Consider the following 57,671-nt stretch of genomic DNA (forward strand, 5'->3'; position numbering starts at 1 on the left):
CTGTCGTCGCCATCTCCGGATTGATGTTTATGTTGATTGCGTTTACCCGTTTAAGTAAAAGGATTGTAACTTCTATTCCTGATTCTCTGAGGAAAAGTATCACCGTTGGAATCGGACTCCTCATTACTTTTATTGGTTTGCAAAAAGGTGGTCTGGTTCAAGCCAGTAAAGAAACATTTGTCACAATGGGTGATCTCCATCAACCAGTTGTTGCTCTTACCTTAGGGAGCTTGCTGCTCACTATAGTTCTCTATGCTCGAAATGTAAAAGGAAGCTTCCTAATCAGCTTATTAATAACCACAATAGTAGCTGTACTAATGGGGATTCGTCCAAGTTCAACAACAGTACAATCCCTTTCTTTGGATCAGTATTTAACAGTAGTTGGGTCGCTTTCTTTTTCCAAAATGACTTCACTACCTTTTTGGATGGCCACATTCATTCTAACCATGATCTTGGTATTCGAAAACGTGGGACTCTTACAAGGTCTTTTGAAAGATAAAAAACAGTTTCCTGCTGCTTTTCAAGCTAACGCCTTATCAGCTTTTAGTGCGGGCTTACTTGGAACAAGTCCTACTGTGTGTGCAGTAGAAAGTGCTACAGGAATCGCAGCGGGTGGGAGAACAGGGTTAACGCCTTTCACAACTGGATTTTTACTTCTAGGGTCCGTCTTTCTGATCCCTTTCATTCAGTGGATCCCAGACAGTGCCATTGCCTCCATCTTAGTAATCGTTGGCGGTCTAATGATTGGTGGAGTCAAGGACATCCCTTTTAATGACCTAACCGAAGGCATTCCAGCCTTTTTTACCATTGCTTTAATTCCATTCACTTATAGTATTCCTGATGGAATCGCACTAGGTTTTATCACATATGCCATTTTAAAAATCACTACGGGGAAATGGAGACAACTGACTCCATCATTCTATCTCATCACCAGCTTATTTGTGATCCAGCTCATCTTTTCATAGCATCTAACAAGAACACCACCTCGAATCTAATCGGGGTGGTGTTCCACTAATGATTGATTTGTTGTTTTCGCTTCACATCTGCCACTATCTTTTCTCCATGATATCGACCGTTTTCAATGAAAATTTTAGTCGAATCATGACCACTAGCAACAACTCCAGCCAAATACAAACCAGAAATAGTCGTTTCCATGGACTCAGTGAGGAGAGGAACCCCTAATTTTTCATCTATTTGAGCCCCTACTTGTTTCACAAGCTCAAGGCTTGGACGATAACCGGTCATAGCGAAAACTACATCTGCGGGAACCTCTATAATCTCATTCCCTTGCTTGATAACCACATGTTCTTCCTGAATTTCTAACACATGAGCACTCCAGTACATGTGAATCCGTTCTTTTTCAATGGCACTCTCAATAACTGGCTTTACCCAAGCTTTCACACTGGGATGAAAAGCTTGTTGGCGGTATACCATCGTGACATCTGCCCCAACTTGTTGCAAATCTAAAGCTACATCGATGGCAGAGTTTCTCCCTCCGATCACAACCACTCGTTGGTCGGCATAAGGATGAGCATCGTGAAAATAGTGATAGACATGAGGCAAATCCTCACCGGGAACGTTCATCCAATGGGGTTGATCATAATACCCGGTAGCGATCACAACATGACGAGCAATTATCTCTTGTTCACCCATTCGATTCTTGGTACTTAGGCGAAAGCCATCAGTTATTTTTTCTAATCGGGTAACTTGTTCATACGTACGAATTCTTAATCGGTGTAGCCTCGCTACAGTCCGGTAATAATTTAAAGCTTCATGTCGAGATGGTTTATCATGGATCGATATAAAAGGAACTCCACCAATTTCTAAGTTATCAGGTGTACTAAAAAAATGCATTGATAAAGGATAATGATAGATGGAATTAACTAGACAACCTTTTTCAATGATCAATGGCTGAAATCCTTGTTTCTTACACTCGATCGCTGTAGAGATGCCACAAGGACCTGCCCCGATAATCACAACCTCTTCCAATGCTTCATCCCTCCCCTGAACAAGAAAAACCCCCAAAAAGGGGAGTTTCTCTTGTTTCAACTTCTATTATTTATCTATACCCATCCGCGGAATCGTGATGCTTCAGCCATTTTTCTAACACCGACCATATAAGCAGCCAAGCGCATATCCACATTACGATTTTGCGAAGTTTCGTAGACATTTTCAAATGCACGAACCATGGTTTCTTCTAATTTGGTTTCCACTTCTTCTTCAGACCAGTAGTAACCTTGGTTGTTTTGAACCCATTCAAAATAAGAGACAGTCACTCCACCGGCACTTGCTAATACGTCAGGAACAAGTAGAATTCCACGATCGTTAATAATCTGGGTTGCTTCTAATGTAGTTGGTCCATTAGCCGCTTCCACAAGAATACTAGCTTTAATGTTATGAGCATTTTCAGCGGTGATTTGGTTTTGTACCGCAGCAGGAACAAGAATGTCACAGTCAAGTTCCAAAAGCTCTTTATTCGTAATTGTATTTTCAAACATCGTCGTAACCGTTCCAAAAGAATCACGACGATCTAGGAGATACTCAATATCAAGACCATCTGGATCATGAAGAGCACCATAAGCATCAGAAATTCCGATTACTTTCGCCCCGGCATCATGCATAAATTTAGCTAAGAAGCTACCCGCATTACCAAATCCTTGAATAACTACACGAGCACCTTGTAGATCAATTCCACGCTTCTTGGCTGCTTCACGAATCATCAGGGTAACCCCTTTAGCCGTAGCTGTTTCACGACCACGAGAACCCCCAAGCACAAGTGGTTTACCTGTAATAAATCCTGGGGAGTCAAATTCGCGAATATGACTATATTCATCCATCATCCATGCCATAATCTGTGAGTTTGTAAACACGTCCGGTGCAGGAATATCTTTTGAAGGTCCTACTACTTGACTAATGGCACGAACATAACCACGGGAGAGACCCTCCAACTCACGGAAAGACATCTTACGTGGATCACAGATGATTCCACCTTTACCCCCACCATAGGGAAGATCCACAATACCAGCTTTCAGACTCATCCAAATTGATAGCGCTTTCACTTCTAATTCATTAACTTCAGGGTGGAATCGTACACCACCTTTAGTTGGACCAACAGCATCGTTATGTTGCGCACGATAACCAGTAAACACTTGTACAGATCCATCGTCCATTCGAACAGGAATCCGAACGGATAGAACTCGCATAGGCTCTTTAAGCAACTCATATACAGGGTCTGGATAGCCTAACTTTTCTAAAGCTTTCTTAATGACCTTTTGCGTTGAAACAAGCACATCCATATTTTCATGTTCTGGTTGTTGACTTGTTACAACCGACTGTTGTACCATCTTGGCTCACCTCAAGGAATAATCATTACCATAAATAAAGACCTTAAAACAACTATCAGTATACAGAATATCATATTAAAAGTTAACTGTTTAAGACAAAGTTTTTCACAATCATTTTTCACGTGTATAATATACACAGATTCTATAGAAAGAAAGAAGGCCTTTTCTATGACTCAAAAGATTTTGTATGTGTTTGCCCACCCAGATGATGAGACTTTTACCTGCGGTGGAACCATTGCTCATAACACCACATTAGGCTTCCATCAGATCTTATACTGTGCAACTCAAGGCGATCGCGGTAAAACTGGGAATCCACCAGTCTGTACTCCTGAGGCGCTTGGAGAGACTCGAAAACATGAGTTGACCCGTGCTGCCCAGATCTTAGGGATCGATCAAATTATTTTACATGATTTTGGGGATGGTACCTTACATCAGCAACCCCTTGAACGCTTCGTTCAAGATCTTGTAAAGTATCTTGAGCTTGAGCAACCTGATATCATTATTACCTTCCCACCTTCTGGTATCTCAGGTCACATGGATCATCAAGTCATATCAAAAGCAACATTACAAGCAGTGGAACAAACAACGTTCCCAACCAAACTGTACTACATTGTCATTCCTGAATCAATCGCTCAAAACCTTTCCTATCAAATTCATGCAACTCCTGATGAATGGGTTTCGAAAGTGATAGATGTTACTCCGTATTTAGAAAAGATTGGTCGTGCATTACAAGAACATAAAACACAACATCTTTCAATCGAACGTGTCTTTCCAGGAGTCAAAGAAGGAAACTTCGAACAGATCCGTAATAAAGAGTATTTCCAATTAGTTATGCAGAGATAGGTATTTTTTATACATCATGATCCCGTAGTGTGTATGTTGACACTACGGATATTATACCCTAAATGAGATACTATTCACTTTGTCTTCAAACGCAAATGACGCCTTGAATATTATCAAGGCGCTTGTTATTATCCAAACGTTTCAACGATTTGACTAATTGCATTTTCAGACCAAATCGTTTTTCCATACTCTTGCAACAAGGTGTTAGTCGTTGTTGACACTTCCCCATACTCAGAGCAAATAGCAATCAGAGCTTCTAAACGATCTGAATTAAGATCCTCATCAAAAATGAGATAATAAGCTCCCTGATAAAAATATACCTGTCCACCTTGATCATGAATAGGATGTAGACGAATCGCGGCTTGTATTATATCTTCAATATCGATGAAACGAAAAATAATACTCTCCGTTTCTTCCATCGTAACTTCTAACTCATAAACATCTTCTGTACTTTCAAAATCATCATGCTCTGGCTTTGGAGTTCGACCTCGAGTAACTACAACTACCATTCCTTGCGCAGGTAAGGCAAAAACCTCGACCGCCACAGGTCCCGCTACTTCAAAGCCAAGTTCCTGATATGCATGTTCCATCATATCATTAAATAACTCATGCACTTTAGGGATATCTCTCCACATATCTTCTTTCTCAATCCCACGATCAATCAAATCATCCAGTGTTAAATGAAAGCGGATTTTATCTCCCCCTAGACGCTCGACACGCATGGTTTACCCTCCCTCGCTGGAGACCTCCCAATCATAATATATGTGATACAAAATAATTGCGTTACGCAGTCTGGTCTCCATTTATTCTTTCTACTTTAATGATACACGAAAGGTTTGTCAAATGCATTATTAATAGGCAAATGACGAGCAATGAAAACGCTTTCCTGATTATTTTATTTTACAAAATCCATTTTGTGCGAAAGGCCCGACTCCAAACTTGGAATCTACACGACTCATTTTTATAACTCGACTTGAGTAAAGAAAAGGGAGAGAGAAATAACGCCCCGACAGCATCAATTGTTGCTTAAAACACTCATATAAAGTTTATAAGTGAACAAATTGACTCATTTTCTTCTTCCAATGAAATATTTCTTTGATAATCACAACAGCGGAAATCCAAGAGACATGAAACGTAAATTTCCACCATAATAACAACCATGTACAAGAAAAGGGAATGATCCAAATCAACCATTTCCACTCTTTTCGCATAAAAAATCTTCGTTCCTTGAACCGATAATAAAGTTTAAATATCCATTTTGCACACATTCCTATGGAGATCGCCATCGATAATATGGCTAATAAGTAACGAAAATCAATTAAAGTCCATAAGATCTCAGGAAATTGTGAGAAATTAATCGTTGGAAATGCAAATACGGATATGATAGTCCAAGTAATCGCAAAAATAAGCCCCCACCAGACAGACCCCTTCACAATACCGCCTCCTCACCCTATATATATGGTGAGTAAGGTACAAATAGATTTCAAACTATGGATCAGTAAATGAGTCAATCCTCTCTTACATAGCGGATGTAACACCCCATGATAAAGTCAACCAATGTGTGGGCTACCATCACAGAAATTAAACTCCCTGTCCACACATATAAATATCCAAAGCCTACACTGATCAATCCCACAACCAGTACCATAACCCATTTGCGAAGATAACGTGTATGTATGACTACAAATAAGAGGCTCGTCCCCCAAATCCCCAACCATTCTTGAATGGCCCCTCGGAATAAAAGCTCTTCCACCACACCAGCTGTAAGTGCAATCATAAAAATCTGTATTACATTTTGATTCGCAAACAATAACTCATTGATTCCTCCATCATCCAACATTTCCTTAGGTAACCAACGAGTTAAAAGAAGATCAACACATACAATAATGAAGCCAGCACCCACTCCTAAAACCCAGTTTATAGGATGATCCCATCCCAATAACCCAACGCTTAATCTCCCTTGAAACCACAAAATCCCGATCGTGATTACCAATAGAAAAAGCTGGGTACCATAAAAACTAAGTAAGAGTTGTCTTTGTATATTCATACAGAGACCTCCTTAAAGTAAAGATCAATGAAGAGCTGGTTTGCTTCTTGCAATTCGACACATTTCGTTCTAAAATGAGGGGTGGAAGTGGACTTAGCTCTCTAGGGATTATACATGGGAGGAGAATTTAACTAATGCGCACTTGGGTAGATAAAGACACCTGTATCGCATGTGGTGCATGCGGAGCGACTGCTCCTGACGTTTATGACTATGACGAAGATGGAATCGCCTACGTAATCCTTGATGATAACACAGGTACCGCAGATGTACCAGCAGATCTTCATGATGACGTTCGTGACGCTCAAGAAGGGTGCCCAACTGATTCCATTAAAGTGGAAGATTAATCGTTCTGTCAACAGACGTCAAAAACTGTTCAGGATCTCCCTCCTGAACAGTTTTTTAGTTTACTGTAATCATTTTAAACGACTTTCTTTGGTGATTAATGTCCTTTTCTACTAATTTGTATTTTCTTCGCTTTACTTGTACCACTTTTAGGGACGTGTACTTTTAGAACCCCATGCTCAAACTCTGCTGAGATTTTTTCAACATCTGCTTCCTCTGGTAAAGTAAAAGAACGTTGAAAAGATCCATATTTACTCTCGACCATATGGTAACGATCGCTCTCCTTCTCCTCCTCTGTTTTACGCTCACCACGAATAATCAAAGTATTACCATGTACTTCTAGATCTACTTGTTGTTCATTTAAACCTGGTAATTCAGCCGTAATCGTATATTGATGACTGTTTTCTTTCACGTTAACTGCAGGCATAAAAGTACTTCTTGATGTTGCAAAAGGTTCGTCTAATAACCGACGCATCATCTGATTAAACTCATCTTGTACACGAACTAAATTGTTGTGATGTTCCTTGTGATTCCCTTCAAACATTTAAAAATCTCCCCATTTCTTTATTAAACTTAACTTTTCAAGAAAGAATATCATCACTTACCATTGAAAAAATGATTCTTGTTGATCAGGAGAAACTCCCGCATAGGAAATACCCGTTGCTTTACATAGGAAAGGATCTATACTACAAAGATCTGATAAACTTAAATCGGATAATGAGGTTTTTCCTAAAGAGATCGTCGTTAACTCCATCTCACGGACCGTTCCGTTAAGATAACGCACCAGATTCATCACAGATCGGTCAATATCTAGTTGATCCGTAATTTTTCCTGTATACACGACCAAGCTAGTTGGTGGTTCAAAAGGAACTGTTTTGGTGATTTGATCACCTACAAGCGCCATGACAGCTGCTGTTCCAATATAGACAGCATCAGCACCTAACGCTATTGCTTTCAACATATGTCCTGGAGTGACAAGCCCTCCTGTTGCAATCAAACTAACCTTTTCAAGCGCTTGATGACGAGTGATAAAGTCATGGGCTCGAGTAACCGCAAACAGAGTGGGTAAACCTAAATCATCTTGCAAAGTCGGTGCTCCTCCGTGTGTTCCACCCTCTGCACCATCCAGAGTGATAAAGTCAACTCCAGCTTCAAGGGCGATCGCTAATTCTTTCTCCAAGTGGTGGGTAGCTGCAATCTTTAATCCAACAGGAACACCCGTCTCATTTTGTAAGCGTCTCACCAGTTGAATAAATTCTTCTTTGGTATTAACGCCAGGTAAACGGGATCGAATTTGAGCATCTTCGCCTTCCTTAAGACCAATTACCTCTCGATATTCTTTCCCGATATTTTTAGCACTTGTCTTTTGAGGAGCTGAACCTTGAGCACCTTGTCCCAGTTGAATCTCAATCGCATCTAATTGTTTATATCGGTCTGGTGTGTTCATCCATCCGCCACGATTAAACTGACCGATAAACAATTGGGCAGCCTCCCGTTCCTCTCTAAGTAACCCTGTTTCTCCCGAATTCGTAGCCGTTCCCACTTTAGTTGCTGCTTTTGCTAAAGCAATCTTTGTATTTTTACTCAGAGCCCCACCAAAAGACATTCCCGCAATCATAATTGGGATAGAAATCGTTAATGGCTTTTTAGCTTTGGGTCCAATCGTGACAGAAGTATCAATCGCCACATTTTCTTGAGTAGGGAATCGATCAAGATGAACTGGATTAAATAAGAGATGCTCCCATGGTGAAAAATGAATATGACTGCCTAACGGACGAGATATAGGAGTTCCTTGCTGAGATCTCATGATAATTTCCATCAAATAGATAGGATTCACTTTTTTTGCAACAGGAATCAATTCAAAGAGATTTTCAGTATATGGGTCTTTAGTAAAGCGATTAATTGTTTCATCAACCACTTCATTGACGATCGAACGTGTAAAGTTCTTAATGATCTTGAACACAGTTGGAGACTCCTTCTAAATCCTGATCAATCGCCTGATGAATGCCTTCTAGCTTTTGTGAAATAGATAAACAAAGCTGTTTCATTGTCCCCAATTGACGTGAGCCACTTTGTTCCTCCACAGCTATGTCCACTAATTCACTATGATCAAAACGAGTTAGGAGATTATAATGTTCTCTCTCAATAGTCGACAGAGTTCCTGCCATCGTTTCAATCTGATTTAATTCTGATTGAATCGTAGAAATCGTATGTTTAAGATCTTTAATTTCCATATCATACCCTACCTTTTGTCATTTTCGATAGTGAGCTCAACTTGAACAAAAATAATTCAAATCCCATACTGTATGAACTGAGTTAGATCTGAACAAGTCTTTATTCGTATTATGTGCACGATACAAAAAAATATCGGTCTTACATAAAAAATAAAAATGAGAACCATATGACAAACTAAGGTTGTTGTTCAGGTAAATTATGCATTCTAAATAAATAGAGAAAGTGAGGGATACTTCAGTTGAAAGAGAAAAACATTTTTAGCTATTTTCACACCATGGAAGAAGCACAAAAAGCAGCTAATGAATTGAAAAAAAGGGGATTTAAAACTGTCGAGGTGGACCGAGTAGCCCCCCCATTAGGAGGAAACCCTTTGGATGGAGACCCTGAAATCAATGGTCTCTTATTTCATGAAGCCAACTCGCTAACCACCACAACGATGGGGACACCCGATGACTTTTCACGAAATCAAACTATTCTAGCAGCAAGTCACCCAGATGCAAGTGGCTATACAGGAGGTAATGGACTTGAACATCCTGAAGATGTCTCTGTCATTGTCATCTGTAGTGAAGAGAAATTCGAAGAAGCAACTCAACTATTAAAGCAACATGGAGCAAGATTGTAACAAGTGAATCAGAAGGGTGGAATCCAATCATATGGATCCATCCTTCTTTTTAGAAACCATTCATGAATAAAGTAGTCAATGAATACTCTTCTTAAAAGATCCGTTCATCATTTTTAAAAAGGAGTGAAATCAATATGGATAAAAAAATAAATTGTATTTCATTTGAACAAAAGTTTTGGCTCCCTATCTTACGAGACCACTGTCAGTTCATTTTAGATTCTTTATCCCCAAGAGAATCTAAGGAAATTAAAATTACAAGATTTTCCTGCATTATCGCATTTTAATCGAGAAGTTGAATGGGGAATTATCCTATTTCAAGGTTTCTTAAATGAATTAGAAGAGCTTAGTCTAAGTAAAGAAGCTATTAGCGCTCTTGATCCCTTACTACCTGATCACATGTTTCGTGAAGAATGCTACTATTTACATAAATCGGCCCAAGGATCAAAAATTCACCCACCCTCTTGCCAACCCTTTCCCAAATGATTGTTCCCAACACCTAGTAACTTTTTTAATGTATGGGACCCCCAAAATTCTTCTTTTAGATTTTACCAATCCTTATCATCTAAATATAAAGCGACTTCTGCAATTCCTCCATCCACATTAACCACATGCTTCAAACCATGCTGTAACAAAAAATTAGCTGCGTGAACACTCCGAACTCCATGAGCACATATGAGATAGATCGTTTGATTGGCATCCAACTCTTGAAGACGCTCTGGAATCGTTACTAGTGGAATCCATTGACTTCGTGTTAAATGAATCATTTCCCATTCATGAGATTCACGTACATCAACAATAATAGAGTTTTCCTCCAATTTGTTCACCTTATATTTCTCAGCAAACTCCTTAGCCGAAATGTGAAAATCATCCTGTTTTTTCATAACAAATACTCCTTTTCTTACTTTTTATTTGCGTCTTTAACCAAAACTGACTACAATAATTGAGAGGTGAAAATTATTCCACTTCGCAATCCATTCTTTGATACATAGAAAGGCAAGGAGGACCACCCATGACCAAAGAACTCGTTGTCGATGCGTTTATTGAAATCCCAACTGGAAGTCAAAATAAGTATGAGTACGACGAAAAACAAGGTGTTTACCGTCTTGACCGTGTTCTCTACTCACCCATGCACTATCCCACAGAGTATGGGTATTTAGATGGTACGCTAGCTGAAGATGGGGACCCATTGGATATTCTTGTACTAACGACATTCCCAACCTTTCCTGGTTGTGTCATCTCTAGTCGTGTGATTGGTGTACTGATCATGTCTGATGACAAAGGGCAAGACGAAAAAGTATTAGCTGTTCCAGTTGATGACCCTCGTTGGAATGGCGTTCATTCATTAGATGATGTAGCCCCACATATTTTAAGCGAGATTGAGCATTTCTTCAAAGTTTACAAAGACCTTGAAAACAAACAAACGGTCATCGAAGGCTGGAAAGATGCTGAGTTTGCTGGACAACTATATGAAGATTGTCTCAAACGTTATCAAGAAAATAAATAAAAGAAAACCCTGTTCAATATTGGACAGGGTTTTCTAAACACTGTGGGTGGTTAAAACTTGATTACTAAGACAAATTTAATCAGTCAACGCAATCAATTTTAACTGACGAGATAGTTCATAATGTAAGGTGATGGTTTGATCAGTGAAGCGAACCAATATCTTTCTCCCTGGAGCAACCCCTTCTAATGGAGTTACCTTGACAACCACTCCATCACCAAACCGTACATGATTCATTCCCATCCCAGGTCGAACCACTTCATCAACAAATCTCAATTGAGGTTGTCCTTGGGTTTTTGATTGCTTAGACAGACGAGAAAGGGAAGATACTTGCTGAATCGATGGGAAGTCAACCTTTTTTTCAAAACCGATCTCTTTTAAAAAAGGGGAAGCCCCTAATCGTTTTCCCTGTCTTGTTTTACTTACTGATAAATATAACTCCGTTTTGGCACGCGTAATCCCCACATATAACAATCGTCTTTCCTCTTCCCAAGCTACTTGTTTTCGATTCTCTGGTACCTGTAAACTACGTCGATGAGGTAAAACCATCGCGTGTAAACCAATTAAAAAGACTCGATCAAACTCCAAACCTTTCGCTTTATGAAAAGTCATTAGATGGACTTGTGATGTACGAGGAGACTGTCGTAACTGTTGATTTACTTTTTCTGCATGACTCAACCACGCTTGTCCATCTGTCCACTGTTTAGCTGCCACTGTTAATTCTTCGACAGGTTCTAACAAGACTCCCAAATCGTTGCCTGTGTCCTTTGCAAAGGTTTCTACATAACGATCATAACCGATCTGCTCTCGAATATATTGAATCGCATCAACTGGAGACATCATTTTCATCGCAAAAATGTGTTGTTTCAGCTTGTCCAGATATCGAGATTGGTAACGTTCCAAACCTGGTAAATCAGGAAGTACCTCTAATATGGATTGATTCCTTTTTCGCGCCAAACTCCAACATGAGTCGATCCATTCTTCGCCAAATAGATATCTTTTTGGTTTATTTATAATCCGTACCAGTGCATCTAAATCATTCGATTGATGAACAAGTTTGAGGTAAGAAAAAATATCTTGTACTTGCCAACGACGGTAAAAGGAACTGTCACTAGCAGATGCAGTGAATGAAATGTCATTTCTTACAAGAGCATCAATCATCGCCCTCGCTTGGGTAGATGTTCGATAAAGAATAGCTGTTTGCATCTGATCTCCTAATTGCTTCACAATTTGTTCTGCTTCTTCTTCTTCATCTTCAGGCTCCATCCAAATGAGAGCAGGTCCTTGTGCTCCTGTACCCGCACGAGGTTTTGATTGGCGATGATGGTTTTGTTTAATTAATTGGTCACCAACTTGGATGATCGTGTCTGTCGATCGATAATTGACTGATAAAACAATTCTTTGTAAAGAAGGAAAATCTTTATGTAGTTGCAACATAAATGAAGGATCACTGCCCCGAAAACCATAAATCGATTGATCATCATCGCCCACAACAAATAAACGTTGCCGTTGTTTAGATAATTGGAGGAGTATTTCATATTGAACACGATTAATATCTTGGAATTCATCCACTAGAATCGCTTGAAAACGATTTTGCCAATAACTGAGCCAATCGAGATTCAGACAGCAACCATAAGTGGCAAGTAAGATATCGTCAAAATCCCAGACGCCTACTTCTTCTTTTTTGGTTTCATAAGCTTGATACAAATCGCGAAACAAAATATTTTTCTTCTTTTTAACATTCATTCTCGTAGGGGTAATCAGATTCCCCTTACATAATCCCATTTGATTGAGAGCACTACTCACCGCCTCATCATCCGCAGGCTGCTCTTGTTCAATCAAAAGTTGTCTCACCCATTCATTTTGTTCTTTTGCTTGGATTAATGGTGGGATTCGCTCTCCACTTTCACGTAACATAGTTAGAAAAATAGAATGAAACGTACCAATCATAAGTTTAGATCTAGATTCTGGCATAATCGTCATCAAACGATTCTTCATCTCTTGTGCTGCTGCTCGAGTAAAAGTAACTACCATAATTTGATTTGCTGGTATTCCCTGATGTAATAAATATAAGACACGACGAGTTAATACGGTTGTCTTACCACTACCCGGTCCTGCAAAAACGACAACAGGAGAATCTCCAGCAGTTACTGCTTTTCGTTGTTCTTTATTTAGATCTGTCAATAACAAATCAATAGCTTCACTTTGAACAAGCATATACTTCCTCCTTTCTATCGTTAGATGTTCGTTATTAGCTTGAAATATATCAACCATTACCCCTAAAAGGCAAATATAAAAGGAGTAATTCCGAAAGTTAAAAGGGTTGACAAGTGATTTCTTTCGTGTTAAAGTTAAAAACAAATTTCAGATTCAATAAACAATGATGGAACCAAGCATCTAATATCAAACTAACAGAGAGTCGATGGTCGCTGTGAATCGGCAGTTTGTCAGATGTGGAGCACTCCAGAGTGGCTAGCTGAATAGTCAATAGGCTAGCACGGAAGAACCGTTATCCAAAGTCCCTTAGATGGGCATTAAGGTTGTTGGTGTAAACCAGCAGCAAATGAGGGTGGTACCACGAAACCTCTCGTCCCTCACATCCCCTAGTGGTGGTGTGTGGATGAGAGGTTTTTTCTTTTATAAATCTAACATGACATCAAGCTTCCACTCATCACTATTGAACTTATTCCTGTAACAATTATACGCAATAAATCTTTGGTTTCCAAAGTGATGAGTTTTTAGTCCTTTTGAAGTTGGTGTATGTACAATTAGCATCCAAAAATGAGTCTTTATTCACTCTTATTAGGAGGTCGTGACATGTCAATCTTTGCTGAAAAGTTTCATTTACGAATTCCTGGCCCCACCCCGATTCCACCTCGGGTTCAACAAGCGATGGCTCATCCGATGATTGGGCATCGAAGTGGACAAGCATCCCAATTGATTCAAGAGTGTATTCAACATCTACAACCTGTGTTTGGTACGAAGCAATCTCCCTTACTGATCAGTGGTAGTGGTACTTCTGCACTGGAAGCAGCCGTCATCAACTCTGTATCTGTAGATGAGGAAGCCATCGTAGTAGTTACTGGAGCATTTGGTGACCGTTTTGCTAAAATTCTACAACGCTATGGAATCACCTGTCATCGACTAGAGATTCCCTGGGGAAAAGCATGTGATCCAGATACACTTGCCACTTTCGTACAAAAGCACCCCCAATCACGAGCCGTCTTTATGACTTATTGCGAAACTTCCACAGGTGTACTCAACCCTATCGCAGAATTAGCCAAAGTGATTCACCAGCACTCAGATGCACTTACCATCGTTGATGCCGTAAGCTGTCTTGGGGCTGTTCCAACGAAAATGGATGAGTGGGGAATTGATCTCATTGTATCAGGCTCCCAAAAGGCAATGATGCTCCCACCTGGACTTGCTTTTGTAGCATGTAGTGAACGGGCATGGTCTGTCATTGAAAAAAATAATAACCCTCGCTTTTATCTAGATTTACCTGCTTATAAAAAGAATATGGAAAAAGACACAACTCCCTATACCCCAGCAGTTTCTCTGTTATTTGGTTTACGAGAATCACTTCACATGCTCGAAGAAGAAGGCTTAGACCACGTCTATCATCGTCACGAGCAACTGAAGCAAATGACACGAGCTGGGATCGAAGCACTAGGTTTAGAATTAATGACCTCTGACGTAGATGCTTCCCCTACTGTTACTTCGATCTGGGGTGGAAAAGGAAAATGGGATTCTGAAGAATTACGTAAACAACTACGTCAGTTACAAGTCATCGTGGCAGGTGGTCAACAACATTTAAAAGGACAAATTTTTCGCATTGGTCACATGGGATATTGTGATCCCTTAGATATATTAACAGTTTTTAATACATTAGAGCTTTCACTTGCTAAAATAGGGGTCTCCATTCCTTTAGGTCAAGGAGTTAAAGCTGCACAGGAGGTTATGTTGCGCCATGTATAAAATTTTAATCACAGATCCACTTAGTGATCAGGGAATTGAAAAGTTACTACAAGCCACAGATGTCAACGTTGTACGTAAAACAAATTTATCTCTTGATGAACTTTTGTTAGAAATCGAGACTGCAGATGCCCTTTTGGTAAGAAGTCAAACCAAAGTAACTGTAGAAGTAATCGAAAAGGCACATCAACTAAAAGTGATTGCTCGAGCTGGAGTAGGTGTCGACAACATCGATATTCCGGCAGCTACCAAAAAAGGAATTATTGTCGTGAATGCACCTGATGGCAATACCATATCAACCGCTGAACATACTTTTGCAATGTTGATCTCCTTATCACGTAATATTCCACAAGCTTACCGCTCTCTCACCCAAGGTGAATGGAAACGTAAAGATTTTGTGGGGGTAGAACTGAATAAAAAAACCTTAAGCATTATCGGTCTAGGACGGATTGGAGCTGAGTTGGCGAAGCGAGCTAAAGCATTCCGCATGCAAGTAGTTGCTTTCGATCCATACTTAACAGACGAACGAGCAGAAAAGTTAGGGGTCAAAAAAGCCTCTCTTGAAGAAGCCATCTCTGTGGGTGATTACATTACTGTTCACACTCCACTCACCAAAGAGACCAAACATCTGATCAATGATAAAGCATTTGGTCTGATGAAAGATGGCGTTCGCATTCTAAACTGTGCTCGTGGTGGAATTATTGATGAACAAGCCCTTTATGATGCCATTCGAGCAGGGAAAGTGGCAGGAGCCGCTCTCGATGTGTTCGAAAACGAACCACCTAAGGATCATCCACTTTTACAGCTACCTCAAGTGATTGCCACTCCTCACTTAGGAGCATCTACCATCGAAGCTCAAGAAAATGTTGCGATCGATGTATCTGAAGAAGTTTTGCATATTCTACGTGGACAACCATTTAAAAATGCTGTCAACTTACCATCAATCCCAGCAGAGCTGCAACAAAAGCTACAGCCATATCAAGAACTTTCAGAGCAACTAGGTCGATTCGTTGGACAAACTGTTCAAGGAGCCATTGAAAAAATCACTGTAACCTACGCAGGAGATGTATCTGAAATTGATGTTTCTCCTCTTACTCGAACCATTCTAAAAGGAGTGCTATCCCATCACCTTGCTGATGTAAACTATGTGAATGCACCTCATCTCGCTAAAAAACGTGAAGTGCAGATCTTGGAGCAGAAAGCTTCCAACAGCCATGGATTTACTCAATTGATTAAAGTGGAGGTACAAACTCAAAGTGAGTTACGTAGTGCTACTGGGACATTACTAAATGGTCTAGGAGCTCGGATTACCAAAGTAGATGACTATACGGTGGATGTTACTCCAAAGGGACATATGCTATTCATCCGACATTTCGACCAACCTGGAGCCATCGGTAGAGTAGGTACAATCTTAGGAAATCATGATGTGAATATTGCTACCATGCAGGTAGGACGGCAAAACATTGGTGGACAAGCGATCATGGTTCTATGTATTGACAAACCTGTGACCCAAACAGTACTTACTACGTTAACACAAATGTCCGAAATTCAATCTGTGATCGAAATCGATTTATAACTAAATATAAGCCATTTGAGTCACATAAGGATTCAAATCCCGTTAAGTCGTTGTTTCCAATTGATTAAGTAATTTTACTCAATTCGAGTTTATAATATAGAAAATATGAGAAGATGGAACAAGCAGGAGAAAGACTTCTGCTTGTTTTTTTATTAAACCCAAGGAGGGAATTCTTTTGTCTTCATTAAAAGGAAAAGTTGCGATTGTAACAGGTGCTAGCAAAGGGTTAGGTGTAGCGATTACTCGCCGCTTGGTACATGAAGGAGCTACTGTCATCGCAAGTGCTCGCAGACTCAATTTATTAGAAGCTCTCGCCCAAGAAAAACCTGACCAAATTATCCCCCAAGCATGTGATGTTACACAACGTCAACAAGTTCAACAACTAATTGACCAGGTGATTCAGCGCTGGGGACGACTCGACCTGCTCATCAATAATGCAGGACTCGGTCATTTTGCCCCTGTAGATGAATTAACCGAAGAGCAATGGGATCAAATGATGGATGTGAATTTAAAAGGAGCATTTCTTACATGTAAATATGCCATTCCGCACTTAAAACAAACGGAAGGACACATTGTAAATATTTCAAGTGTAGCGGGGACAGAAAGCTTCGCCCGTGGCGGTGGCTATTGTGCTTCTAAATTCGGATTAATGGCTCTTTCGGATGCTTTAACCTTGGAGTTGAAGCCTTACCATGTGAAGGTTTCTACCATCTGTCCTGGGTCTATCAAAACAGAATTTGGACGCTACAAAGATTATGCTCTAGATCCCGAACAAGTGGCTGATGCGGTGGGGATGGTTGTCTCTGCTCCTAAAGGGGTGATACTTAATCAAATTACGATGCGCCCTCTTGTTCCTATGAAGGGTGAGAGTCAATGATACAGACCAATGAGCTACTGACTTTCAGTCAGTAGCTCATTGGTGAGTGAAAATCGAACCCTGGTTTAGACATGCCTAATCGGGAAGAGTGGTTTTCGAATTACTCTCCGATCAACCTCGAAGAATCGCTCGTTGGAAAACGCTCCTGTAGATAGAGTTGTTTCGATTGACTTTTATTTCGTTTTTCGAAATATTATTTTGTCGAAACCCTCTTTCCCCTTTCTCACAGGTTACTTGAATCGATGAACTAATTTACAAACTACTCATTTAGCAATACTATTCTCTTTGGATAAAGTTGTTGACTTGGGATGTATTTTTTTCTCCGCTAAAATAATGCCAAATAAGATGAGCAGAATCCCCCCCCATTGTAACAATGTTGTTTGCTCCGATAGTAGAAGAGCAGACATAAGAATCACAGCTGGTAGTTCGATGGAGCCTAAAATAGAAGCTAAACCAATACCAACAGTTGGAATCGCCTTGGTAAAGAGCGCTGTAGGAATAACCACACTGAATAATGCGATTACACTAGTCCAAAGCCAAAGTCCTTCTTGAATCGATCCATTGATAAAGAATCGGGGTGGAAAGATAACAAAGACAAAGAGACAAGAACCTGTCATCATCAATGCACTACGAACTAAAGGAGATATTTCAAGTGCAACCGTTCCGCTTGTATAGAGAAAACCAGTATAGGTGATCGCTGCCAAAAAGCCAAATAAAATACCAATCCAACTAAGTTGTGAAAGGTCATAGGAGATCGTTCCCGCAGCAAAACAAGTTCCTAAAATAATCACCAACATTGATATCAAGCGATTTCGACTTGGTTTTTCCTTTTTGGAAATGCTTTCCCAAATGGTCCCTAGCCAAGTAAATTGAAATAATAAAATCACAGCTAATGAGGCTGGCAATTTCTGCAAAGATATATTATAAAAAATAGAGGTTAGTCCGGAAAAAGTTCCACTCAGTAATAATTTCCACAATAAATGTGAAGAAATTGCACCTTGTTTTCGCCATGCCGGTATACTTAATAACCAAAGCCCCACAGCTCCTAAGAAAACAAAACTACCAATCACATCTTCTGGAGTAAACCCATAAGAATATGCGATTTTAACAATGGAAGCAGGTAAACCATACGAAGCTGCTCCGATGATAACCAAGAAAATGGCGGTTGTTTTTTTCATGGTGTCCATACCTTCTTTCTAAATCCCAAGTCATAGTCTAACGAGAAGCAATTCTTTTGCCAAATACATTTATTAAAGAGCTAATACTTTAATCAATTAAAATATAATACTTCCAGCCCATGTTCAAACACAAAACAACACCACATTCCTCATCAATGATTAGAAATGTGGTGCGTCATTTATAAGTCTTGTAGATGTTTAATCTACACGTAATGGCAATTGGATGATAAACACAGTCCCCTTACCCAACTGGCTTCTCACTTTGGCTTCTCCGCCATGAGCATGTACAAGATGGTTCACGATCGATAAACCTAATCCAGTACCGCCTGATTGACCACGAGTCCGTGCTTTGTCCGCCTTGTAAAAACGTTCAAAAACAAAGGGGAGATCCTCTTCAGGAATGCCTGAACCGGTATCTTCCACCTCTAAATAAACTTTATTGGACTTCTGATAAGCGCGTACACAGACTGAACCACCTTCTGGAGTATGGCGAATGGCATTGTCAATCAAGTTCGTCAGTACTTGCTCGATCTTATCTTCATCCCATTTCACAATTGGAAAATCTTCTTCAAATTCTGCTGAGATTTGAACATTCTCTTCCCTTGCTAGCGTTTGAAACTTTCGAGCCATCCGTTGCAGAATCTCTGGAATCGAAACCGCCGAAGGTTCTACTTGAATGTGCCCTGCCTCCATACGAGCAAGATCCAATAATTCACGAACCAGTCTCCCCATTCGTTGTGACTCTTCATTAATGACTGAGGCAATCTCTCGGCGTTCTTCAGGAGTATCAGCAATATCATCTAATAAAGCTTCACTATATCCCTGTAACATCGATAAAGGAGTACGAAGCTCATGAGATACATTGGCGACAAAGTCTTTTCTCATTTTATCTAAACGGCGATCTTCTGAAACATCTCGCAATACAGCGACGGCACCACGCAATTGATCTCTTGCATATAAAGGAGTCATAACTAGTGCCCAAGTTTTACCTTGACCCGTAATATCCCCCATAAACTCTCGATCTTCTTGAATGACTCGTTGGAAAAATTCCTGTAAAGGAGGCGGTATTTTTCCTTGTTCAGTCATATCCCAGGCAGATAAAAATTTATCGGCAGGGGGATTTGTTAAGATCACTTTTCCAAATTTGTTTAACGTAAGAACTCCATCCGTCATACTACGTAATATGCTGGAAAGTTGATCTTTCTCTTGGGAGAGTTGGTGAATCGAATCTTCTAATTGACCAGCCATTCGATTAAAAGTCATCGCTAGATCGCCAATCTCATCCCGTTCATGTGTTCGAACGGGAACACGAGTAGAAAATTCACCACGTGACATCTTTTCTGCCGCCCGCTTCATTTGAATCAAAGGTTGGGTTATCCGTGTAGACAAGAAAAAGGCAAATACAGTTGTTAAAGCAATGCCAATCAAAGCAGAGTAAAAGATCCAGCGCTTCATTTGAATTTCGCTTAATTGATCATGAGTTTGGTAAAGAACGATCGCAGCTTCCACTTTATTATTTTGCTCATAAGGAATCGCCACAAGCAAAATATCATTTTTAAATTGTGGAAACCATTGATCTTGTTGGTTATTTAAATGAACTCTTCCTTGCTTAGCAACTTGCTTTCCTTGAAACACCTGCTCTAAATCATTCTTACTCAGGACTTCTGTCCAATCTACTTGTGGAGAACTCTTCGATACATCATGATCACTCTCTCGCCCATCGGGCCCTAGTACAACCATGTAAGTGCGAAATAACTCTGAAATCGTCACCACATCTTTTAGATATTTCCCATGAGCAGTTCCTGCAGTCTTGGCTTGAACTTGAATATGGCTAGCAAGGTTTTTTAGCATTTTCTGCTGATCCTGAACATAGGTTTTATCTACTTGCTCACTTAAAAATAGAGTGAGGAACACTAGAACAAGCGAAACAAGAATGATGATCGTCAACCAGAGTTTTCCAACCACACTTCGCAGAATCACTCTTTAGGTACCTCTAATTTATATCCGACTCCCCAAACGGTCGTGATCATTAAAGCCGCTTTTGAAGAAGCACGGTTTAGTTTTTCGCGCAAGCGTTTCACATGAGTATCTACGGTTCGTAAATCTCCAAAAAACTCATAATTCCATACATCACGCAATAATGTTTCCCTTGTAAACACCTTATCTGGAGACTTGGCCAGATAATGGAGTAACTCATACTCTTTAGGGGTTAATGGAATATTTTTACCGCCTGCTTTTACTTCATGTGCATCATGATCGATCGTCAAGTCTGGAAAGACAATCACATTATGCGTTTCAGTGTCTGTGGTTAAAAACGCTGTTGCAGACGCCCGACGCAATACCGCTTTCACTCGGTGAACCAATTCACGAGGGCTGAAAGGCTTGACCACATAATCATCCGTCCCAGCTTCAAACCCTTCTACTCGATTCGCTTCTTCACCACGTGCTGTCAACATAATGATGGGAGTTGCTTTTTTCTTGCGAATCTCTTCACAAACATCTAAACCATCCATTCCAGGCAACATCAGATCCAGTAAAATCAGATCATAATCAGTTTCAAAGGCTTTTTCCAAGGCCTGCTCTCCATCTTCAGCTTCATCGATGAGATAACCTTCTCTTTCTAAATACATCCTTAACAGCCGACGAATGCGATCCTCATCATCCACGACTAAAATGGTATGCTGTTTTTCCATGGTTCTCACCTCTAGGAGTAATCTAAAATCCCTCTTCACTATCAATTTACTGGGAAACCCTTTTCCCGAATCACTTCTTGAGAAAAGGGTTTCCCCAGCTCATCTAATTCATAGAGAGCTCTATATTGTTTCAAGCATCTTGCATTAGTTCATCCGATCGATAACTTCCTTCAATCTATAAGAGCTACTGGCAATCGAGCAATCGAATCGGTTTTCAGTAACACTACCATGAAATAGATATTACAATTAAGTTTATCATGATCGTAACAAAACTGCCTACTCTGAGCTAGGAGGTTTTCATCCCCCCTATTCATTCCACAGTACTAAGCATAGGAATGTAAACCTGTTAAAACTAGGTTAATCACAATTAAGTTTATCATGATAATAACAAAACCACCTACTGCAAGCCAAGCGGACTTCGAGCCAATCCAACCACGGGAGAGTCGTAAATGGAGATAAGCACTATAAAACAACCAAGTGATAAAGGCCCACGTTTCTTTTGGGTCCCATCCCCAGAAACGTCCCCAGGCTTCATGAGCCCATATCATCGCAAAGATCAGTGCCCCAAGGGTAAAGATCGGAAAACCGATCGCAATCGAACGATAGCTAATTTCGTCTAGTAAATCTGCATCTAGATTTTTCACCCACGAATGCATTGCAGCTACCACTCGTTTACGCAAGACAAGTCGTAAAATCCCATAGACCACAAGTCCGATCATAATTGACCAGATCACAGAGTTAAACTTCTTAGCTGCTTGTTCTCCTTCCATCCAAGTGGGAACTTCAAACAATGGTTTTTTCAGTCCAAGAAATGAGTCCATCGAGACTACTTTTCCATCATGGGGTCCAGCAAGAGGTGGGATTTGATAATCTTGAACTGCTTCTTGAAGAACTCCGTTTTTGTTTTTTACAATATGTTCAATTTTTGCTTCATAACCTAAAGCAGAAAACACATAGTTGACAAAAATGAAAGCGATAAACATTAACACAATAACCATCGTCGTTTCTAACCAGAAAACATTCTTCCCTTTTTTATCTAATCCATAACGATGAATGAGATAAATCAGACCAGCGATAAATCCAACTCCAAATGCTCCTTGACCGACAGCTGCAGTAGTAACATGGATATACAACCAATGACTTTGAAGAGCAGGAATCAATGGTTGAACTTCAGTTGGAAACACCGAGGCATAAGCGAGTAAAAGTACCGCTAATGGCATAACAAATGCACCTAACACTGCAGAACGATACATAAAGTAAAGCACAATATAAGCTAGGACGACAGTAAAGCAGAGAAACGCACTAAATTCAAACATATTACTTGTAGGGAAGTGTCCACCAATCATAATCCTCGAAATAATAAATAGAACCTGGATCACCGCACCTACAATCGCTAAGCCAATCCCCCACCGTTCAAAAAGGCGCCCCTTATTATTCTCCTTATTTTTATTGGATAATGAAATAAAGAATGCCACAGAGGAGATCAGATACATAAAAAATGTTAAATAAAGTAAATTTTGCATCACTTGTTCCAAGGTGCTTCCTCCCTTAATCAACAAATTTCAATTTCAAATCTGTTTGATCGGTGACTTGTTGTAATTCTCTTCGTAAGCTATACCAGTTTTTATTGGTATGAGCTCCAATATAAATCTTACCATCTGTATAACGAATCCAAACTCGACGATGTTGCCAATAAAAGCCCATCACCAATCCGATCATACTGATAATTCCTCCAGTGAACACGAGGGGCAAGCGTTTATCAATTCTCACTTGTAAAGCTGATTCATTCACAAACTTAAGTCCACCAAAATTAATCGCATACTGGTTATCCTTCATCTGTTTATCTAAATCCAATCCAGAAATCACCCAAGAACGTTCTGACTTTCCTTTCTTTTTATCTATTAATTCAAAGATAAAAGCTGGTCGGTTTGGCTCTTGAGAACGAGTAATTGGTTGATTATTTTCAAGAGCAAAATCGGGATAATATTGCTCGATTTTAACTTCCATATCTGGGTTTACCTGATAAGCCTGATTTAATTTCATATCAAAGAGATCAACTGTAAAATTTCCCAAGTCTTGATTCGTTTGTTTATCAATCACTTTCAATGTCATAGCGCCCAATTTTGGATTCAGTTCCATGCCAGACTGAAAAAGTGATAGACCTTGGTATTCAACCGGATGGTTAACCAAAGTTGAGCCTTTATGAACCTGTTTAAATTGTCCATTTGGCTCCTGCACATATAGGGAAACATCCGTTTGATACTTCTTCACCACAGCTCCTTTAGCTTTTGACGAACTAGGTACTTCCTTGGGATCATAAAACTCGGCAAACGCTTTCTCATTCTTTACATAGTACTCCGTGTCAGGAATTTTTTTCATTTCTCCTTCACGGATGACTACCATATCATCAAGATACCAACCAGGAATATACCGAAGTAACAGTGCAAATAAGAAAATAATTAAACCAATATGGTTAATATATGGGCCCCAGCGACTAATCCGGCCTTTTTCTGCCAGGATTGCATCGCCATCTTGACGGATTTTATATCTCTTTTTTTCTAATTGCTTGGAAAGCTGTTCCAGTGTAGTGGATTTTAATTCTTGTTGGATTGATTCTTGATGTGAAATACGCTGTCGGATAATAAAATCTGTATTTTTGATAACACGCTGATTTTTCAAGGCTTTGTATAGAGGTACTACACGGTCCAAGCTACAAACGACTAATGAAATACCAATCATGGATATCAAAAGAAAGAACCACCATGATGAGTACATATCAGAGAAACCTAACGAATAGAAGATCTCCCCCCAAATACCATAGTTTTCAGCATAATAGATTTCAGGAGTACGAGATGGAATAAACTCCTCTTGTGGAAAGATTGTTCCAATTCCTGCTGCTACCAATGTAACCAGAATCATGATTATGGCAATCTTCACAGATGAAAAAAAGTTCCATATTGAGTCAAAAAGAGAAGAGGTTGCTACTTGAGAACGGCGAGCCTTTCCCTCATATCTCATTTCATTCTCAAATTTTTCTTTATCCTTTATTGCTTCATCAAGCGGTTTCCCGCAGTACTCACATAAAACCGTACCTACGGGGTTATTATGACCGCATTCGCATTTGGTGTTTTCAATCATTTAATCTGTTTCCCTCCCCCGCTTCCACATCAACACCTTCAAATCCTAAGCTATCCCATTTTTCATTATATCTCTGAACTACATCTATGCTTGTAACTCAATTTGAAGATTATTTGAATGATGATAGCGGTTACTTCCTTATTTCCTTTAGTTTCCGTATTTCCTCTAAAGTGAGCTCTCGGTATTCTCCTTTTTTGAGTCCTTTCAAAGTGAGAGGTCCAAGTTGAATTCTGGCAAGATGAACCACTGAATATCCAATCGCTTCAAACATTCGTCTTACCTGTCGATTCCTACCCTCATGGATCATCAACTCCACTTTCGATGTCTGTTCATCTATTTTTAATAATTTCACTTTTGCTGGAGCCGTCCAGCCATCTGTCAGTTGAACTCCCTTGCGCAGTTGTTGGATCTCATCCTGGCTGGGCTTTCCCTTAATCGTAGCTACATATTTTTTGTTTACTTCATAGCGAGGATGGGTTAATTGATTGGCAAGCTCCCCATCGTTGGTCATGAGTAAAAGTCCTTCTGTATCATAATCCAATCGTCCTACTGGATACACTCGCTCCGAAATGGAACGGAAATAATTGGCCACCACTTCTCTTCCTTGAGGATCAGACATACTAGTGATCACCATCATCGGCTTATAAAAAAGAAAGGTTCGCTTTCGTTCAGAAACAACTTTTTTACCTTTCACTTCAATTTGATCGATGGAGGGATTTACTTTAAAACCAAGTTCAGATATTGTTTTCCCATTTACTTTCACTAGTCCTTGTCGAATCAGTTCTTCACATTGTCTACGTGATGCAACTCCAGCTTGAGCCATCACTTTTTGTAGTCTTTCCATGCTTTCACCCCCTAGTCATCTTATCTTTTTCCCTAATTAGAAACAAGCATTCGTATGCTGTTGGAAATCTATTGGGTCAAAGGTATATGGGAATGGGGTTACAACAATTAGTAGGAGATTCGTTAGAGAGCTAATTGTGTTCATTCGAAGAATTAAGAAATTCTAATCATCAGAAAGACAGAAGTTAAATTTTATTTGATATCATTCAAATATGCGTTCTATAATATTTTTTAAGAAGATATCCAATCGTATTATGTACCGCAAATCAGCTCTAAAAGCATACTTGAAACATTGAGGTTTATTTCTATGCAAATATAAGAGATTGGATGGGATCAATTGTCAAACATTTATGTAAACTGGGGAGAATCAAGAGTAAAATTAACTTGGCAAAATAGCAAACAACTTCCGGAGAGAAGTTTAATTACTAGTGTACATGGCTTTTGTTTTCTAGATCACCAATTATTATTAGTTGACTTAAAACATAGAGGATGGGATTTTCCAGGTGGTCATATTGATTTAGATGAAACTCCTGAAGAATGCTTGAATCGGGAAGTACTTGAAGAGGGGTCTGTAGAAGGGAATTGTGAACTTCTCGGATTCATCATTGTTGACAATAGTGAAGATCCATTATGGAATGAAAATAGTCCCTATCCGAAAGTTGGTTATCAGGTTTTTTATAAAATGAAGATAACTCAATTACATCCTTTTAAGGCTGAACACGAATCTACACAACGAATATTTATAAATCCAAAAAATGTATCCTCATATTGTCAAAATTGGAATCAACTTTATCAAGAGATTTTAAATGGTGCTTTACTAATATAAATCACTAAAGGCCTTCAGTAATCAAAGAAGAAGGCCTTTTAACTTTATTAATAAAAAAATTAATATCTATTAAATCTCTCCACTGAAGAGAAGCTAAAAAACCTAACAACAATGTTAGGTCACTTTTTTGAAACTATGGTTGGAACATAAGGGTACAGATGATGATCGAAACCACAAACCCAGCCAAGTCAGCCCATAAACCTACTTTTAATGCGTAAAGAGAACGACGAATCCCAACAGCCCCAAAATATACAGTGATCACATACAAAGTGGTATCTGTACTCCCTTGAATGGTAGATGCCAGCTTCCCCAAAAATGAGTCGGGGCCTTCATTACGTAAAATACTTTCGACAAAGGCTAGTGAACCAGCTCCCGAAATGGGACGTAAAATCCCGATGGGTAACACTTCAGTAGGAATATGTAACCACTGCACAAGCGGAGTTAAAAACTGTAGATAAAACTCCATCGCTCCTGTATCACGAAAGATCGCAACCGCTACCATCATCCCAACCAAATGAGGAATAATCGAAATAGCTGTAGGAAAACCTTCTTTTGCTCCTTCAATAAAACTTTCATAAATAGGGACTTTTCGAAAAATAGCATACAGTGGGATGAATGCCAAAATAGCTGGCAACATCAACTTGGATACTACCGAAAGTGCTTCAAACATCTGTTCACCCCCTCATCTTCCTCATCTAGCTACCCTTTGATACTCTGGAACTCTCGTTTTCGATAAAAGCGATCTAAGAAGATAGCAATACTTGTCGCAATAAAGGTCGCCAATATCGTCGGACCAATAATATCTGTTGGGTCTGATGATCCATATTTTAAGCGAATCCCTATAATCGTTGTAGGAATCAATGTAAGTCCTGACGTATTTAAAGCTAGTAAGGTACACATCGCTGGTGTAGCTGTTTTGGGATCCGGATTTAGTTTTTGTAACTCCTCCATCGCTTTAATCCCCATAGGAGTAGCTGCATTTCCAAGTCCAAACATATTGGCACTCATGTTGGATAAAATATAGCCCATGGCTGGGTGATCTAAGGGGACGTTAGGAAACAAAAACTTTGCAATCGGTCGAAGAAGCCGCGCTAATTTTTCTAGAAGACCCGCATCTTGAGCAATTTTCATCATCCCTAACCAAAAAACAAGAATACTGATTAAACCGATACAAACCGCCACTGCATCTTTTGCTCCATTTAATGCAGCTGTCGTTACTAAATCAACCCTTCCTTGAAGAATCGCTGCTACAACACCACTTAAGATCATAAACAACCAAATATAATTAATCATACTGCCTCACCCCTTGCCCCCAAACCGTTTCCAATACAACGATCCATTGGGAAAACACTGTAGGTTGGTCTGCAAAATGAGCCACCAGTGGAATCGAACCGATCCATTTTTGATCCAAATAAATTCGAGCACTCCCTACTTGCATCTTCTCTTTATTCACCAGCTTTAATGGATAACTGATAATGGGTTCAACTGTAATTCTCTTTTTTTCATCCTCATTCAGTGGATATTGAAATGACCGTCCCACAACCACTTGGAGACGTTGATGCTGATCATTCTCTATCTCTGTCTTTGAAATGACTTGACCTTCTTTTAAGACCGAAACGAGATCATAATGCTTGAACCCATACTCAAACATCATCATAGAATCCTTCCAGTCATCCCCATCATTTAAGGTGACTGTAATCAACTGTGCTCCGTCTTTTGTTGCTGAAGAGACCAAGGTTCGTCTCGCTTTTTGAGTGTACCCAGTTTTAACTCCATCTGCCCATTGATAAAATTGAAGCATCTTATTTTTGTTATAAAAGGTTCGATCCCATTGTTCTCCTGGCCAAGGAACTTTTTTTACATCTGTTTTCACAATTTCCCGAAAGGTGGGATTTTTCAAAGCATAGGCGGTTAATTTAGCTAAATCCTCTGCTGAGGAATAATGCTTTGAATGATCTAAGCCATGTGGATTCATAAAATGTGTATTCTTCAGACCTAATACTTCAGCTTTTTCATTCATTAAATAAATGAATCCTTCGACTGAACCTCCTACATGTTCAGCAATCGCTATAGCAGCATCATTCCCAGACCGCAACATTAAACCATACAACAAAGTGCTCAATGGAATTTTCTCGTCTTTTTTTAAATAGATGGAGGATCCCTCAATCCCTACTGCATGAGGACCAATCACAACTTCCTCCTCCAAATTCTCCTTGTTTTCAATCGCGACGATTGCTGTCATAATTTTCGTCAAACTAGCAATAGACATCCGCTTATCTGCATTTTTCCCATAGAGAACTCGTTCAGATGTAGCATCCATGAGAATGGCTGCTTGTGCGCCAGGAGCTAACTCAGGTACAGAATCTACAGGTGTAGCCCCTACACGATTCCAAGAGGTTACGCAAAAGAAACTAAGAAATAAAGTTAACAACAAAATTTGAAAATACTTCAATCTCATCCACCCGCTCTTCACAGGGTTTGTACAAATATATGCGAAGAGGACGAGTTTATGATTTGAGCATGAAAAAGAAAAATCCCCCTTTATTCTAGTTACAGAAAAGGAGGATTAAAAGCTAGACAAAATCTTTACTAGGATGTTAACAACATGGAGGTGGTTCAGGCTTTGGTTGGCAATGACTTTCTTTTTTCTTTGAATCTTTCCCCGAAATACGATCAATCAAGGTCGGGGCTACATCAATTAAACGATTGTATAGATTATTCGAGCCTTCCATATTGAGTAGACGAATTCCTTTATCTCCAACAACGATAAAAGCTACAGGTGTAATCGACACACCTCCACCACTACCTCCACCAAATGGTAAAGAGGGATCAGATCCTTGTCCTTCTTTAGGGTCACCAGAAGAACTAAAGTTTTTCGTTTCCTTCTCCTGATCCCCTTTTCCTGTAAATTCACTACCTCCAGCCGCAAAGCCAAAACCAACTCGCGAAACAGGGATGATGACTTGACCATCTGGAGTCTCTACGGGATCACCAATAATGGTATTTACATCCACCATTTCCTTGATGTTTTCCATCGCTGTTTGCATCAAGCCCTGAATGGGGTGCTGCTCTGCCAATTCCGCTCCCTCCCTCTGCGCAAGTGAAGTATCATACGGGTGATGCCAAGGATAGCATGCCCTAGACGAAAGCGAAATATGCCATGAAAATGGGTCCTAATGATTGGATAGGTGAAGACAGGATCGACGATTAACTGTGGAGGCTCCTTCCAACGAATATATCCACTAAAAAAACCGACTAACGTGGTTTTCACACCCCAAATCACACCTGTTAAAATACCTGCTTCTGAAGCATCTCCCGTTCCAACCGTTGTCCCCCAAATCAATTGTTCACAAGTAACTTTGCTAAGAAATTGACGCATGATCTCTTTTAAATCATCAATCCGTTGCAACACCATTTCATACATCTTTTTGGCTTTACGAACCTTACGCTGATCAATCTGAAGCTCCTCTTGCTTATTGATTGCCTTTGTCCCTGATCTACTTTCTACATGAATCCCTTGTTCCGTACCTTCCCAATCCACTTTGGGGATATTTACCCGAAAACGAAGAAGTCCCCCTAGCGCCTTAAACATCACTTCTCCTCGATCATTGCCTTGCTCTCTCTTATAAACCATTTCGATCCGAACATAGCTAAACCATAATCCAACGGTGATCCCCAACAAGATCAACAAAATAAATACTGTTATTTTCAACCCAACCACCTACCATTATTCGGTAGTCTGATCAACAAAAATTGGATATATACGATCACATAAATAAAAAAAGTTCCGGGAACCTAATCCCAGAACTTTATGATGTAACCACTTCACTAGCATCTGTAGTCTCTTCCATTTGATCTGACGATGATTCTTCTTCAGACTGAGCAGATCCCATCCCCAATCGCTGGAACAAATCACTCCGATCCTGTTCCCACTCTTGCCAATTAAAAATACTGTCTGGAGGAGGGAGTTCATCAATGTGATTCAGTCCAAAGTAATCCAGAAAATCTTTACTAGTACCATAGAGAATCGGACGTCCCACTCCTTCAGCCCTACCCACATCTCGAATCAAACCTTTTCGCTGTAACTGCTGTAAAATGCGATCTGATTTCACTCCGCGAACCTCTTCAATTTCAACGCGAGTGATCGGCTGGCGATAGGCAATAATAGCTAATGTTTCAAGTGAAGCTCTCGATAATTGAGATCGATGGGGGGAGTGAGCCAGTTGCTCAAAGTATTGACGGTGTTCAGGTAATGTAGTCATCTGATAAACTTGTGCCACTTTGACAATCTGTACCCCACGATTTTGCTCTTTCCAATCGACCCGCAAATCATGGATGAGAAGATCAACTTCATTTTTATTTAACCCAATAATGTCACCGATCTCTTTGGGACTCAATCCTTCTTCGCCAGCAGCAAATAGTAAACCCTCTACAATGGCTTTTAATTGATCACGATCTGACATTATGAAGTCACCTCCACTTCCATTTTTTCAACCAAAATATCTCCAAAAAGATCATTTTGACGACAAACAATTCGCTTTAATTTCATTAACTCCAAGAGTGCAAGAAAGGTCGTAATCACCCGTTCTTTGGTCACTTCATCCCAACACAAGAGGCGAGAGAAAAAAAGATGCCCTTTTTCCAACAACTCCTGAAAAATTTCTTCCATCCGGGCACTCACTGAAATCTCTTCTCTTGCCACTTTTGTCATTGGTTCAGGTGGTTTTTGATTTTTTAAAGCTTCTACGAAAGCTTGTAGGAGATCATCAGCAGTCAAACCTTCCACTGGGTTGACATCAGGTATGTAAGGCGTTAAATCCATTGGAGAACGGGAGTAGACCTTACTCCGTTCCTCTTCACGTTCGCGTAGGACTTCTCCCAGACGCTTATAACGCTTATATTCAAGCAAACGTTCCACGAGTTCCTCTCGAGGGTCCATCCATTCTTCCTCTAAGAGATCAAAATCTTCTTCCTCAAGTTCTTGTTTTGGCAAAAGCATACGACTTTTAATGGCAATCAAGGTAGCCGCCATCACAAGAAACTCACTAGCCACTTCCAATTCCAGCTCTTGGGCTTCTGATAATACATGTACATACTGATCTGTAATTTTTGCAATGGGAACTTCATAAATGTCTACTTCTGCTTTTTCGATTAAATGGAGAAGTAGGTCTAAGGGTCCTTCAAATGAGTCTAATTTAATTTTCACATCCACGGTCTTCGATCACGACTTTCTATTAATCTTTCAAATGAATTTATTGAGAAGAGATCACATTAGATCAAATTAAATCCCTCTTCTTCTCTATTCCTCTCATTCTATCTAAATCCCCTTTTATTATAATGACAAAAAAGATATTGTCTTGTACAGCCATTCTGAAATATCAGTTTGACACTCCCACAGCTGAAGCTCAACGTCATAATCAGACCTGTAATTATTTCAGAATCAGGTTAACTTAAGACCATTTCATAATAAGGCTCTTCTTGTTGAGTATCGTCAAACCATTTCATACCACAATATTTAAATCCAATTTTATCTAATATTTTTAAAGAATTGGTGTTAAGCGAGTCCGCTGAAGCATAGATTTTCTTTACATGTCCATTTGCTTTTGCAATGTCTACACAAGCGTTTGCAGCTTCAGTAGCATATCCCTTTCCCCACGATTCCTTAGCAAAGTGATAAATGAGTTCTACTGTTTCTAGGGAAGTTATAACATTAAATCCTGCTGCTCCAATGACCTTTCCTGTTTCTTTTTCAACAACCGCATAGACTGAGAGTCCTTTGTCCATCTGACAACTCACATAAAAGTCTATCACCTTAGGAATTTTCTCATGCGGGGTGGCTCCCGAACAATGTTCCATTACTTCATCATTACCCCAAAAACTCTTCACATCGTTTATATCTCCAACTTCAAAAACCTTTAAAAATAGTCGTTGTGTTTCTAAAATAACATTCATTTAATCATCTCCAAGCATCATTTTTCCTTATTCAATCTACTTTAATTGGATTCGCCTGATTCATTAACTATATCGTAACTATAGCCTCTTGCACAGAACTGCCTGAGCGTAGAAAAAATAACGACTGCTAGAGCAACAGTTGTTATGGGCAAACGTGAGATATTATCCCATTGACTATATGTAGCAAATGTCTTGAACACAGCAATTCGTAAAATTTTTCGTCTACGGGTTTAGTTGAAATCAAGATTGGATGAAAGTTAGCAAATTTTCATTAATCGAAGAGATCTTAATAAAGCAACCTTTCAAAATCCATATCAAATCAAAAGCGTCGAGGAAATCTAATCCTCGACGCTTTTGATTTGATAAAATGCTCCTTTAGAAGTCTGCCATAAACTTTTTCATCATGGCCAATTTTCTACTGCTTTTCAGGTTCTTGATGCTTCCATCCAATTTGTAAACATAAATAAGCGAGTACAGTAAAGAAGATCGAAATGATCGTAGTGTGAGCAAGAGCTGAGACAAGGACTCCATCGGTCAGAATCGTTACAACACCCGAGACTGCTTGCAAGCTGATCAGAATAAATGCCCACCATGCTCCTTTTACTAATTTCGTTCGGTTTTTATGGTGGCGAATCACCACGATCAAGAAAATTAAACATAAAATCCAGATCGAAAACGCTGCATAGCGGTGTAACATATGAATTCCAGCTATCGAAGAAATGTTAGGGAACATGATAGCTCCACAACCTGGGAACTGATAGCCACAACCCATCGTTGCATCTGCATGTCGTACAAGTGCACCTGTATAAATCACCACATAACTATAAGCGGCTAAGGCCCAAATCGACTGATGCATCCGCTTGGATAAGCCGATGAATGATTCCAGCTTCTGTCCGTTTTCTAATGCTGTTCCTTTTTTCAATTGGAATAGCTGAATCGATAGTAAAACCACACTCGCAAAAGAGATTAAAGAAAAACCAAAGTGAAAGGCAAGCGAGGTTTTTTTAGCAAAATCACCTTCAAATACAACAGTTAGAGCCCCTAATGCTCCTTGGAAAACAACAAAGAATAGACTGAGGAAACCAAGAAGCTTCACTCTATAATTTTCTCGATAAGCTCTCCAAGACCAAACCGTTAGAATTAAAATTAAAAGTCCTACTCCACTTGAAACTATTCGGTGACTATATTCAATGATCGTCTCCAATGGCAATGATTCTGGGATTAGTTGTCCATGACAAAAGGGCCACGAATTACCGCAACCTTTCCCTGATTCCGTTTTAGAAACGATCGCTCCTATAATGAGCATGATATATGCGCCGATGGAGGTAATAATAGAAAAAATTCGTAACATGCTATGTTTTTGTTGCATCATCGATCCTCCTTTAGAGGCGGGGTTATCACTGAAAATCATACCATATTCGTCAACTCTTCGGATGAAATTGCCCTTGTTAGGCACAAACTTTCCACAATTGAATCCAAAAACAATTAAGAAACTTAGTGTGTTCATTCATATACTATTTCCACACTTTTCAAAGCTTCAATATCCCAATTCCAAGTTAAATAGATATAAACAAAAGCCAGCTCTATAGATTAGCTGGCTTTTGTTTATTAGTTATTTCTTTTCGATTGGGATGAAAGGGATCGACATCTTCGATAAAAAGCATTTCTTAAATGAGAGTTGAAACATTAGTTATTTAAGTATTCATTTTGTAACAGACCCATATGTACAATATCATGCCAAACGCCTCGTCTAAACAAACATTGTCTAGATGTACCCTCATGTTTGAAACCCAACTTTTCATAAAGGTTAATCGCCTTCTTGTTAAAGGAAAAAACCCTTAGTGAAACTCGATTCAAATTCATTTCAAGAAAAGCATATTCAAGGAGTAAAGTCATCGCTTCTGTTCCAAAACCTTTCCCCCAATGACTTTTTTCTCCAATATCAATAATACACTCGGCATGACGGTTTTTAAAATCGATATTGATTAATGAAGTAATACCGATCGGTGTACCAGACTCTTTATCAAGAATCATATAGCTCTTGGAGGTATTAGAACCCAGTATAACGTGATTTACAAAATCTTTCGTCTCTTCTATATCATACAAATCTAAGAAAGGGTTGGTTGACTGCATTACTTCCATGTCGTTTCTCCATTTATGGTAAAGCTCCACATCAGCAGATGTCATTTTTCTAAGCCTTATTTTAGTTGATTCAAAAAACATCACTAGTTCCTCCCATAAGATTATTTTTTTTAGTTTTATCGTCACAAGAAGGATCTGCAAGGTTAAAAATATGCATCAAGTAGTATTGAAATCCATGATTCTTTAACATTGGCAACATATAGATTTCAGTGTTTGGACACTCAACTGATTTTCTTGAAACATAAGATCTTCATTTCCATTCCTCACTACTACAGAAATCATATACTCACCAGTAGGTTGGAATGTATGATAAACATATGATTCACTCTCACATCGGCCCAAATTAGTTGGGACTTGAAAAGATTGAGGTGGAAGAGAAAAGCCTTTTCCCTCCGCTTTCATTACTCCTTCTTTTCGTGTCCACAAAAGATAGAAGGATCGCAGTTGATCTTCAATTTTTTGAGATCGCACAAACTCGCACTCTGGAGGAGTAAAAACAAGCTTCATCGCTTCCAAATCGTTTTCTTTTATTTTTTCAACATCGATCCCTACTTCAGCAACTTGAGACAAACTACAAACAACCATTCCATCTGTGTGAGATAGATTAAAGTAAATCAGTGACTGATCTCGAACACTTCTAGCATCAAGATACAACTTACCATATTTATTTTTATAAAAGCGTACATCCTCAGGAGCAATTTGCAAAGCTTTTCCGATTTGTGTCTTTAATAATGCTCTACCTAATACAAACTCAATTTTTTTAAAATCAACCTGGTATCGCTGATAGATGTCTTTTTCTTGCGGATCTAATAATTTATCATAAATCTGTAAATCCTCCACCTTAAAAGTTGCGGGAATCGGCAGCCAATATATTTGTATTTGTTTTCTTCTTATCACTACGATTCTCCTTTAAAAAATTGCACTGCTCTCATTTCATCGGTATGATAAACTAACCCTTATTCCCTTACCCCATACTACATTATTTTTTTAACCTGTCGGGAATGAGATCATGGGAGATGAGATCCTCAAAATTTTCCCGTTGAACCACTAGATCGGCTTCACCATCTTTGACTAAAACAACCGCTGGGCGTCGTAAACGATTATAATTGCTTGCCATTGAAAAGGTATAGGCTCCAGTACAACTAACAGCTAATAAGTCTCCTTGCTTGACTTGAGGCAACTTTACATTCCAAATGAGCATATCTCCACTTTCGCAACACTTTCCTGCGATCGAAACGGTTTCCACAATTTCCTCATTGGCGCGATTAGCCAACATCGCCTCATATTTTGCTTGGTACAGGGCTGGACGAGGGTTATCTGTCATCCCCCCATCGATAGAAACATATTTGCGAATTCCGGGAACTTCTTTCGTTGTACCAATCGTGTATAACGTCGTCCCTGCTTCACCAATGATACTCCGGCCAGGTTCAATCCAAATTTCAGGAATGCTAGGAAAAGAGGAAAAAGCTCGGCGGACAGCCTTAGCAATCGTTTGCACATAATGTGCGGGTATGTTTGGAGTATCCTTCTGTTCATAGCGAATTCCAAATCCACCTCCAACATTCAAGATTTGTGTCACGAATCCAAAATCTTGATAGCAAGCGTGGATGAGTCCAACCATTTTTTCAATCGCTAATTGAAATGCGATTCCATCAAAAATCTGTGAACCAATATGACAATGAAACCCTAAGAGTAGTAAGGATTCCGCTTGATCTGCTCGTTTCGTAGCCTGAAGGGCTTGACCACTTCCCAAATCAAAACCAAACTTAGAATCTTCTTGTCCTGTTTGGATATATGCATGAGTATGAGCTTCTATTCCCGGACTAATACGCAATAAAATGTGTGCTTGTCTATTTTTTTTCTTAGCCAATTGATCTAACATTTCTAATTCAATGAAATTATCTACTACAAAAAGACGAATCCCAACATCTAATGCCATTTCCATCTCAAATAGCGATTTATTATTACCATGAAAATAGATCCGGTTGGCTGGAAATCCTGCTTTTAAGGCTGTGTATAGCTCTCCCTCAGACACAACATCGAGTAAGAGCCCCTCCTCATCCACGATTCGACACATCGCTAAGGTGCTAAATGCTTTACTTGCATAGCCAACTTGAAAAGCAAGTCCTGTCTCCTGAAATGAGCTTACAAACTGCCGCATTCGCTCTCTCACCAATTGTTCATCTATGATATATAGAGGGGTCCCGAACTTCTCAACGAGCTCTACAGAGTCACACCCCCCTATTTCTAGATGTTCACGTTGATTCATTCGACTTGTTCCGTGTAAAAACATTCCTTCGCCCCCTCATCACCAGCTCTTTGAATCATTCTTAAAAATGATTAAACCATATATGACCTAATCTAATCTAGTTTTATTTTTATGTAAATAATTCTTTTGATGGTGTTCGAGGATCAGTTGCACAGCCTTTCTAGTTACAGGAGCTCCGATCTCACGATTATCACGTTTACCCATTTTCCCAACATCCCCCATTCCAATGATAATGGGGATCGAAAGGTCATTTAAAACTTCTACTGTATCTCCATAAATGTGGGGAGGTTCTTCCTCCATGACATTTCCATATTTATCAACACGATGTTTAACAACCTGACCGAAACGATCAAGTGCAAACTGAACAGGAATCCCTTTACTATTTGGACAATTGGAAGCAACTGCAATCGCTCCAAGAACCTCAATATCTGGATGAGTAGCTACAATCTTTAACGCTTTTTCCCCATCTCCTTCATGTACCGAACCACAATCATCAAACATAACTAGAACTGGATCGTGAAGTGCTTCTTTGATCAGATCTACGAGTGAAAATCCTGATAATGGGGTTGGATTTCCAGCTGATCGTGAGATACATCGTCCACCTACCTGCTGAGCGACTTCTTCGATCGTTTCCTTCGCCACTGTGTCACCATCAGTAATTAAGATTACTTTTCGTTTAGCCATCTTGTTACCCCCTTGGCTTAAAGACAACAGCTGTTAAAAAGCCAAAGATAATCGCCGCAGAGATCCCAGCACTTGTAATCTGAAAAATCCCTGTAAACACACCCATCCACCCATGTTCTTTCGCTTCTGTTAGCGCCCCATGAACCAGTGCATTCCCAAAGCTAGTAATGGGTACAGTGGCACCAGCCCCTGCATAGTGAATCAATGGTTCATATAAACCAAATCCGTCTAAAACGGCTCCAAGTACAACAAGCAAGCTTAAAACATGGGCAGGTGTAAGCGGTGTCAAATCCATTAATAATTGACCAATCACACAAATGATACCCCCCACTAGAAAAGCAGCCCAAAAGCTTCCCAACACAATCATCTCTCTTTCTACCAGACTTCAAAGATCATCCACTGAAATAAAGAGCCAGCAATTTTCCCTAAGGCCATTGCCATCAGTAGAGTAAGTATATGAATTTGCAATCGTAATCGCTTAACCAAAATAGGCAAAACATTGATCACTTCTGTTAATGCAGCTGCAAGCATCCCTATAAAAATACCCATAAAGAGTCCCACAATCGTAGTCATCCAGATGGGAAACGGCATGACCCATCCATGAAAATCAATGATAGTGAAAAAAAGAACACCTGTCACAATCGCATATTCATAATTGTGGATAAACCGCCATCCTCCACTGATCTGAGCCAACCTCGAAATAATATCCAACACTGTAATAAAAGCCACAAACCCACTGCCTACCGCTATCCCTCCAGCCATCCCTACAATGATCAGAGTCAGATTAGTGAAGAGATCCATCCGTCTCCTCTTTCACTTTTTTCTTTTCATCATTAATTAAAAATTGATCAATCGTCTCTTGATACGTAAACATCTCTAATTCCATAGGACTTGGCTCTTCATTAAATCGTTTCTTAAATAGATGATTAAAAAAAAGAATCATCCCCAATCCAATTCCAATGGAGTAAGGAATTTGGAGCCATAGAGGTTGTTGGATCTGTTCTCCGGTAAGCAAATAAGTAAGGCGTTGATGCACTTCATTCATACTTACATCCATATGAAAGTTCATAATCGCAAGCCCTGAACCAATAAACAGGAGAAGCCAAACCAAAGACACATAAAACCAATTCGGATTTCTTTCTTGACTTTGAATCTCAATGATGGCATGCCCCTCACCCATATTACGAAGATCTAGCTCAGGGTATGAAAGGTTAATGGTCTGGATCACATCGAGGGCATCGATCACAATAAAAGATTCACTATTTTTAGGGTTAATCTCTAGAACCGGAAGTTGTAAGATCTCATCCAAAGATCCTTGTCCACTCATTTGACAAACATCTTTTACTTGAATCTGTTCTCCAGGTTTCGCCTGAATCTTTTTTTTCAATCGTAGATAGAGGATCTCACGCATGGATGTCTTCCTTTCTTCGGTTCATTTTACTCTTGGTTAGTATGCATCATGCACAAAGGGTCATGCACCAATCAAAAGAAAAAACACCTCTTCACTGTTAGAGGTGGAAAACGCTATTTCATACTAGACAGTCTAGCTTGAGCTTTTTTCTCTCGTTCAGGTAGCCTTTATGACAATTCGTCACCTATGAAAAAAGTTCTTTGCCTTCTTGGTCTATTTTGAAAAGCAGAGATGAATGACTTTGCAGTTAGCTTACATTGTTTGGAAATATGAGTTATTTTTCAGCTTTAGCATCAAATTCTTCTCGGATTTTTTTGATGATTTTCTTTTCAAGTCGTGATACTTGTACTTGAGAAATCCCAAGTCGCTCAGCCACTTCAGATTGCGTTTGATCTTTAAAGTAACGGAGATAAACAATTAACTGTTCACGTTCTGTCAAACGATGAATAGCGTCTTTTAAAGCTAATTTATCAAACCACATAGACTCCGAATCATCGGCAATTTGATCCATTAAGGTAATGGGATCACCATCATTTTCAAATACTGTTTCATGAATGGATGTCGGGGCACGATTCGCTTCTTGAGCAAAAACAATTTCTTCAGGTTCAACGCCCATCTCTGCTGCGATCTCTTGGATGGTAGGGACGCGATTTAATCTCTTAGCAAGATCATCTTTGGTTTTACGTGCTTTATTGGCCATTTCTTTTAAAGAGCGACTCACTTTGACCATCCCATCATCTCGTAAAAAACGTTGAATTTCTCCGATAATCATAGGGACAGCATATGTAGAAAATTTCACATCATAACTCAAGTCAAACTTATCAACAGCTTTTAGTAGACCAATACATCCAATTTGAAACAAATCCTCAGGCTCATATCCTCGATTTAAAAAGCGTTGAACGACAGACCAAACCAACCGGATATTGTGACTTACCAAACGATCTCTCGCTTCTGTATCTCCATCCTGACTTGCTTGGATCAACTGTTTTACTTCACCATCAGAGAGATGACCATGTTTATTGTTCCGTACGTCCGCATCCATAAATAATCCCTCAGTGGTTTGCCATCGTTTTTTGATGGCTCTTCAGATACTTGACTAAATAAACAGTTGTTCCTTTTCCAGCTACGGAATGAACGGTAACTTCATCCATAAAGTTCTCCATGATGGTAAAACCCATTCCAGATCGTTCCAATTCCGGTTTTGAGGTGTAAAGGGGTTGTCTTGCCTCACTGACATCTGAAATACCTACACCTTGATCAGAGATCGTGATATTTACCCGTGTCCCTTCGATTTCAGTACGTATAAAGATTAATCCTTCCCCCTTTTCTTCATAACCATGAATCACTGCATTCGTCACAGCTTCAGAAACCACAGTCTTAATATCTGTCAACTCTTCTACTGTAGGATCTAGTTGAGAAATGAAAGAGGCCACTGCGATCCGTGCAAAGGCTTCATTTTCTGAACGGCTTAGAAATTTAAGCTCCATCAAATTTCGCTTTGTTTCTTTCATGATGCCACCCCACATGCAGTTACTGCACTATCTTCATCTTCGAAAATGGGTAATATTTTAAATAACCCAGACATCTCCATCAAACGAAAAATGGACGGACGAATCGAACAGAGTGCCATTTTCCCGCCCAACTGTGAAACCCTTTTATAGCGTCCCAGAATAACCCCCAACCCAGAGCTATCCATAAATTCAAGATTTGCGAGGTTGAGGACTAAATGGGTCATCCCCGAGTCCAACTCAGATTCAATCGTATTGCGAACCTGTTCTGCGGTATGATGATCCAGTTCACCGGACAACCGAACGATGAGTATATGGTGCCTCCGATGAACTTGAAGTGTTAAACTCATTCTGACTATGACCTCCCTCTTGGTTTTAACCCATTACTTCTACGAACCCCCTTTTCTTTCCTTCTAAGGATGAAAAACACAAAAAGAGGAAGTGTTTTTTCACCCATTTCCTCTTTTTTTATCTGTTCATTTTAATCTGTTCATTTTAATCTGTGGCTTGACTCTCTTTGGGGAAAAGCAACATCTGGTTGACAACTCTCTTAATGGTAGTCCATAATCCTGCTCTTTCTACAGGATGAGCACTTGTCAAATCCATCTCTGCTACTACTTGATTCTGTTTGTAAACTTGAATTTTACCAATCACTTGTCCATTTTGAATCGGCGCTTTCAGATCATTCCAGACCACTTTCTTCGTATACGAGTCTGGATTCTCCCCTTTTTTAATCATAATCGAAAAAGGATGATTGGCTCGAATCACCATCTGATTAGGATCTCCTTTATCAATTTCCTTCTGTGCAATCACATCTCCTTTTTTATAAAGAAGGATGTTCGTAAACTGATTAAAAGCATAATTTAACATACCAGAAATCTCTGCATTACGAGTTTTTACATTGGGTTCACCCATCACAACAGCAATGACCCGGAAATTTCCGCGTTTCGCAGTGGCAGTTAAACAAAACATCGCTTCAGATGTGAATCCCGTTTTTAATCCGTCCAGTCCTTCATAAAAACGAACTAATTTATTTGTATTCACCAACCAAAATGGTTTTTCGGTATTTTGTCTTAAATAATCTTGATATACACCCGTATACTTAGTAATCTCTTCATGCTTCAGCAATTCACGCGACATAATGGCAATATCGTAAGCAGATGAAAAGTGATTGTCAGCAGGTAACCCATTCGGATTTTGGAACTGTGTATTTTTTAATCCCAATTCTTGCGCTCGATCATTCATCATCTGCACAAAATTTTCTTCTGTCCCGGCGATGAGCTCAGCTAAAGCAACAGACGCATCATTGGCAGAGGCGATCGCAACCCCTTTTAATAAATCATTCACAGTCATCTGTTCGCCTGGTTCCAAAAAAATCTGTGATCCACCCATAGATGCCGCATACTCACTGATGGGAACCTTATCTTGAAGAGTGATTTTCCCCGAATCAATGGCTTCCATCACAAGTAGCATGGTCATAACCTTTGTAATACTTGCAGGTGGTAAAGGTTCATGACTATTTTTTTCAAATAAAATGGTTCCTGTATCCGCATCCATCAGAATCGCTGAGTTGGCTTGAGGGGCTAACTTTTGCTCTCCTTGTGCAAAAGAAGTTGAAAAAACAGAAGTACATACGAAACAGCAGGCAATGATTACGATGCTCACTTTTCTACGCATCTATGGTCCCTCCTAATCAATATGCCATTAGTCTGAACCAGTCGATTGGTAATTATTCCAAATTCATTTTTCTAAACAAAAATACCCCTGACAAGAAATCATCTAACCACAAAACAGCTCATCGCTAGAACTGGAGCTCGATGTTCACTCTCCATGAGCTTGTGCCTTTCGAAGAAGAGAGAATGTCCGCTTCACTCTTCGATTCCAGGAGAAGACAAACGGCATGGAAGTTTCTCAGGGAAGGGTTGCCTTCTCTTTTCCTCCATCGAAGAGTTCCGCTAAGAAGTGGCACAAAGTCATTTCGTGTGAATCATCGATTCCTAACTAATGGTAAATCAACACTACTGATTATGAGGATGTTGCATAGATGATCATCAAATGAAAGAAACAAAAAGTACTCTTTTAAATATTATGAGCAAAAAACAAATCCAGCTATGCAGTCTAACAGAAAGCATAACTGGATTTTAAACCATCTTGCTATTGAACATGAGCACAGATAAAACCAAATATTAAAACCGAAGCACTCCCTTAGGTGTCACTAGACAGCGTATCAATGTAGGGGCTAGAACCTCTTGATCTGTAAGGTGAATCGCACCAAGGAGACGCTGTTTTACTTCAGCTAACTCTCGTTTTCTGTTGACAAAAAGCGTCGCTAATGGTTCACCCATCTCAACATAATCTCCCACTTTTTTATGAAGGATGATCCCTACTTGATGGTCAATCTCATCATCTTTCGTAGCCCGACCTGCTCCTAATTTCATCGCACAAAGACCAATCTCTTCTGCTTGGATCGATTCTACATATCCAGCTTTCTCTGACAACACAGGGGTTTGCTGTTCAGTTTGAGAGAGTTTCTCTAAGTTTTCAACACTTGTAACATCTCCATGCTGTCCAGAGATAAATACTTTTAATTTTTCTAATGCGCTTCCATCACGAATACATTGCTCTAATTTCTGTCGTGCCTCTTCTGTCGTTTCATATTTACCAGAAAGAAGTAACATCTGAGTTCCTAAAACCAAACTTAACTCTGTAAGGTCTTGGGGGCCTTTGCCTTGGAGAGTCTCAATCGCTTCTTTAATCTCAATAGCATTTCCAATGGCAAGTCCCAACGGTTGACTCATATCACTTACCACTGCAACCGTTTCTCTTCCCACATGTTGTCCAATCTCTACCATTGCTTTGGCTAACCGAATCGCATCAGCTTCTTCTTTCATAAACGCACCATCTCCTGTTTTTACATCCAAGACGATGGCATCTGCACCTGCTGCGATTTTCTTACTCATGATCGAGCTAGCAATCAACGGAATCGAATCCACGGTAGCGGTTACATCACGAAGCGCATACAATTTTTTATCAGCTGGGGTGAGGTCAGCTGTCTGTCCCATGACAGCAATCTGATGCTCATTGACTAAATCAACAAACTCAGGGGTACTCAATTCAGTAGAAAAGCCTCTAATCGACTCTAGCTTATCTACCGTTCCTCCTGTATGTCCTAAACCCCGCCCCGATAATTTAGCGACTGGAACCCCCGCTGCTGCAACAAGCGGAGCCAACACAAGGGTTGTAGTGTCACCCACGCCTCCAGTGCTATGCTTGTCTACCTTTTTCCCTTGGATGGATGAAAGATCCACCTGATCTCCTGACTTCACCATCGCCATCGTTAGATCAGCTGTTTCACGTGAAGTCATTCCTTGATAATAGACGGCCATCGCCCATGCGGCCATTTGATAATCAGGAATCATCTCATTGGCATATCCTTCGATCAAATATTGGATCTCAGCTGTTGTCAACTCATGTCCATCCCGTTTTTTACGAATAATTTCGACTGTGTTCATACCTATACCTCTTGAATAATCCCTTTGATCAAATTCATAAAGACAGGTTTGGTTCGATTGGCTACTTCTACCACCTGTTCATGACTGAGTGGCTCCAACTCTTCACCAATCGCCATATCCGTAATACAAGAGATACCGATCACTTTTAGTCCAGAATGACTTGCAACAATCACCTCAGGAACCGTTGACATTCCGACTGCATCTCCTCCTACAGTTCGAAGCATAATTAGCTCCGTAGGGGTCATATAAGTTGGGCCACTCACGCCAGCATAAACACCTTGTTGGAGTTTAACTCCCTGTTTGTTAGCAACTTGAAGTGCTAATTCACGCATTTTCGGGGTATAAGCTGCAGACATATCAGGGAAGCGAGGACCTAATTCCTCATCATTGGTGCCGATTAATGGATTGGAACCAGTCATGTTTAAATGATCTGTGATGAGCATGAGATCGCCTGCTTGGAAGTTCGCATTCATACCACCTGCTGCATTGGTAGCAATCAATAGGTGAATACCAAGAGCTTTCATCACATAGACAGGAAACACAACTTCTTGTTGACTATAACCTTCATAAAAATGAAAACGTCCTTGCATAGCGACAACTGTCTTTCCAGCTAATTGTCCAATGACTAACTGTCCAGCATGCCCCTCCACTGTAGAAACTGGAAAATGTGGGATTTGATCATAGGGAATTTTCACAGCATTTTCGATCTCATTAGCAAGCTCTCCCAATCCCGAACCCAAAATCAAGCCCAATTCAGGCTGAAGCGAAGTGAGTGATGTAATATGTTTCTTTGCCTCATGGATCTTTTGTAAACGATTTTTCATTTCATTCTTCCTCCCCGATCTATCATTAACTATTTAGATGAAGATTAGATGATTCACGTATAATTCCTTTAACCAATTCGATAAATTTGGATTTTACTTGCTCCGCAGTAGCCATCACTTCTGCATGACTAAGTGGTTGAGGTAATATACCAGCTGCCATATTAGAGATACATGAGATTCCCAATACTCGAATTCCCGCATGTCTTGCTACAATCACCTCTGGCACGGTAGACATCCCAACAGCATCTCCACCTAACTTACGAATCATCCGAATCTCCGCAGGTGTCTCATAAGAAGGCCCCATCACTGCGGTATAAACACCTTCTTGTAATGTAAAACCTTGTTGTTTAGCAACCTGATGTGCCAACTCACGTAATTGAGAATCATAAGCGCTAGACATGTCTGGGAAACGGACACCCATCTCAGAATCATTAGGACCCATTAGTGGATTTTGATACATTAAGTTGATATGATCGCGAATCATCATTAAATCTCCAGGAGCAAACGATTGGTTCACACCACCAGCAGCATTGGTAACTAAAATCGTATCAACACCTAACTCTTTCATGACTCGAATCGGGAAAGTCACATGAGAAACCGTGTGCCCTTCATACAAGTGAAAACGACCCGCCATTACCACAACAGGTTGATTTTCAAGCATTCCGATGATTAGCTCACCCGCATGTCCTTCCACTGTAGACTCTGGGAAATGTGGAATTTGATCATAGGGGATATGAACAGGCTGTTCAATCTCATCCGCTAATACACCTAATCCTGAACCTAGAATAAGTCCAATTCGGGGTTGAATCGTCGTTTTTTTCATGATGGCTGTTTTGGCTTCTACCATCTGTGTACGTGTAAAACTCATTTTGTCACCGCCTCTATCTTAATTCAGTTAGGAAACTACGACCGATTTTAGGAGCTTGTACTTTAAAGTTTTCTGCGATGGTCGCTCCGAGATCGGCAAATGTGTCACGAATGCCAAGATGTTTTCCTGGTTGAGACAGTTTTTTACTAAAGACCAACAAAGGTGTGTATTCCCTAGTATGATCTGTGCCATGGTGTGTTGGATCATTTCCATGATCTGCTGTAATCATTAGCAAATCATGCTCTTGTAGTGCATCCAAAATTTCAGGTAAACGTTGATCAAACTCTTCTAACGCTTGACCATACCCATCCGGATCACGTCGATGACCAAATTTGGCATCAAAATCGACCAAATTCACAAATGCTAACCCATGAAAGGGCTGTTTCAAAATGTGAAGAAGTTGATCTACCCCATCCATATTTGATTTTGTATGTATGGATTGAGTAACCCCTTCACCTGCATAAATATCGGAAATCTTGCCAATCGCAATGACATCAAAACCTGCTTCAGATAAATGATGAAGAACCATTTTTTCTGGTGGTTCTACTGAGTAATCCCTACGATTAGCGGTTCGAGTAAAATTTCCGGGCGTTCCAATAAAAGGACGAGCAATCACCCGAACAACTGAATATTCTTCTTTAAAGGTCAGTTCCCGCGCAATCTCACAAATTCGATATAGTTCGTCTAAAGAAACTACTTCTTCATGTGCTGCAATCTGGAGTACACTATCTGCTGATGTGTAGACGATGATCCCGCCAGTTTTTATATGTTCTTCACCTAATTCAGCGATAATCTCTGTTCCAGAAGCTGGTTTATTCCCAAGCACTTTTCGCCCAGTCTTCATTTCTAAGTCTTGGATTAACTCTACAGGGAAGCCTTCAGGATAGGTTTTAAATGGCTGATCAGTATAAATCCCCATAAACTCCCAATGTCCTGTAGTTGTGTCTTTCCCTTTTGACATCTCACTCAATTTAGCTATGGTTGCTTGTGGTTCACGCACAGGAAGGATGCCTTCAACAGCTTCAATATTGCCCAATCCTAAACGCTGCATATGAGGCATATGGAGACCTCCTCGCTGTTCAGCAATATGACCTAACGTATGTGCACCTGCATCTCCATACTGAGTAGCATCTGGTAATTCACCAATCCCTACACTATCTAAAACGATCAAAGCCACACGTGGAAAGTGTACCATAATAAGTATCACCCCTTTATTATAAATGAGCAAAAAAAATAACGCACAAGTAAAAGTTCCTGTCCGTTTTCATCATTCCCCGATCCAATAAAAAATAAGTAAGCGATTTTTGATCTCACTGCCAATCGTAGCTGGAAAAGAATCCTCTTGGTGAGCAAATACTTTTAATGCTCCGCCCATCGGCTCTCGATACATCACATCAGGTCGCCATAAAGGCGTAAAAAACGCTAAGATTTGATACAACAATAAGGTAAACAGAGCAAATAAAAACAAGAATTTACCCCATTCTTTTAGTTTACGAATGGAAATAATCATGAGAGCAAATCGTCCTTTTTCATTTATTTTCTTTCAATCTATGAAAAAGGACGATGTTTTATCACTTGCTTTTGACTATATCACAAAACTATTAAGATCATCTAGCCATTCATACCGTTCATTACCTTAATGATGCACATCCCTAAAGAACTTTTTGTCCTAAGACATCATTCAAAGATGTGTACGATAAGTTTAAGCTCTCTGCAACCGCTTGATAGGTCACATTTCCATTTAGAACGTTTACACCACGAGCCAACGGTCTGTTTTCAACTAATGAACGCTCGAGTCCTTTGGATGCGATTTGTACCGCATATGGAATCGTTACGTTAGTTAGAGCCATTGTAGAAGTTTTTGGGACAGCCCCAGGCATATTGGCAACTGCATAGTGAACAACTCCATGCTTGACATATGTAGGATCACTATGTGTGGTGACACGGTCACTAGTAGCAATCACTCCGCCTTGGTCAATCGCCACATCAACAATCACTGAACCAGGTTCCATCGATTTGACCATCTCTTCTGTAACCAAACGTGGAGCACGACGTCCTGGAATCAACACTGCACCTACCAAAAGATCTGCTTTCTTAACTGCTTCTGCAATGTTGTAACTATTAGACATCACTGTATGCAATCGTCCACCATAGAGGTCATCCAATTGACGAAGACGATCTGGATTGATATCAAGTAAGGTAACGTTAGCACCTAAGCCCATCGCCATTTTGGCTGCATTGGTTCCTACAACACCCCCACCGATCACAACCACATTGCCAGGTTGGACCCCAGGAACACCTGCGAGTAGAACCCCTTTACCACCTTTAGGCTTTTCTAAGAACTGTGCTCCGATTTGTACGGACATCCGTCCAGCAACTTCACTCATCGGTGTTAGAAGAGGAAGTGCTCCTGAATCTAACTGGATGGTTTCATACGCAATCGCTGCTACTTTTTTCTCAATTAAAGCACGAGTTAGTTCTGGTTCTGGAGCTAAGTGAAGATACGTGAAAAGAATAAGACCTTCACGGAAATATCCATATTCCTCTGGGAGAGGTTCTTTTACTTTTAGGATCATTTCAGCTTGACCCCAAACTTCTGCCGCTGAGTTGATTATTTTTGCACCATGAGCGACGAAGGAATCGTCCGGAAAGCCACTTCCTTCTCCAGCTCCCTTTTCAATAATTACTTGATGCCCCGCGTTGATGAGTGCATCTACACCAGCGGGTGAAATCGCAATACGGTTTTCGTTATTTTTAATTTCTTTTGGTACTCCGATAATCATGATGAAAACCCTCCTTTGCATTCAATATCATACCACGCTTCTGCCAATCTTAAAATGAAATTTAAAATAAAAAATGTGAGACCTAAAAAGATCTCACGTTACTTTTGAACCTACCAGTTTTTTTACGTCTACACCTTGGCTTTTACATCGATGACAAATACCATGGAAAGTCAAACGATGGTCAATGATTTGAAAATCGTATTCTTTTTCAACCCGTTCTTCAATCGGGCCCAACAAATCCTCCATAATTTCATCTACCGTTCCGCAGTTCATACATATGAGGTGGTGATGATGATGTTCAGCCCCCTCAGCTCGAAATTCATAGCGGGTTACACCATCGCCAAAGTTCAGTTTGTGGATGATCTGAAGATCTGACAATAGTTCGAGTGTTCGATATACGGTAGCAAGCCCAATCTCTGGAGCTTTTTCCTTCACCAACAGGTAGACATCCTCTGCGCTTAAGTGTTCTTCTTCATTTTCCAAAAGCACACGGACAGTCGCTTCCCGTTGGGGGGTTAACTTGTAGTTATGGGCGGACAACTGTTGTTTAATTTGGTTCACCCTTTTTTCCACATTCCCACCCCCCTGCGTATCTGTCAATATTATATGAAAGAGTGCGGGAGTAAGTCAAATTAAATAAAATCGATTCTCATATAATAATGATTTTAAAATAAAGAAAGAATCAGTCCAAGCTGTGGTAGAGTCCCTTTCATCAATGAAGGAGAGATATATGCTTCAAACAGTGAGGAGATTAACATCACGACTGCCATTCCCGTAATGAGGATCGAAAAAGAGACAAACTGAGGATAGATCGAACCACGGTGATGAATGATACGATTTCTTACCAGTGATAATGAAAAGTCAATCCCAGCCACTGCTACAATAATCATCACAGGGATCACTAACAGGTTTTGCGGCACAACCGCTACAAACGCAAACCAAAGCCCTTTCCAAGAGAGTTGGCTTACTAAAAAACCTACAGTAAACCCAATGACCAATCCTTTTAAAAAGATGAAAATCAGTAACAGGGGGATACCAATCACTGAAATTCCTAAAATCCACATCAATCCCACCGTTTTTAAATGATCACCAATTGCATGTTGGAATGCAGCTTCAGGATCTGCGATCGAATCTTGCTCTAATCCACTAAAAAAATATCCTAAATAATTTAATAATCCCTCTTTTTGTTCCAGATCGAGAGTATTTACAATCACCGCGCCAAAGACGACACCTACCATAAATAAAACGGTGATAAATAAGTAGATCGTTTTTTGATTTTGCATATGATTTTGAAATGTATAGCTCCACCCATTTTTTCTTTTAAATGTAGGTTTCATCTTTTGTACCCCTCCTTAAGTTCACACTCTTACTCTATGACGGAGGAGGGGTAAATATACTAGACTTCTTGAGATCGAATATGTAGCTCTGATTGTTTAATATCTAACATATTTATTTGTTATACTCTAGGTTTTTCTAACATAGGACACTCGATTTGTGAGAGTTTGAACGAGAGAATGGATCAAACATTTTGATTCATTCCTTTCAATGATTGAAAACGATCTACACCGTCTATGATCCAATATCGCTCAGTCTCAGGAACTAGATGTAAAAAATCTTCTTGTTTACCGATCCACCCATCAGGAACAAACTTTTCATAAATCTCAGTCTCTGGATATTTTGATAAAAATAATTTTTCATCAAAATCAACATAAAAAGTGGGGAGGTAATGCCTTAAATCTTGAACTTCTTCATCCATGAGAGATTGTTGCAACATCTCATGCAAAGTACGACTGGAGATTGGTTCTTCTTCCATCTGTGCAAAAAAATGTTCAACCGTTTCTTCATTGAGAACCCCAATATAAAAACGATCAGCAAAATCGTATAAATCAACAATTTCATCTGAGCATTGATATTGGGTTAAGAAGGTTTTACTCCAACTGACTTGATCTAAAATCCACATCTCCTTAGGTGTAATGTACCACCTCCATACTCCATGTAAACGAACAGCTGTGATCACAGTCTCTGGGAAAAAAGGAGGATTGATCATATGAATTCACCCTTTCATTCTATTTCACACATCCAAACATGAATCTTAAGGGATTAGCATAGTACCGACAAAAACCTTTTTCCCCTCTTCAAAAAACATTTTTCCATTGTTACTCTTTCATTTTCAAAAAATCAGTGATAGTAGATTCAAACCTTTTTAATTATCAATTATTTAGCGAGTAAAATCAATCTAAAATACAACTTAGGTCACTAGTGTCGATGAGATAATATTTACCTGCTTGATCGATCATCGGAGCTCGATTTTCATCCTCCATAGGCTTGTACCTTGGAAAGAAGAGGAGAAGTCCGCTTCATTCTTTGATTCTAGGAGGAGGCTAAAGGCATCGAAGTGTCTCAAGGAATAGTTGCCTTCTCAATACCTCCAAGGGTTCCACTAAGACGCAGTAAAAAGTCATTGTGTACGAAAAATCGACTCCTAACTGATGGTAAATCAACACCACTGTTAAATTACCAATAATTTCTTATACCTTGTAATTTCCTCTTGTTCTTGAACTGGCACACCTTTTACTTCCACCCATGCATGGGATTCAAATGGATAAAGCTTTACACCGATACAAAAATCTATCGACTTCTTTTCCAAATAAACGTAGATAACTAACGCTAATGCTGTTTCCAAGCAAGCGATCAATACCATAATTCTCATATACTTCTTTGGCAATGGTTCCATCTTCCCATTCATGTACAGATTCACTTTGATAAGTTAAACCAGATCGCATTAAATGAGGATTTTTAGATGTTAAAATAGCCAATGGTGTTGAATCTAATCCCCCGCTAATATCTAGGCTTATATGACTCTTCTTTTTCACCCTTCGTTCGACAGTTTCTAATAATGTATTTCGAAAAATCGTAGTACCCTCAGTTAAAGATTTAATGGGATCATCTGTCCAAACCAAAGCCTCACAAGGCGGGACAGATTCAATATTTTGAAAAAGGGATTTACGAAGCTTAAATTCAGTCATGGAAGAACAAAGTAACGAAACTAACAACTGATCATGATCAACTTGTTTTGAGAATAGACTTGAAAGAATAAGTTGATGTGATGAAAAAACAGTATATTCTGGTAGGCACATGAAATAAATTGGATAAAGTCCTAGTAAATCTGGAATCAATAGCAATGAATCATGATGATAAAGAAATATTTGATCGTTCCCTTTCCATCTGTTAAAAACAGCGATGTCATTTGTTTTCTCATATTGTCTAAAGATAGATTCTTGTTCTTCTCTTATGGTAATTCCTGTCCCAACAATCAATGCTCGTAGTTGTCGAGTTTTAAAAACCTGTAACTCATTTGATGACCATTGATTTGAAACATATAGAGGAAGATCGCTCCAAACTTGGTTTGTACCTAATGGAACAGGTAAAGAAAACGGATTTGATTGTCTAGAAAAACAACCATAAACAAATTTCATAGAATTCCTCCAGAAAAAGGGAGCGCTAGACAACTTACATAAAGCGCCCCCTCCTACTTAATTAGTATTAGTTGTAGTATTCTTTCAAATCAGCGGTATCTCTTGACTCGTCGCCAAGTGTTTTTTCAACAACTGACCCAACTTTAAAGATCGTAGGTTTTTCGTATGTTGTTTGGTTTGCTTCTTTTACAAAATCTTTTTTCATGATGGTCACCTCCTTTCAATTGTAAGATTGTCTGAATACATTACTTTGATATAGTTAAGCGCACAACCCCTGTTTCTCCATTTTGTTGAATGAGAGGAATCATTGATTCAACGCCAACTTTCCCTGAATCCAACCATTCTTTATACCAAGTTTGTAGAATCGACGTAGCACGTTCTCCATTTGCAATGACTAACGGTTTAGAGTATGAAAGCAAAGCAAACTCGTTCTCATCACTGTATCCAATGAAATAGCGCTCATCTGCTCGAAACGCCGTCGTCAGCCCTTCTTTTTGTTGGGAGAACAGATAGGCTTGAAAAGCCTCCTGTTTTTCGCCTAACTCGAAGACTGATTTCTCAGGAGTTTGCCTTATCAATGAATCTAAAAACTTCTTGCGTTGCACTTGTGGTTCGTTTTTCAACCACTGTGAACTTGCCCATGCAACAGCTTTGAAACCACTCATCTCTTTTACATCTGCGGCAAGTTCAAAACCGTATGATTCATAATCGGGTGTTTCATTCATCAAAATATAACTACCAGAAATAATTTTTTGCCCAACTAATTGAGTGCCTTCTTTCCTCATTTGGCAAACGAACATACTATTTGCGACACCTCCAACAAGAAATGGAGCCACTAACGTTCCTTGTTCTCAAAGTTGATTGATCCAATTCTGCGGAAGATATTCTGCACTTGCCCATGCAACAATACAATCATATGGCGCGCCTTCTGCATCCCCTTTTCTACCGTCTTTGGTTTCAAAACGAGCATTGACAATGTTCTTTTGCTTAAATAACTCTCTTGCCCGATTTGTCATTTCAGGCTCAATGTCGAGTGACACAACAAATCCGTCTGATCCCACCAAATACGAGAGAAGAGATGTACTAAACCCTGATCCTGTGCCAACTTCCAAGACTTGATTTCCTTCTCGTACATTTAATAGTTCCAAACTTTCTTTAATCGTTTGACTAGCAGTACTTTGCATGACGGCGCTTCCGTCTTCTTTTAAAACGAATACATCACGATTTACATGCTGAAAAGCCTTATCTACTCTACTCATTCCAATCCTCCTAGCAAAATAGAAACCGTATTGGATATTTTTGATGTTCCTTTAGCACGAAATAACTAACTGATCAATTATGGAAAATACCATGATCAATCTATACTATTTCTTTAGAAACATCGCTTCCAATAGACAGGATACACCCTATAATAAACTAATTATTCCCTTTATTATGGAACAAAGGGAGACCGATATTACAAAACTCCATTCCTAACCAGACATAATTCTAATCATTTTAAATAAATGCATCCGATCTGTGTCTTCTGTCACACTTTTGCACTCTTTCAATGTGACACCATATTCTTGCAAAAATTGATCAATCTTTTTCGGCTCTCTGATTTCCCTACGCTCTCCACTTAGACAATGGATGACAATCATCGCTTGCTTCTCTTGGTCAAACCAGAATTTCACTTCCAATTTGGAACCCCTTTCTATTGCTCCACCCATCCAATATGCTACTTTTTTTTCTTTTAAATCTACTGTTGAAGAACTTTCACTTACCAGATTTAAAGCATATTCTGATCGACCCTAGTCTTTCATCCATCTCATCTATGCTATAATGTAAATATCTGAGTTTTTGGAGCCAGTTTTCTGGCTTTTTTTATTTTTGCTCTCGACATGCAAAAATATCGTAATTCCAACCTGACAAATGCCATTTACCTTCCTCGATTTCCGACTGAATGACGTTAGATAATGGGATCAGAATCTTCTGTCCATTATATGTGTCTAACTCCACTGTTTTAATCTCCTGTGAAGGATCAACTTCATTTGAATTTCCCTCAACCGCAAGCTTGATCAAATGATCCCCTCCTTTTAGATACATCTGAGGCATCTCTTGTTGCGATCATTATTACATAATTCTTTTTTTACTTACAAATATTTAAAATCATGCACCATTAATTCGATTTGCAAGATTATTCAATAAAATACATGCACAATACTCAAACTTCATTTATAATAAAAACACAAATCAGAATCTTCACTGAAGATTGTAAAAATCGGCTCGTTGATCAAGAAAAATTTTTTTTGAAGGTGATTGTTGTGAAAAGAAAAGACTACATATTTGTTACAAAGGAAATGGGAGAAGTCTTGAAGCTTGCGAGATTACAATTAAATGGAAACGACATCAGCCAAGAAGCTTTAGCAGCTAACTCAAACGGTAAAATCTCAACAGGAACGATCAGTCATATGGAAAATGGCGGTTATCGAGTTAGTAGAGTTAAACTGGAGTATTGGTGTAGTGTTGTACATGTGGATTTAGAGGAATTGTTGAATAACAATCCAACAGAAGAAATAGCAGAGGGAGATTTAAAGTTCGAACTCATAGCCATCGAACATACCTTGGCACGAGTGGATCTAGAAGAAGGTTGGCAACGACTCAACCAACTCCATTTAACAAAAGATAATCCGTTGATCTCAACTGCCTTTTACTTAAAAGGAAAATATTATTCAAGGAAAAAAGCATGGAATCAAGCTCATGTTTGTTTTACTCGAGCCATTGATATCGAGCAATCCCATTCAGTACCAAATAAAAATAATATCATATCAACTTGTTACTATGAACTAAGCCGAGTCGCACTCTACGAAAATGATTTAAGAAAGGCTCTAAACTATACACGAAAGGGGTTAAAGGCATTTGTAAAAAATGGAGAAAGAAAATATTGCCTATATCAATTACTAGTTAGTAAAGTGATTTATCTTAAAAATCTAAACCGCATTGAAGAAGCATTAGTGGCATTAGATGAATTATATAAGCAGAAATGCGATATTGAAACCACCTCAGTTTTACTAAATATGGCTGATCTACAAGCAGAGCTATTAAACAGAACGGAAAGATATGAAGAAGCCACTACATACGCACTAGAAGGGATTGAGTTGGCTCGGATCGAGAGTAATTATGATCGGTTATTTGATCTATGGACCGTGCTAGGTACAAGCTATATGAATCTGAAGCAATGGAAAAAAGCAGAACGATGCTTTCTTGAAGCCCTTAAATTAAAAGATAAAATCAAGCGAGAATCTTTACCCGTTACAACATATAAACAAATTGGGGAACTTTACTCTATTCTTGACAAAACAGAAAAAACCTTAGACAATTTAAAAAAGGCAGTCAAGTTAGGAAAAGAAACCAATGATGCTCTGCGAACTTGTGAAGCCCTGATCTCTTTAGGTGATTATTATTTCAAACAAAGTGATTTTAAAAGTGCTGAATCTAAGTATGAACAAGCACTGGCGTTAGCAGAACAACATTCTTTTTCTGCCCAAGAGGATATTTTGGTAATCAAGCTTGTCTGTTGTTACACAACCCAAGGATCTGAGAAGATCAAACTGTTTGCTGATCGCTTAGTAAATATATTAGTACGATTACAAGGAAGAGGTGAAAGAGATATGTTTAAGTTAACTTCGCAAATGATGTCCACGAAACACGATGTATCTGATCCTCCTGAAAGTTGATTACTAGAAAGGAGTGAAAATATGCTTACTAAACAGTATATATCTGATCCTCCTGGAACTTAATCTCAAAAAAAGGAGTGAAAATAAGCTTAGTCACCTTAGAGGGTGCTGAGCTTATTTTTTCGAAACGGATAAATTCATGAAAAGATTGCATGTTCTATTTTCCCGAAAGTTACAAGGCAACTCATTTTCTGTCACCTTGTAACCTTCGGGAAAATTTTTTCGTCTTCAAATAGGATCGTAACTCCATTTGGAGAACATTGGATCAGGTAGACACTGGCCCAATGGGTGTCAGGACCTTCCCACACAGTCTCAATACTTCCACTTCGAAAGAAATTGACAATGACCTTGATGGTAATCGAGTGAGAAACCACGAGTATATTCGCTCCCTCGTGTTTCTTTAGAAGTTGTTGAAAAATGGGGTCGTCCGATTTTCAACATCCTACAATGTTTCTCCTTGTGATTCTCTGGCTTCATATCGTTCGGGATGATGATTGATACATAATAAGTCATCTGGGTAGAGGTCTTGAATTTCTGACCATTTTCTCCCTTCCCATATACCGAATCCCATTTCCATTAGGGAATCGGTTGGGATGAGATCAATTTCTCGGTCTCCTTTTAAGTAAGAAGCTGTTTCTAAGGCACGATGGCTTGAGCTTGAGTAAATACATTGGAAAGGGATTCCATGTAGTTGCTCTGCCAGACGTTGGGCTTTCTTGATCCCCGTCTCTGTCAGAGGGGAATCTAATCTTCCTTGTAACCGACCTTCGACATTCCATTGAGTTTGTCCGTGTCTTACTAGATATAAATTTGTAAAAATAGAACCATTCCTTTCTCTGATATAAAATTAGTTATTAAGTACAGAGATATTACAATCTAGTCTACACAGGATTCTTGACACTACTAATATTCCATTAACTATCACTATATCAAAATTTCAATATCCAAAATATACTTATTTATCATAAAAAGCTGTTGCCCAAAAGGACAACAGCCAGAAGTCAAAGATATCACTGATTTAGTTGACTAACTCTTTCTCTTTGATCTGTCTTTTTCTTGCCTTTTCCTTCCGTGACTGCTGATCCATCAATGCAATCACCGCTGGAAGAAGGAGAGGGAGTAACACAAATGCGAGTAACAAGAGTCCCAATATAACTACTGTAGAAATCTGCAGTAACGTCGTCACTCCAGATGGATACATCGCTGCAAATGTGAAACAGAGAATCAAGGCAGCAGAAATGATTACTGACCCTATATTTTTCATCGCCTCTTGAATGGCGATCGTAGGGGTTTGCAATTCATATTCTTTATAACGCATCATCAAGAAAATACTGTAATCGACTCCTAGAGCGATTATCATGACAAAAGAGAAGAATGGAATCGTCCAAGATAATCCTACTTCACCCAATCCATTGATGAATATAAGCTCAGTCAATGAAAGCGAGCTATAATAAGCAATCACTAACGAAAAGAGGATCACAATCGTTGTCCAGAAGGATCGGAACAACAGTAATAACATCACTCCAATGCCTACCAACATCCAGATCACAGCTTGAGCAAAGTCTTGAGAAGACATGGTGTATAAATCCTGGTTCATCGATGATACACCACCTGTTCCTACTTCAACATCCTTATACTCTGTGTGGGCTAGATACTCTTTAACTGCTGAATCAATTTCCTCTGCAATTGTCATGGCCTCTTCTGAATAAGGATCGACATTCAGTGAGACTGTCCATTTAGCAATCTTACGGTCTTCGGACATATAAGCATCTAATGCGCTTTGGAAATCTTTTTGTTTTCTAACCGAATCAGGGATAAAAAAGGTTTGAGTTGCTTCACTTCCTGTCACTTGAGCAAGATATTCATTCGCTTTCTGAAGCCCTCCTGAGATTTCATCTAATCCGTTTGCACTTTGGGACAATCCTGTCTGCAACTCTTTAAAGCTACCACTAAATTGCTGTAAACCTTGTTGCAATTTTTCCTGTCCTTGATTAATCTTTTGTAATCCGGCATCGATCTGATCAAGAGATTGAATCACTTTTCCTTGACCTGTAGCTCCTTGTTCTAAGCCACTTGCCAATTCAGCAGTACCTTTACGGAGTTTTGTAGCCCCTACTGTAAGCTCTTGTTGACCATCAGCTATTTTCGCTAAACCACTGTTAGCTTTTTTTAGCTCATTATTCATTCCTGTAAAGGTTCCATTCAGTGTTTGTAAGCCACCTCGAAGTTGGGGGAGTTGTGAGCTTAACTTCGAGCTCGTCTGTTGGATCGTAATTAAGTTAACATCTGTAGCTAACTCTGGATGGTCTTGCCCCATCTTTTGCGCAGATGATTGGATCACATCAACAGCACCTTGAATCGATCCAATCTGCCCTTCAAGCTTTTGATATTCACGATTCAAAGAAGTGTATCCACCCTCCAATTTCTGATAACCAGAAGATAACTGTTGGGTAGATGCAGAGACTTGTTGTAGCCCTTTTTCCAAA

The 57,671-nt window shown here is 39.5% G+C and carries 67 protein-coding genes and 1 other annotated feature (2 of these 68 cut by a window edge); of the genes, 11 read left to right on the forward strand and 56 right to left on the reverse strand.

Annotated elements, in window-relative coordinates; all coding sequences use genetic code 11:
• On the forward strand, positions 1–965 hold the 3' portion of the coding sequence (locus EDD58_RS11480; protein ID WP_243648725.1) for an NCS2 family permease. It extends 310 nt beyond the left edge of the window; only the last 965 of its 1,275 coding nucleotides appear in the window; its start codon lies beyond the left edge, outside the window; its stop codon occupies positions 963–965.
• A 46-nt stretch (positions 966–1,011) separates the two neighbouring features.
• Here the strand turns inward: EDD58_RS11480 and EDD58_RS11485 are convergent, their stop codons facing one another.
• Together EDD58_RS11485 and EDD58_RS11490 are read right to left on the reverse strand one after the other, a co-directional pair.
• On the reverse strand, positions 1,012–2,049 hold the full coding sequence (locus EDD58_RS11485; RefSeq protein ID WP_243648726.1) for a YpdA family putative bacillithiol disulfide reductase: 1,038 nt from the start codon (positions 2,047–2,049) through the stop codon (positions 1,012–1,014).
• Between the two features lie 14 nt (positions 2,050–2,063).
• Complete coding sequence (locus EDD58_RS11490; protein WP_131925729.1) at positions 2,064–3,344, reverse strand: Glu/Leu/Phe/Val family dehydrogenase; 1,281 nt, start codon at positions 3,342–3,344, stop codon at positions 2,064–2,066.
• Between the two features lie 168 nt (positions 3,345–3,512).
• Between EDD58_RS11490 and EDD58_RS11495 the strand changes: the two genes are divergently transcribed.
• The gene (locus EDD58_RS11495; RefSeq protein ID WP_165875953.1) at positions 3,513–4,187 is read left to right on the forward strand and encodes a PIG-L deacetylase family protein; all 675 of its coding nucleotides are present in this window, start codon (positions 3,513–3,515) and stop codon (positions 4,185–4,187) included.
• Positions 4,188–4,315: 128 nt separating this feature from the next.
• Here EDD58_RS11495 and EDD58_RS11500 read toward each other — a convergent pair whose 3' ends face one another.
• The 3 genes from EDD58_RS11500 to EDD58_RS11510 form a co-directional block, all read right to left on the reverse strand.
• Entirely contained in the window at positions 4,316–4,909 is a 594-nt protein-coding gene (locus EDD58_RS11500; protein WP_131925733.1) for a genetic competence negative regulator, read from the reverse strand.
• Between the two features lie 324 nt (positions 4,910–5,233).
• On the reverse strand, positions 5,234–5,620 hold the full coding sequence (locus tag EDD58_RS11505) for a nucleoside triphosphate pyrophosphohydrolase family protein (RefSeq protein ID WP_131925736.1): 387 nt from the start codon (positions 5,618–5,620) through the stop codon (positions 5,234–5,236).
• Between the two features lie 74 nt (positions 5,621–5,694).
• Positions 5,695–6,234: a CPBP family intramembrane glutamic endopeptidase gene (locus EDD58_RS11510; RefSeq protein WP_131925738.1), complete on the reverse strand. Its 540-nt coding sequence runs from the start codon at positions 6,232–6,234 to the stop codon at positions 5,695–5,697.
• Between the two features lie 134 nt (positions 6,235–6,368).
• On the opposite strand from EDD58_RS11510, the gene EDD58_RS11515 reads away from it, so the two are divergent.
• Positions 6,369–6,578 carry a ferredoxin gene (locus EDD58_RS11515; RefSeq protein ID WP_131925740.1) on the forward strand — a complete coding sequence of 70 codons (210 nt, stop codon included), beginning with the start codon at positions 6,369–6,371 and terminating at the stop codon, positions 6,576–6,578.
• A 95-nt stretch (positions 6,579–6,673) separates the two neighbouring features.
• Here EDD58_RS11515 and EDD58_RS11520 read toward each other — a convergent pair whose 3' ends face one another.
• The 3 genes from EDD58_RS11520 to EDD58_RS11530 are packed head-to-tail and all read right to left on the reverse strand — an operon-like array spanning position 6,674 to position 8,810.
• Positions 6,674–7,120, reverse strand: a complete 447-nt coding sequence (locus tag EDD58_RS11520; protein ID WP_131925742.1) for an Hsp20/alpha crystallin family protein — start codon at positions 7,118–7,120, stop codon at positions 6,674–6,676.
• 57 nt (positions 7,121–7,177) lie between these two features.
• On the reverse strand, positions 7,178–8,539 hold the full coding sequence (locus EDD58_RS11525; RefSeq protein ID WP_131925744.1) for an FMN-binding glutamate synthase family protein: 1,362 nt from the start codon (positions 8,537–8,539) through the stop codon (positions 7,178–7,180).
• The gene (locus EDD58_RS11530; RefSeq protein WP_131925746.1) at positions 8,523–8,810 is read right to left on the reverse strand and encodes a hypothetical protein; all 288 of its coding nucleotides are present in this window, start codon (positions 8,808–8,810) and stop codon (positions 8,523–8,525) included. The genes EDD58_RS11525 and EDD58_RS11530 overlap by 17 nt, the downstream gene beginning before the upstream one ends.
• Positions 8,811–9,049: 239 nt before the next feature.
• Here EDD58_RS11530 and EDD58_RS11535 point away from each other — a divergent pair, with 239 nt between their 5' ends.
• Together EDD58_RS11535 and EDD58_RS11545 are read left to right on the forward strand one after the other, a co-directional pair.
• Positions 9,050–9,433 carry a hypothetical protein gene (locus tag EDD58_RS11535; RefSeq protein ID WP_131925748.1) on the forward strand — a complete coding sequence of 128 codons (384 nt, stop codon included), beginning with the start codon at positions 9,050–9,052 and terminating at the stop codon, positions 9,431–9,433.
• A gap of 303 nt (positions 9,434–9,736) precedes the next feature.
• Positions 9,737–9,916: a DUF2935 domain-containing protein gene (locus tag EDD58_RS11545; protein ID WP_243648731.1), complete on the forward strand. Its 180-nt coding sequence runs from the start codon at positions 9,737–9,739 to the stop codon at positions 9,914–9,916.
• A 62-nt stretch (positions 9,917–9,978) separates the two neighbouring features.
• Here the strand turns inward: EDD58_RS11545 and EDD58_RS11550 are convergent, their stop codons facing one another.
• On the reverse strand, positions 9,979–10,314 hold the full coding sequence (locus EDD58_RS11550) for a rhodanese-like domain-containing protein (RefSeq protein WP_131925751.1): 336 nt from the start codon (positions 10,312–10,314) through the stop codon (positions 9,979–9,981).
• A 128-nt stretch (positions 10,315–10,442) separates the two neighbouring features.
• Here EDD58_RS11550 and EDD58_RS11555 point away from each other — a divergent pair, with 128 nt between their 5' ends.
• Entirely contained in the window at positions 10,443–10,937 is a 495-nt protein-coding gene (locus EDD58_RS11555) for an inorganic diphosphatase (protein WP_131925753.1), read from the forward strand.
• A gap of 75 nt (positions 10,938–11,012) precedes the next feature.
• Here the strand turns inward: EDD58_RS11555 and EDD58_RS11560 are convergent, their stop codons facing one another.
• Complete coding sequence (locus tag EDD58_RS11560) at positions 11,013–13,151, reverse strand: ATP-dependent helicase (RefSeq protein WP_165875954.1); 2,139 nt, start codon at positions 13,149–13,151, stop codon at positions 11,013–11,015.
• 154 nt (positions 13,152–13,305) lie between these two features.
• Positions 13,306–13,532: a binding site (T-box leader), on the forward strand.
• A gap of 225 nt (positions 13,533–13,757) precedes the next feature.
• On the opposite strand from EDD58_RS11560, the gene EDD58_RS11565 reads away from it, so the two are divergent.
• The 3 genes from EDD58_RS11565 (at position 13,758) to EDD58_RS11575 (ending at position 17,362) form a co-directional block, all read left to right on the forward strand.
• Entirely contained in the window at positions 13,758–14,912 is a 1,155-nt protein-coding gene (locus EDD58_RS11565; protein WP_131925895.1) for a pyridoxal-phosphate-dependent aminotransferase family protein, read from the forward strand.
• Positions 14,905–16,485 carry a phosphoglycerate dehydrogenase gene (gene serA / locus EDD58_RS11570; RefSeq protein WP_131925757.1) on the forward strand — a complete coding sequence of 527 codons (1,581 nt, stop codon included), beginning with the start codon at positions 14,905–14,907 and terminating at the stop codon, positions 16,483–16,485. The genes EDD58_RS11565 and serA overlap by 8 nt, the downstream gene beginning before the upstream one ends.
• A 175-nt stretch (positions 16,486–16,660) precedes the next feature.
• On the forward strand, positions 16,661–17,362 hold the full coding sequence (locus tag EDD58_RS11575; RefSeq protein WP_207903298.1) for an SDR family oxidoreductase: 702 nt from the start codon (positions 16,661–16,663) through the stop codon (positions 17,360–17,362).
• A gap of 263 nt (positions 17,363–17,625) precedes the next feature.
• On the opposite strand, the gene EDD58_RS11580 is transcribed toward EDD58_RS11575, so the two are convergent.
• The 6 genes from EDD58_RS11580 to EDD58_RS11605 all read right to left on the reverse strand — a co-directional run bounded on the left by EDD58_RS11580 (position 17,626) and on the right by EDD58_RS11605 (position 25,215).
• Entirely contained in the window at positions 17,626–18,540 is a 915-nt protein-coding gene (locus EDD58_RS11580; protein ID WP_165875955.1) for an EamA family transporter, read from the reverse strand.
• A 198-nt stretch (positions 18,541–18,738) separates the two neighbouring features.
• A complete protein-coding gene (locus tag EDD58_RS11585) occupies positions 18,739–20,520 on the reverse strand; it encodes an ATP-binding protein (protein WP_131925763.1) in 1,782 nt (593 codons plus the stop codon).
• Positions 20,517–21,233, reverse strand: a complete 717-nt coding sequence (locus tag EDD58_RS11590; protein ID WP_131925765.1) for a response regulator transcription factor — start codon at positions 21,231–21,233, stop codon at positions 20,517–20,519. Before EDD58_RS11590 ends, EDD58_RS11585 begins: the two co-directional genes overlap by 4 nt.
• Positions 21,234–21,556: 323 nt before the next feature.
• The gene (gene ccsB, locus EDD58_RS11595) at positions 21,557–22,768 is read right to left on the reverse strand and encodes a c-type cytochrome biogenesis protein CcsB (protein ID WP_207903299.1); all 1,212 of its coding nucleotides are present in this window, start codon (positions 22,766–22,768) and stop codon (positions 21,557–21,559) included.
• Positions 22,769–22,781: 13 nt separating this feature from the next.
• Positions 22,782–24,371 carry a cytochrome c biogenesis protein ResB gene (gene resB, locus EDD58_RS11600; protein WP_131925767.1) on the reverse strand — a complete coding sequence of 530 codons (1,590 nt, stop codon included), beginning with the start codon at positions 24,369–24,371 and terminating at the stop codon, positions 22,782–22,784.
• A gap of 130 nt (positions 24,372–24,501) precedes the next feature.
• A complete protein-coding gene (locus EDD58_RS11605; protein WP_131925769.1) occupies positions 24,502–25,215 on the reverse strand; it encodes a pseudouridine synthase in 714 nt (237 codons plus the stop codon).
• Positions 25,216–25,551: 336 nt separating this feature from the next.
• Here EDD58_RS11605 and EDD58_RS11610 point away from each other — a divergent pair, with 336 nt between their 5' ends.
• The gene (locus tag EDD58_RS11610) at positions 25,552–26,040 is read left to right on the forward strand and encodes an NUDIX hydrolase (RefSeq protein WP_131925771.1); all 489 of its coding nucleotides are present in this window, start codon (positions 25,552–25,554) and stop codon (positions 26,038–26,040) included.
• Positions 26,041–26,173: 133 nt separating this feature from the next.
• Here EDD58_RS11610 and EDD58_RS11615 read toward each other — a convergent pair whose 3' ends face one another.
• From EDD58_RS11615 to EDD58_RS11785, 36 genes are all read right to left on the reverse strand, one after another.
• Complete coding sequence (locus tag EDD58_RS11615; RefSeq protein WP_131925773.1) at positions 26,174–26,710, reverse strand: spore maturation protein; 537 nt, start codon at positions 26,708–26,710, stop codon at positions 26,174–26,176.
• Between the two features lie 29 nt (positions 26,711–26,739).
• On the reverse strand, positions 26,740–27,333 hold the full coding sequence (locus EDD58_RS11620) for a nucleoside recognition domain-containing protein (RefSeq protein WP_131925775.1): 594 nt from the start codon (positions 27,331–27,333) through the stop codon (positions 26,740–26,742).
• A complete protein-coding gene (locus tag EDD58_RS11625) occupies positions 27,326–28,498 on the reverse strand; it encodes a D-alanyl-D-alanine carboxypeptidase family protein (RefSeq protein WP_131925777.1) in 1,173 nt (390 codons plus the stop codon). The genes EDD58_RS11620 and EDD58_RS11625 overlap by 8 nt, the downstream gene beginning before the upstream one ends.
• Before the next feature lie 139 nt (positions 28,499–28,637).
• Complete coding sequence (gene ytfJ / locus EDD58_RS11630) at positions 28,638–29,087, reverse strand: GerW family sporulation protein (protein ID WP_131925899.1); 450 nt, start codon at positions 29,085–29,087, stop codon at positions 28,638–28,640.
• A complete protein-coding gene (locus EDD58_RS11635; RefSeq protein ID WP_131925779.1) occupies positions 29,087–29,752 on the reverse strand; it encodes a DUF2953 domain-containing protein in 666 nt (221 codons plus the stop codon). Before EDD58_RS11635 ends, ytfJ begins: the two co-directional genes overlap by 1 nt.
• Before the next feature lie 97 nt (positions 29,753–29,849).
• Complete coding sequence (scpB, locus tag EDD58_RS11640; RefSeq protein WP_131925781.1) at positions 29,850–30,503, reverse strand: SMC-Scp complex subunit ScpB; 654 nt, start codon at positions 30,501–30,503, stop codon at positions 29,850–29,852.
• Positions 30,503–31,246, reverse strand: coding sequence for a segregation and condensation protein A (locus EDD58_RS11645; RefSeq protein ID WP_341539274.1), 744 nt, complete (start codon positions 31,244–31,246; stop codon positions 30,503–30,505). Before EDD58_RS11645 ends, scpB begins: the two co-directional genes overlap by 1 nt.
• Before the next feature lie 239 nt (positions 31,247–31,485).
• Complete coding sequence (locus tag EDD58_RS11650; protein WP_131925785.1) at positions 31,486–31,992, reverse strand: GNAT family N-acetyltransferase; 507 nt, start codon at positions 31,990–31,992, stop codon at positions 31,486–31,488.
• Between the two features lie 415 nt (positions 31,993–32,407).
• Entirely contained in the window at positions 32,408–33,361 is a 954-nt protein-coding gene (locus tag EDD58_RS11655; RefSeq protein WP_165875956.1) for a COX15/CtaA family protein, read from the reverse strand.
• A gap of 317 nt (positions 33,362–33,678) precedes the next feature.
• The gene (locus tag EDD58_RS11660) at positions 33,679–34,215 is read right to left on the reverse strand and encodes a GNAT family N-acetyltransferase (RefSeq protein WP_131925789.1); all 537 of its coding nucleotides are present in this window, start codon (positions 34,213–34,215) and stop codon (positions 33,679–33,681) included.
• A gap of 102 nt (positions 34,216–34,317) precedes the next feature.
• The gene (locus EDD58_RS11665; RefSeq protein WP_131925791.1) at positions 34,318–35,031 is read right to left on the reverse strand and encodes a 4'-phosphopantetheinyl transferase family protein; all 714 of its coding nucleotides are present in this window, start codon (positions 35,029–35,031) and stop codon (positions 34,318–34,320) included.
• An 82-nt stretch (positions 35,032–35,113) separates the two neighbouring features.
• On the reverse strand, positions 35,114–36,427 hold the full coding sequence (gene lysA / locus EDD58_RS11670; protein ID WP_131925793.1) for a diaminopimelate decarboxylase: 1,314 nt from the start codon (positions 36,425–36,427) through the stop codon (positions 35,114–35,116).
• A 63-nt stretch (positions 36,428–36,490) separates the two neighbouring features.
• Positions 36,491–37,087, reverse strand: coding sequence for a stage V sporulation protein SpoVABEA (gene spoVAEA, locus EDD58_RS11675; protein ID WP_131925795.1), 597 nt, complete (start codon positions 37,085–37,087; stop codon positions 36,491–36,493).
• Between the two features lie 4 nt (positions 37,088–37,091).
• On the reverse strand, positions 37,092–37,454 hold the full coding sequence (gene spoVAE / locus EDD58_RS11680) for a stage V sporulation protein AE (protein WP_424321670.1): 363 nt from the start codon (positions 37,452–37,454) through the stop codon (positions 37,092–37,094).
• 8 nt (positions 37,455–37,462) lie between these two features.
• Positions 37,463–37,888 carry a stage V sporulation protein AB gene (locus tag EDD58_RS11685; RefSeq protein ID WP_131925797.1) on the reverse strand — a complete coding sequence of 142 codons (426 nt, stop codon included), beginning with the start codon at positions 37,886–37,888 and terminating at the stop codon, positions 37,463–37,465.
• The gene (locus EDD58_RS11690; RefSeq protein ID WP_131925799.1) at positions 37,872–38,498 is read right to left on the reverse strand and encodes a stage V sporulation protein AA; all 627 of its coding nucleotides are present in this window, start codon (positions 38,496–38,498) and stop codon (positions 37,872–37,874) included. Before EDD58_RS11690 ends, EDD58_RS11685 begins: the two co-directional genes overlap by 17 nt.
• Before the next feature lie 274 nt (positions 38,499–38,772).
• Entirely contained in the window at positions 38,773–39,540 is a 768-nt protein-coding gene (gene sigF / locus EDD58_RS11695; protein WP_131925801.1) for an RNA polymerase sporulation sigma factor SigF, read from the reverse strand.
• A gap of 10 nt (positions 39,541–39,550) precedes the next feature.
• Entirely contained in the window at positions 39,551–40,009 is a 459-nt protein-coding gene (gene spoIIAB, locus EDD58_RS11700) for an anti-sigma F factor (RefSeq protein ID WP_131925803.1), read from the reverse strand.
• On the reverse strand, positions 40,006–40,356 hold the full coding sequence (gene spoIIAA / locus EDD58_RS11705) for an anti-sigma F factor antagonist (protein WP_131925805.1): 351 nt from the start codon (positions 40,354–40,356) through the stop codon (positions 40,006–40,008). The genes spoIIAB and spoIIAA overlap by 4 nt, the downstream gene beginning before the upstream one ends.
• A 145-nt stretch (positions 40,357–40,501) precedes the next feature.
• A complete protein-coding gene (locus tag EDD58_RS11710) occupies positions 40,502–41,683 on the reverse strand; it encodes a D-alanyl-D-alanine carboxypeptidase family protein (RefSeq protein ID WP_131925807.1) in 1,182 nt (393 codons plus the stop codon).
• Between the two features lie 509 nt (positions 41,684–42,192).
• The gene (locus tag EDD58_RS11715) at positions 42,193–43,518 is read right to left on the reverse strand and encodes a pyrimidine-nucleoside phosphorylase (protein WP_131925808.1); all 1,326 of its coding nucleotides are present in this window, start codon (positions 43,516–43,518) and stop codon (positions 42,193–42,195) included.
• 2 nt (positions 43,519–43,520) lie between these two features.
• The gene (locus EDD58_RS11720) at positions 43,521–44,342 is read right to left on the reverse strand and encodes a purine-nucleoside phosphorylase (RefSeq protein ID WP_131925809.1); all 822 of its coding nucleotides are present in this window, start codon (positions 44,340–44,342) and stop codon (positions 43,521–43,523) included.
• A gap of 25 nt (positions 44,343–44,367) precedes the next feature.
• A complete protein-coding gene (locus tag EDD58_RS11725) occupies positions 44,368–45,210 on the reverse strand; it encodes a purine-nucleoside phosphorylase (protein WP_131925811.1) in 843 nt (280 codons plus the stop codon).
• Positions 45,211–45,223: 13 nt separating this feature from the next.
• Positions 45,224–46,405 (reverse strand): phosphopentomutase, encoded by a 1,182-nt coding sequence (deoB, locus tag EDD58_RS11730; protein WP_131925813.1) that lies wholly within the window; start codon positions 46,403–46,405, stop codon positions 45,224–45,226.
• Between the two features lie 72 nt (positions 46,406–46,477).
• Positions 46,478–46,720, reverse strand: coding sequence for a DUF4227 family protein (locus EDD58_RS11735; protein WP_131925815.1), 243 nt, complete (start codon positions 46,718–46,720; stop codon positions 46,478–46,480).
• A 142-nt stretch (positions 46,721–46,862) separates the two neighbouring features.
• Positions 46,863–47,993: an alanine dehydrogenase gene (gene ald, locus EDD58_RS11740; RefSeq protein ID WP_131925817.1), complete on the reverse strand. Its 1,131-nt coding sequence runs from the start codon at positions 47,991–47,993 to the stop codon at positions 46,863–46,865.
• A 93-nt stretch (positions 47,994–48,086) separates the two neighbouring features.
• Positions 48,087–48,566 (reverse strand): ferric iron uptake transcriptional regulator, encoded by a 480-nt coding sequence (gene fur / locus EDD58_RS11745; RefSeq protein ID WP_131925819.1) that lies wholly within the window; start codon positions 48,564–48,566, stop codon positions 48,087–48,089.
• Positions 48,567–48,658: 92 nt separating this feature from the next.
• Positions 48,659–49,330 carry a stage II sporulation protein M gene (gene spoIIM, locus EDD58_RS11750; RefSeq protein WP_131925821.1) on the reverse strand — a complete coding sequence of 224 codons (672 nt, stop codon included), beginning with the start codon at positions 49,328–49,330 and terminating at the stop codon, positions 48,659–48,661.
• A gap of 182 nt (positions 49,331–49,512) precedes the next feature.
• Positions 49,513–50,040 (reverse strand): hypothetical protein, encoded by a 528-nt coding sequence (locus tag EDD58_RS11755; RefSeq protein WP_131925823.1) that lies wholly within the window; start codon positions 50,038–50,040, stop codon positions 49,513–49,515.
• Between the two features lie 462 nt (positions 50,041–50,502).
• On the reverse strand, positions 50,503–50,640 hold the full coding sequence (locus EDD58_RS15375; RefSeq protein WP_424321671.1) for a lasso peptide biosynthesis B2 protein: 138 nt from the start codon (positions 50,638–50,640) through the stop codon (positions 50,503–50,505).
• Positions 50,588–51,469, reverse strand: coding sequence for a macrolactam cyclase family protein (locus tag EDD58_RS15165; RefSeq protein WP_243648728.1), 882 nt, complete (start codon positions 51,467–51,469; stop codon positions 50,588–50,590). The genes EDD58_RS15375 and EDD58_RS15165 overlap by 53 nt, the downstream gene beginning before the upstream one ends.
• Before the next feature lie 67 nt (positions 51,470–51,536).
• Positions 51,537–51,674 (reverse strand): lasso RiPP family leader peptide-containing protein, encoded by a 138-nt coding sequence (locus EDD58_RS11765; protein WP_131925828.1) that lies wholly within the window; start codon positions 51,672–51,674, stop codon positions 51,537–51,539.
• A 40-nt stretch (positions 51,675–51,714) separates the two neighbouring features.
• On the reverse strand, positions 51,715–52,269 hold the full coding sequence (locus EDD58_RS11770) for a hypothetical protein (RefSeq protein ID WP_131925830.1): 555 nt from the start codon (positions 52,267–52,269) through the stop codon (positions 51,715–51,717).
• A 51-nt stretch (positions 52,270–52,320) separates the two neighbouring features.
• Positions 52,321–52,728, reverse strand: coding sequence for a protein-L-isoaspartate O-methyltransferase family protein (locus tag EDD58_RS11775; protein ID WP_131925832.1), 408 nt, complete (start codon positions 52,726–52,728; stop codon positions 52,321–52,323).
• Positions 52,729–52,941: 213 nt separating this feature from the next.
• On the reverse strand, positions 52,942–53,148 hold the full coding sequence (locus tag EDD58_RS11780; protein WP_131925834.1) for a hypothetical protein: 207 nt from the start codon (positions 53,146–53,148) through the stop codon (positions 52,942–52,944).
• A 184-nt stretch (positions 53,149–53,332) separates the two neighbouring features.
• On the reverse strand, positions 53,333–53,530 hold the full coding sequence (locus EDD58_RS11785; RefSeq protein WP_131925836.1) for a hypothetical protein: 198 nt from the start codon (positions 53,528–53,530) through the stop codon (positions 53,333–53,335).
• Between the two features lie 242 nt (positions 53,531–53,772).
• Here EDD58_RS11785 and EDD58_RS11790 point away from each other — a divergent pair, with 242 nt between their 5' ends.
• Positions 53,773–55,185 (forward strand): tetratricopeptide repeat protein, encoded by a 1,413-nt coding sequence (locus tag EDD58_RS11790; protein ID WP_165875958.1) that lies wholly within the window; start codon positions 53,773–53,775, stop codon positions 55,183–55,185.
• A gap of 194 nt (positions 55,186–55,379) precedes the next feature.
• Here the strand turns inward: EDD58_RS11790 and EDD58_RS15380 are convergent, their stop codons facing one another.
• From EDD58_RS15380 to EDD58_RS11805, 4 genes are all read right to left on the reverse strand, one after another.
• On the reverse strand, positions 55,380–55,559 hold the full coding sequence (locus EDD58_RS15380; protein ID WP_424321672.1) for a hypothetical protein: 180 nt from the start codon (positions 55,557–55,559) through the stop codon (positions 55,380–55,382).
• On the reverse strand, positions 55,498–55,698 hold the full coding sequence (locus EDD58_RS15170; RefSeq protein WP_243648729.1) for a hypothetical protein: 201 nt from the start codon (positions 55,696–55,698) through the stop codon (positions 55,498–55,500). Before EDD58_RS15170 ends, EDD58_RS15380 begins: the two co-directional genes overlap by 62 nt.
• Complete coding sequence (locus EDD58_RS15385) at positions 55,628–56,026, reverse strand: histidine phosphatase family protein (protein WP_131925905.1); 399 nt, start codon at positions 56,024–56,026, stop codon at positions 55,628–55,630. Before EDD58_RS15385 ends, EDD58_RS15170 begins: the two co-directional genes overlap by 71 nt.
• A 177-nt stretch (positions 56,027–56,203) precedes the next feature.
• On the reverse strand, positions 56,204–57,671 hold the end of the coding sequence (locus tag EDD58_RS11805; protein ID WP_131925840.1) for an MMPL family transporter. The gene runs 1,670 nt beyond the window's last position; only the last 1,468 of its 3,138 coding nucleotides appear in the window; its start codon lies beyond the right edge, outside the window; its stop codon occupies positions 56,204–56,206.

Origin of the sequence: Hazenella coriacea, from assembly GCF_004341825.1 — a bacterium.
GTDB classification, from domain to species: domain Bacteria; phylum Bacillota; class Bacilli; order Thermoactinomycetales; family Thermoactinomycetaceae; genus Hazenella; species Hazenella coriacea.

Excerpts from the sequence above, each read along its gene's own strand:
- ytfJ (WP_131925899.1), bottom strand. The coding sequence starts at position 29,087 with ATGCAAACAGCGATGGAAAACATCAAGGAAATGGTGGATGTAAATACC.
- EDD58_RS11500 (WP_131925733.1), bottom strand. The coding sequence starts at position 4,909 with ATGCGTGTCGAGCGTCTAGGGGGAGATAAAATCCGCTTTCATTTAACA.
- EDD58_RS11775 (WP_131925832.1), bottom strand. The coding sequence starts at position 52,728 with ATGAGTAGAGTAGATAAGGCTTTTCAGCATGTAAATCGTGATGTATTC.
- EDD58_RS11520 (WP_131925742.1), bottom strand. The coding sequence starts at position 7,120 with ATGTTTGAAGGGAATCACAAGGAACATCACAACAATTTAGTTCGTGTA.
- EDD58_RS11625 (WP_131925777.1), bottom strand. The coding sequence starts at position 28,498 with ATGAGATTGAAGTATTTTCAAATTTTGTTGTTAACTTTATTTCTTAGT.
- EDD58_RS11650 (WP_131925785.1), bottom strand. The coding sequence starts at position 31,992 with ATGAATGTTATTTTAGAAACACAACGACTATTTTTAAAGGTTTTTGAA.
- EDD58_RS11615 (WP_131925773.1), bottom strand. The coding sequence starts at position 26,710 with ATGTTTGAAGCACTTTCGGTAGTATCCAAGTTGATGTTGCCAGCTATT.
- EDD58_RS11555 (WP_131925753.1), top strand. The coding sequence starts at position 10,443 with ATGACCAAAGAACTCGTTGTCGATGCGTTTATTGAAATCCCAACTGGA.
- EDD58_RS11605 (WP_131925769.1), bottom strand. The coding sequence starts at position 25,215 with ATGGAAAGACTACAAAAAGTGATGGCTCAAGCTGGAGTTGCATCACGT.
- EDD58_RS11495 (WP_165875953.1), top strand. The coding sequence starts at position 3,513 with ATGACTCAAAAGATTTTGTATGTGTTTGCCCACCCAGATGATGAGACT.
- sigF (WP_131925801.1), bottom strand. The coding sequence starts at position 39,540 with ATGGATGCGGACGTACGGAACAATAAACATGGTCATCTCTCTGATGGT.
- spoIIM (WP_131925821.1), bottom strand. The coding sequence starts at position 49,330 with ATGAAACCTACATTTAAAAGAAAAAATGGGTGGAGCTATACATTTCAA.
- EDD58_RS11515 (WP_131925740.1), top strand. The coding sequence starts at position 6,369 with ATGCGCACTTGGGTAGATAAAGACACCTGTATCGCATGTGGTGCATGC.
- EDD58_RS11755 (WP_131925823.1), bottom strand. The coding sequence starts at position 50,040 with ATGATCAATCCTCCTTTTTTCCCAGAGACTGTGATCACAGCTGTTCGT.
- EDD58_RS11510 (WP_131925738.1), bottom strand. The coding sequence starts at position 6,234 with ATGAATATACAAAGACAACTCTTACTTAGTTTTTATGGTACCCAGCTT.
- EDD58_RS11770 (WP_131925830.1), bottom strand. The coding sequence starts at position 52,269 with ATGTTCGTTTGCCAAATGAGGAAAGAAGGCACTCAATTAGTTGGGCAA.
- EDD58_RS11735 (WP_131925815.1), bottom strand. The coding sequence starts at position 46,720 with ATGATTATTTCCATTCGTAAACTAAAAGAATGGGGTAAATTCTTGTTT.
- EDD58_RS11590 (WP_131925765.1), bottom strand. The coding sequence starts at position 21,233 with ATGGAAAAACAGCATACCATTTTAGTCGTGGATGATGAGGATCGCATT.
- lysA (WP_131925793.1), bottom strand. The coding sequence starts at position 36,427 with ATGTTTTTACACGGAACAAGTCGAATGAATCAACGTGAACATCTAGAA.
- EDD58_RS11765 (WP_131925828.1), bottom strand. The coding sequence starts at position 51,674 with ATGAAAAAAGATTTTGTAAAAGAAGCAAACCAAACAACATACGAAAAA.
- EDD58_RS11550 (WP_131925751.1), bottom strand. The coding sequence starts at position 10,314 with ATGAAAAAACAGGATGATTTTCACATTTCGGCTAAGGAGTTTGCTGAG.
- EDD58_RS11660 (WP_131925789.1), bottom strand. The coding sequence starts at position 34,215 with ATGTTTTTTGAATCAACTAAAATAAGGCTTAGAAAAATGACATCTGCT.
- EDD58_RS11580 (WP_165875955.1), bottom strand. The coding sequence starts at position 18,540 with ATGAAAAAAACAACCGCCATTTTCTTGGTTATCATCGGAGCAGCTTCG.
- EDD58_RS11720 (WP_131925809.1), bottom strand. The coding sequence starts at position 44,342 with ATGAAAAATCGTTTACAAAAGATCCATGAGGCAAAGAAACATATTACA.
- EDD58_RS11655 (WP_165875956.1), bottom strand. The coding sequence starts at position 33,361 with ATGCAACAAAAACATAGCATGTTACGAATTTTTTCTATTATTACCTCC.
- EDD58_RS11710 (WP_131925807.1), bottom strand. The coding sequence starts at position 41,683 with ATGCGTAGAAAAGTGAGCATCGTAATCATTGCCTGCTGTTTCGTATGT.
- EDD58_RS11685 (WP_131925797.1), bottom strand. The coding sequence starts at position 37,888 with ATGGATCTCTTCACTAATCTGACTCTGATCATTGTAGGGATGGCTGGA.
- EDD58_RS11725 (WP_131925811.1), bottom strand. The coding sequence starts at position 45,210 with ATGAGTTTTACACGTACACAGATGGTAGAAGCCAAAACAGCCATCATG.
- EDD58_RS11620 (WP_131925775.1), bottom strand. The coding sequence starts at position 27,333 with ATGATTAATTATATTTGGTTGTTTATGATCTTAAGTGGTGTTGTAGCA.
- spoVAEA (WP_131925795.1), bottom strand. The coding sequence starts at position 37,087 with ATGGCTAAACGAAAAGTAATCTTAATTACTGATGGTGACACAGTGGCG.
- scpB (WP_131925781.1), bottom strand. The coding sequence starts at position 30,503 with ATGTCAGATCGTGATCAATTAAAAGCCATTGTAGAGGGTTTACTATTT.
- EDD58_RS15165 (WP_243648728.1), bottom strand. The coding sequence starts at position 51,469 with ATGAAATTTGTTTATGGTTGTTTTTCTAGACAATCAAATCCGTTTTCT.
- EDD58_RS11530 (WP_131925746.1), bottom strand. The coding sequence starts at position 8,810 with ATGGAAATTAAAGATCTTAAACATACGATTTCTACGATTCAATCAGAA.
- EDD58_RS11715 (WP_131925808.1), bottom strand. The coding sequence starts at position 43,518 with ATGAACACAGTCGAAATTATTCGTAAAAAACGGGATGGACATGAGTTG.
- spoIIAA (WP_131925805.1), bottom strand. The coding sequence starts at position 40,356 with ATGAGTTTAACACTTCAAGTTCATCGGAGGCACCATATACTCATCGTT.
- EDD58_RS11690 (WP_131925799.1), bottom strand. The coding sequence starts at position 38,498 with ATGCGTGAGATCCTCTATCTACGATTGAAAAAAAAGATTCAGGCGAAA.
- serA (WP_131925757.1), top strand. The coding sequence starts at position 14,905 with ATGTATAAAATTTTAATCACAGATCCACTTAGTGATCAGGGAATTGAA.
- spoIIAB (WP_131925803.1), bottom strand. The coding sequence starts at position 40,009 with ATGAAAGAAACAAAGCGAAATTTGATGGAGCTTAAATTTCTAAGCCGT.
- resB (WP_131925767.1), bottom strand. The coding sequence starts at position 24,371 with ATGATTGAAAACACCAAATGCGAATGCGGTCATAATAACCCCGTAGGT.
- EDD58_RS11560 (WP_165875954.1), bottom strand. The coding sequence starts at position 13,151 with ATGCTTGTTCAAAGTGAAGCTATTGATTTGTTATTGACAGATCTAAAT.
- EDD58_RS15170 (WP_243648729.1), bottom strand. The coding sequence starts at position 55,698 with ATGACTTATTATGTATCAATCATCATCCCGAACGATATGAAGCCAGAG.
- deoB (WP_131925813.1), bottom strand. The coding sequence starts at position 46,405 with ATGGTACACTTTCCACGTGTGGCTTTGATCGTTTTAGATAGTGTAGGG.
- spoVAE (WP_424321670.1), bottom strand. The coding sequence starts at position 37,454 with ATGATTGTGTTGGGAAGCTTTTGGGCTGCTTTTCTAGTGGGGGGTATC.
- EDD58_RS11490 (WP_131925729.1), bottom strand. The coding sequence starts at position 3,344 with ATGGTACAACAGTCGGTTGTAACAAGTCAACAACCAGAACATGAAAAT.
- ald (WP_131925817.1), bottom strand. The coding sequence starts at position 47,993 with ATGATTATCGGAGTACCAAAAGAAATTAAAAATAACGAAAACCGTATT.